The organism is Arthrobacter sp. GW460-12-1-14-TSB2, assembly GCF_059423525.1.
In genome coordinates, this window is record NZ_JBWKYC010000010.1 from 112553 (window position 1) to 168041 (window position 55489).

Consider the following 55489-nt stretch of genomic DNA (forward strand, 5'->3'; position numbering starts at 1 on the left):
TCAAAGTGGACGGCGGGGGGATCCGGCATGCATTTGTGAACATCACGTTGCCTCACCTGCGCAACACCATCGTCTCCGTCGTGATCGTTCTACTCATGCTCTATGTACAGATGGTCACCATCATCCTGGTGACGACACGAGGCGGTCCCATCGGATCGACCGAGACGCTGTCAATGCGGGTCTACAACCAGATGTTCGACAAGTTCGATCTCTCCGGGGCATCAGCAACGGCCATCCTCCTTTTTGCCGTAAACATTGTCCTCACTCTTGTCGCGATTCGCTTCCGACGGAAGGAAAGCCTGTGAGCACCACAACTTCACGTCGCCAAGGCCGCGTCGGCGCGGCCCTTCGGGCGGTTCCGGCCTGGGCATACGTCACCCTCTCAGCTGCGATCGTTCTACCGCCTGTCGCATGGATCGTATCCACCTCGCTGAAAACGGCCTCGGATACCCTTGAATTCCCGCCGAGATGGATTCCGGACCCGATCTCATTCGAGGGCTATGCAGGCCTGCTGACTTCAACGAACATCCGGTTTTTTGTAAACTCCCTTATCTACGCTGGCGGATCTATCGCCCTCGCGTTGGCGATTTCCATTCCTGCAGCATATGTTGCCACCAGGTACCGAAGCCGCCGCATGGAAACTCTTATGACCGGGATCCTGGTGCTATCGATGGTTCCGGCAATCGTGGTCTTTATCGCGCTGTACTCCATGTTCGTCAAAACCGCCTTAATCAACACGTACCCGATGCTGATCGTCGTCTACACGGCCATCATTTGTGGACAGACCATCCTGTTTCTGCGCAACTTCATCGAGAACATACCCGTCGAGATTGAGGAAGCGGCCGCAATCGATGGCTGCTCCCGGATACAGATCCTGTGGCGCATCATTCTCCCGCTCATCCGTCCCGGCATCGCTGCCGTAGCTATCTTCATCTTCGTATTCGTTTGGAATGACTTCCTTGTAGGCACCGTCCTCGCCACCACAGAAGACATGAAGACCGTCCAGAACGGCATCGTGCGGTATATCACCACTGGCTTCGGTAGCTTCTGGGGACTCTTCGCTGCATTCATCGTCGTTGCTTTCATCCCCGTTCTCTCAATCTTCCTGGCCTTCCAGCGCTGGTTTGTTGCCGGCATGACATCCGGTGGTGTCAAGGGATAACTGAAGCAAGAGTTCTGCTGCCCAGACCCAGCCTAGAAAAGCACGCCGCATGGCCGCTTCCAAGCGGTCATGTGGCGTGCCCTTTCGCGACCAACTCATCGGAACTGCAATCCCTAAACTCTGACAAGCCCCTAGCCCGCGTCATAAGTACCCGCGGGGGCCGAATGCGCTGGAACTCACGGCAAGAGCTCAACGTGTAGACGAGCCAGGCCCCACCGCCTGTCCCTCCCTGGAATCTCGTTCAACACCAACACCAATACCAATGCCAGCGAAGGAGCCTGACCAATGCACCGCCCGAACGCCCTGCCCACCGGTCAGTGGGCCCATCTTCCCCTCGACGAAGACGGCAAGCTCGCCTTGGGATGGGGCTACGACGGCCCTTAAGACGGCGTCTCCGGACCGTGTGGAGACCTGGCGCCGGTATGAGCTCGAATTCTGCCACGAAGCCAGCGTCGGCTCCCCTCTTGGGGGACGGCGAACACCTGTTGAGGCCCTGCCGCGACGGACATGACCGCTGTTGACGCTTCCACTGGCATCGGCGCGGGGCTGATTGGCCGTGGCACCTTGCTCCGCGGAATGAAGGGCACTGCTGGCGCCGTTGGACATATCCCCATTCCACGCGGCGCAGATGTTCCTTGTATTTGCGGAAACGAGGGGTGTCTCGTTGCCTTGGCTGGCGGACCGGCCATTGCAAAGTCCCTCACGACGGCCGGATTCAAAGCCGGGAACGTCGATGATGTTGTTGAACTGGCTCCCGCTCCGCCAGGCCGGCAACGATATTGGGGAAATTCTGACAACCTGCATCAGTCATTTCAACCCCGAAATTATCTGGGCCCTCGAGCATACAGGACGGCTTATCATGGCTGCTCCTGTGGTCAGCACGAGCAACCAGATCCCCAGCCTCCAAAACGATCGGATCCAACTACCACCCGGGTGGTGCCGCAGGCCGAATAGCAGTGGCCCCAGGGATTCAAGGGGTAGCCAACACCTTGCGCCGAGCCTGACAGCGCGCCCGCCAAGACCATTCCGGGGTGTGCTTGGCGACGACCTCGCGACTCGGAGCCGGCGAGACCCCCTCAGCCACGAAGCACTGGATCAGGAACCAGACGGCCTGCGGGCAGAACACATGCGCAGCCTGCTCGCCCACCACAAGCTGCCCCCGAACAGGGACACTACCTCGCCCTCTTTTGACGCGGGCACAGCGTTAAGCTCGAGGACCAGGCTGCAATCCACGCCCGTACGAAACTTTCTCTAAAGGACAGGGTTTGATGCTCCTTGCCGTCCCGGGCGCTGAAGGTGCGGCACCATTGGGATGACAAGATAAGGGGGATGCCTTTTCCCTACTCAAGCCAAACATCAGGTGGCGCAGCACGTCCTTGCCACAGACTTTTTGCAAAGGATCGGCTTTCTCGGCGGAGAGGTCACTGCTATCGAGGAGACTCAGGCTCGGTCGATGAGTGGCGGCCCTGCCAGCTGGAATCGTGAAGCCGTGCTCCTACTTCCATGCGATATTCCCCCACTTTGCCCGATATGGTCACCTGGCGTTTAAGCATTCCGAGCATGTTTTTCCGGGGTGCGGGTGGCTCATGAGTCGTCGCTTGGCCGCCAGTCTGGCGCCTGAATGAGCTCCACGCGATTTCCGTCCGGATCGAGCAGGTATACCAGCAGGCCTCCCGAAACTGGGCCCGAAGTCGGAGCGACCGGTTCGGACAAAGCCCTATACCCGAGCGCTGTCATTCTGGCGTAAACCATGCGCACGTCAATATCGGTGAAAGCAAGATGTGCAGTCCCTGGCTGCGCCTCTGATGGGTTAACGGCGGGTGGCGGATCCTCAACCTGGACCAGTTCCAGGTTGAAGGTCCCGTCGCCCGTTGTGAGCATTAGTGCTTTGACCTTGACGTTGGGACGGCCGTAGAGTTCGCCGACGTATGGGCCCGATGTCCACGCTTTCAAGCGGGTAAGGCCAAGTCCTTCCACGTAGAACCGGGCGCTGCGCTCCATGTCCGTTACGTGCAGGGCAGTGTGATGATGTCGAATCGCAGTTTTCATTTCTCTCACCTAAACATTCCCGAGGGGCTTGAACTGGACCAAAAGAAGGGACATATCGTTTTCTCCTCGTAGATTCAGACTTTGACTTCGCTGGGGTTGCTCAGACACAGCCTTGAGGGGTCGGTGCTGGGTTTGCCTGGCGTATGTGTACGCTGGGTTGCCACCCGCAAAAAGGCGCGTGATGGCCTCTATGATTGCGCGGCACCGTGCAGGGGGTTCAGGTTCCGATTCCCAGGTGTGCTCCGCCGGCCACATCGAGAGACACGCCGGTGATATAGCGGTTGTCGGGATCGGTCAGGAAAAGGATGGCGCGTGCGACTTCGTCGGGTTCGGCAAACCGACGCATCGGCAGTTGCGCTGCCCGCTTCGCCCGGTTGGCAGCCGCATCCGGGCCGGAATCTTTGGCAAACTGTGCCCACATGGGTGTGTTCACCGGACCTGGTGCGACGGCGTTGACAGAGATGCCCTGAGGCCCAAGCAATTCTGCAAACGACCACATGATGTGTAGGACTGCGAGTTTGCTCGCGTTATAAGGCAGGTAGTTCAGGCGTGCTTCTTTGGCCGCAACGGAGGATAAGACCACGATGGCGCCGGCCGTGCCGGACTCAAGCATTGACTTCGCTGTCTCTCGTACCATCGAAAACGTTGCAGAGGCATTGATCCTCAGAATGGAGTCGAACTCTTCTGTGGTTGTCTCCATAATGTCCGGCGTGGTCCCGAGCACTCCTGCTGCATGGACGAGGACATCGATGCGGCCGAATCTGGCTTTGATGTCCTGGATAACCGTTGCGCATTGTTGCTCAGAGGTGATGTCGAGAGGATAGAAGGCCCCCAGCGCCTGGTCCTCCTTGGGGGAACGATCAGCGCCGATAACGAGGGCGCCTGCGGCTACGAATGCGCTGACAGCAGCATCGCCGATTCCCCCGCTCGATCCGGTTATCAGAACCACCTGGTCTTTGAGGCTCATCGGTTCTCCCCACTCTGGATGCGGCTGCGCCGCGGTTCTCCTGCGGTGGGGCCATGAGTTGCTCGCTTCATGTCTAATTCCTTAGTTAAAGATTGTTCGGTCGGCGGTCAGGTTTTGAGATGTTACCGGGAGACCACATCCTCAGTGCGGGAAGGTGCCGCTGCCAGGACTGCATCGGCGATTTGTGTAGCCCGGAGTGCCTGGGCGAATGTGACTGCAGGGGTTCCACCCTTGCAGAACTTCAGCGCCGTCTCCGCTTGGCGCAGGAAGAGGTCGGAGGGCTCGAAGGTCTTTACGTACTGGCGGCCGTCGCGCTCCCACACGTGAAGGGAGTCGTTGGTCCACAACATCCGGCCCTCAGTGGCCACGACGTCGATGGTGAGGCTCCAGTCGCCCTGATTGAGTCCTTGAGGTTCCTGCCAGGGAGACCAGTAGCTCTGCATGGTGAATATGACACCCTCAGGAAATTCGAGGGTGGAGACGACGTGCTCCGGTACCGGCGACCCATAGAGGTTGCTGCTGGCGCTGGTGGCCAGTACTTTTGGGTCGCCGTTGAACCATGATGAGACTAATTCGATGGCGTGAATGCCATTCACTACAGCGACGCCGCCCTCTTTCGGGTCAGCGCGCCATGAGTTGACGTTTTGTTTGTGGGCGACGGAACGGACAGACACGGCGATCACGTCCTTGTTCCTGATCCATTCAGAGACCAGTGCGGCGGCGGGATGGTGGTGGAGCGTATACCCAACCATGAGTCTCTCGTGCACCCCGGAAGCGGCAGCCAGGACGGCAGCACCTTCGGCATCTGCGGCCACCGGCTTTTCAGTCAACACTCGGAATCCCCTGTTCAGCAGATCTGCGCATACGACCGGTTGCATGGTGGTGGGCAATGCTACGACTACCAGGTCCAAGTCTTCGGGGTGCAGTTCCGCGGTACTGGGCACCACCTGTGCGCCCAACTCCTGAGCGAGGGCAACGCCGCGCCCGTCCTTCTCCACAAGGATGGTGACATCGGCACCTGCCGCGGCAAAGGCCCGCGCGTGCCGTGATCCGGCCCAGCCGGCCGCTCCCACGACGGCGACACGCGGGGCATGTGCCGTCTCGGTCATGATGTCGGGCCGCCGAAGATGCTGCCAGGGACGAAGCAGGTGACCATAAAGTCTCTCCCTTGAGATCGGTGAAGTTCTTTAAGTAACACTGAGATCGGTTGCTGAGATCGGTTGCAATAAACATAGGGTGGCAAGAAGGGTCTGTCAAGGATCTATGTGGTTCCGGTTTCGGGGGCCAGGCGTTCTCGGTTGACTGCGCAGGTTATTTCGGTTTTGGATTTGCCGTTGCCGGGCTCTGCATCAGTTTCTTGCTTCGTTGGCGGCTGGGCGAGCCGCCCGAAAGGCGTCTTCGAGCATGCGTGGCTTGTTGACCATCACGGCTCCTACCGAAAGCACCGCGAGCCAGCCTCCGAGCATGCCAAACGAGGGCAGCCAGCCGTCCCCTGGATGATGCAGGAGCCCAAAAAAGAACGGGCCAACGCTCGCGAGGGCGTAGCCGACTCCCTGGGCGAACCCGGACAGGATCCCCGAGCCGGATTGTGATCGCGTTCGCTTATTGATCATCGTGAACGCGAAGGAGTACGCGCCTTGGCCAAGTCCGGCTATGACGACCCAGACCACCGCAGAGGCTGGTGGAGCAAAGATGATGCCTCCGTAACCGATGGCGAATGCGACGACAAACAGGATTGCGACGGGTAGCGGGCGAGGCATTCTCACGACCACCAAAGGCACAATCAGGGCGACAGGCACGGCGAGCATTGAATAGAGCGCCAGCATGGATCCAGCGGTATCCTGACTCATTCCTCTGTCGACAAGAACAGCGGGAAGCCAACTGAGCGCCGCGAAAGTATTGCTCGAGCAACCAGCGAAGATCAGTGCTGCTCCCCAGCCAATTGATGATCTCCAGGGTTTGATCGCGTTCGCAGGGGGAGACGGCCCATCGTGGGCTGGTGATGTCTCGGAGCGGGCAACAGTCCGCTTGCCTGCAAGAAGAATCAGCCAGGGCATCGCAGCGACCGCGCTGACGGCCGCCCAAATGCCGATGGAGAACCGCCAGCCATAAAGATTGCCCAGGGGTATGGCAGATTGGGCGGCCACGGCCGTGCTGGCGCCCAGGAGAGTTATGTGGAGCGTTGCGAGGATCCCGGTTTTGTCGGGAAAGTACCTCATCAGCAGAGGCGGAATCACGACATTGACCACCCCGATCCCGAGCATGGCGATGCCGGTGAACACCAAGAATGACGGGATGTTCCATCCCAGTGCGCGGCCGACCTGACCAAGTGTTGTCAGCAGGATCGAGACCAGTAGCAGGTGTTCCAGCTGGATACGCCGGAGGAGCGGCGGAGCCAGGAAGCCCATCACTGCGAAGCCGGCGGTCGGCAGCATCCCAAGAATCCCTGTCGTCACCGCATCGAGGGGAAGGTCCTCGCTTATTGGACCAAGGAGCGGGGACACCGCCGAAACCGCTTCTCTGGCGCTGAACGCGACCAGCAGGATGCCGGCAAGCGCGGTGAGCCGGCCCCGTGACGGCTGTCTCCCCGCTCCCCCGATGTGTGGTCTGCCCTGACGCAGGCGAAATAGAGCTATGTTTGCACCTCCGTATTTTCAGCAGGTTTGTTCAAGCCAGGTTCCACGGTGCCCGCATCAAGGACTGGAAGTGCAGTGGAGAATGGGCGAGCTCGGTTGGTTGTTAGCTTCCGTTTACTGCGTGGCTGGCCCATTCCCGGCCGGCCTGCTCTTCTGTCGGCAAACCGGAGGCAGCGAGAATCCGGTCGAGCAAGCGTTGGGTATGGACAGCTTCCCGGCCTGAGGTAAGCGGCTGCGCCCTGTCAGCAACCCGGTCCAGGAAATGATGAACGGCGGCCGCAAAGCCCAGAGTTTCTGTCGCAGTGGCCCAGCCATAGGCCTCGGCGCTAAGTTCCCGCGATGTGGTGACACCCTTGACCGTGGTTGAAACCGTCTCCGGTGCCCTGACTTCGACGGTCTTTCCGTCGCCGTAGGCGTCAAGTTTTTCGTTCCATGCACCTGCCGTGCGGGCTGCCATCAGGACGCCCGTGTTCCCGGTACTAAAGCGGATGGTTGCTGCGACGCCGTCTTCTTCCCAAGGGTCGTCACCGGCGGCGTGGGCGGCGACGTCCACCGGCTCGCCGCCGCAGTACCAGCGGAGGAGATCGACCATATGAATGGCGTTCTCGAATGTCGCACGGTATTCCGATCCAGGGCGGTTTTTCTGGGCGACGCAGAAGGTGGCGCCTTTGTCGCCAAAGACTTCCCGACCGGCCGTATAAACCGGGGCGTAGCGGCGGTTGAAGTCAACCATCAGGATGCGGCCGCGCTGGTCGGCGAGGTCCGCCAGACGTTCTGCCTCATCGGTTGCCGGAGCCAGCGGCTTCTCACAGAACACGTCAACATCGCGGCCCAGGCACAGCTGGACCGCGTGGGCGTGCTCAGACCGGGGCGTGAGGACGAATACTGCATCCAGCTCCTGGGAGTCCAGCATGTCCTCGACCGTTTTGTACGCGGCGTTGAAGCCCCAGCGCCGGACCAGGTTGCCCGGGTCCTCACGCCGGGACACCAGAGCGGCCAACTCAACATCATCGCGTTGGACGAGGGTGGGCAATTGGGCAATGGTGGCGATATTGCCCGCGCCGACAACTCCGACGCGGAGACGGTTGGTGGTCATCAGGCGTTCCTCACTTCAGAGAGCATTGAGCGCAGGACGGCGGCGGATTCGCGGAATCCGTCCTCGGGCGCGGGGAGGTCTTGCGGGTGCCAACGGTACTCGAGTTCGATGCTCAGGACGTCGTCGTAGCCATGCTCCAGCAACCCGGCGAGAATTTGGGGCCACGGAACGACGCCGCTTCCGACGACGCGGGACCGGACCGCCCGTTCGGAAGCGTCGACCCGGGCCGTTTCAGTGGCGCGGAAGGCCGCGTTGGGATCCGTGAAGACGAGGTCCTTCACGTGAACGTGACCGATCAGGTCACCTTGAACAGCGAAGGCCTGTTCGTACGTTTCGTCGTGAGTAAATGTCAGGTTCGCCTGGTCGTAGAGAACGCGGACGGCCGGGTGGGCTATTTCGCGGACCAGGGCAGCGGTGTCCGCCGCGGTCTGGGTCATGGTGCCGAAGTGGTTTTCTACACAAAGGCGAACCCCGGCCTGGTCTGCTTCAGGTGCAAGGGTCTCCAATGCTTCACGCAGTTTTCCCCAACGCGCCGCGTGGTCGTTGTCGCCGGGGTGCCAGGATCCGGCGTAGACACGTACCCGGTCAGCGCCCAGCAGGTGTGCGGTTTCTATGGCGCCGCGGAATTCATCGACTGCTGTGCGCCATTCCGCGTCGTCCAGTGAGTTGATGGCGGTCGTGTAAGGCGTCAGACCTACGATGGGTATCCCTGCGGTTTCGGCCGCTTTCATTGCCTCCATCGCGGCACGCCGGTCACCTAATGGCAATCCTGATTTGTAGTCATTCTGGTAGATGACTTCGGCGGCATCGAGCCCTGCGGCTCGGAATAGATCAAGTGCTTGGGGAACCGTGTGGTCCGGGGTGCCTAGTGTGTGACCGGCTAGCCGCATTGTTTATGTCCTTTCTGAAGTGTTTGGAGGTGCTGCCCAGTCCGTGGGACCGACCAGCCGGGGCGGGGCTGCGACGCGGGATCGATCCACGATTTCCATCAGCAATCCCCAAGGGGTGACGAAGTATGTCCAGCGATTGCCGGCTACTCGGGGGCTGTCGCCAGCGACTTCTTTGCGCTCACCGAGCACGCGTACCCCAGGTATTTCCTGCAGCACTGCGATCGCTTCATCTACGTCGTCCACGACGAAGCACAGGTGGTGCCCACCGGCGTCACAGTGCCGCGGCGGGGTATCACGCCGCGCAGCGCTGCTCCATTCGAAAAGCTCGATGTTGAGGTTTGGTGGCAGGCGCAACATGGCGAGCGTGAGCTTGGCATCTGCCGGGACTTCGAAGTTTGTGGGCATGAATTCTTCGTCGGGCCCGCGCTCGGAGCGGTAGAGCTCCTCAGCTCCGAGGACTTCGACGAAGAAACGGATGCCTTCCTCCAGATTTGGCACTGTCAGGCCGACGTGGTCTGTGTGCTGGAGCCCTGGCAGACGCCGGAGCGTTGACTCCTGTCCCCTGGTCATTTGCGTGGTCCAGAGGTGGAGCCGCGGACCAGAAGCTGAGGTTCGAGGACGATGTGGTCCACGGAGCCGTCAATGTTCTGCTTCTCAGCCAGTTCGATGGCGATGTGTCCCATGTCGGCAATCGGCTGGCGAACCGTAGTCAGAGGAGGGTTGAACCGGGCGCCGAGAGCGAGACCATCGAAGCCGATGACCGACACGTCCTCCGGTACCCGTACGCCACGTTGGCCGAGTGCCGAGATGACCGCAAAGGCCACCATGTCGTTGGCCGCGATGATTGCCGTTGGAGGATTGTCCATCTCGAGGTAATGCTCTGCCCCGCGCGTGCCCGCATCCAGATCGGACCCGCTGTCCAGCACGACAGGTGCACTGCCGCTCTCGGCGGACAGCTCCAGATAGGCGTCCATCCGGTCCTGGGCGGTGTGCGTTCCGGCGATGCCGGATACGTAGCCGATCGAGGTGTGCCCCAGAGAGTGCAGGTGCTCCAGGGCGATCATGATTCCGCGGCGGCTGTCGACGGTGACCGTTGGGACGGCATCGTCCCCTTCAACCCGGTCGATCACCACGACCTTGTGGCCGAAGTCGAAGCGCTTCATGGCCTCGGTGTCGACCTTTGTGGAGGGTGCGACTATGCCGAAGGGGGCATACATGGCCTGCATGGCGGTGAAGTATCCGTCGGTTTTGGCCGGGTCCCCGTTGGTGACGCAGAGCAGCAGCTGGTAACCGCGGTCGTCGGCTGCCTGTGTCATTGTCTTGGCAAGTTCGGCAAAGAACGGGTTGGTGATGTCAGGAACGATCAGCGGGATGAATGTGCTGGTCTTGGTCCGAAGAGCCTGGGCGAGTGGACTCATCGTGTAACCGAGCCCTTCGGCAACTTTGAGGATGTGTTCACGCGTTTCCCTTTTCACGGCTTCCGGCCGGGAGAATGCCCGGGAAACGGTGGACCGGTGGACACCGGCAGCCTTCGCGACGACGTCGATACTCAGATCAGGCATGTTCTCTTCCTCCGTGCTGGTCGTCATAGGCCTGCCAAATCGGGCGCATAACGTCTTCGAGCTGGGCCAGCGTCGGCAGGCCCCGGAATCCATCATCCAGCGTCCGGGCGACGCTCCGCACGAACGGATCGTAAAGAGGGTCGCTATCCACATTTATCTTGTCGACCTCCGTGGTGCCATCCAGTGCCGTGAACGTAGCTGTGCCGTCCGAATCAACGGAGGCGAATCCTGTCTCACCGACCGAGGTAAAGCTGCAGTAGCGCTTAAGCGGCGAGCCGGGGAATGCATAGCCAACCTCCACAATGGCTTCGCGGCCCTCCGGCGTCGTGATGATGAGGCTGGCATGATCCTCAACAGCCTGGCTGTGAAGAACCGATGACAGCCGGGAGTCCACATGTGAGGCCGGCTCATTGCAGCCCTGGAGGAACAGATCGACAAAATGCGGTGCAAGGTTGGCCAGGCAACCCCCGCCCGCCCTGACGGGGTCGAGCATCCAAGGGTTAGCACTGTCGAGATACCGGGATGGCGGACCAGCGATGAATGAGGTCCGCTGGTAAGTGGGCCGGCCCGCCTTGGCAAGCCACTGATCTGTGGGTCCGCCGCGCTGGACCAGGGGGACGGTGGCAGGCACGCCAGCTGCCTCGGCGGCCTGACGCACGGTTGAAAGCTCATCAAGGGAAGTGCCCAGTGGCTTTTCAACGACGAACGGAATACCGCGCTCGATCAGGGCGAGACATTTTTCGGCCATACCGTCATGGGGACCAAAGACATATGCGAGTCCGAGATCGGGGAGAGCAATCAGCTTCCGCCAGTCGGCTTCAACCGGTGCACCCCAGCCTTTGGCCAGCTCCTGCACCTGCACGCGAGATACATCGTCGTCACCGACTCCGATGACCTCGTGCTCTTCGGCAATGGCCTGCGCACAGAGCGGAACATGCCAATGGGAAGCGCCCAGAATGATTGTGCGTACGTGCGTCAACCGCAATACCCCCTTTGATGAGATCGGTTGCTGAGATCGGTTGCAATAACACTATGGATGGTGGGAGAGTTTGTCAACGGAACCAAACACCAACAAGGGTCGGGCCACTCAGAAAGATAGAGATACCAACCCAGAGAAAGGCCAGCATGTATAAGAAACTTCGCACCCTGCAAACCATCGACGAGTCCGGGGCCGTCCTCATCGTGCGACTGGAAAATGCGGAGGTTGCCGAGCGCGTCGCGGAAGCTGCCATCGAAGGAGGGTTCCGGGCGCTCGAGATCACTCTTTCAATTCCTGGCGCCGTAGACGTCATCCGTCGGCTCTCCGCCAAGCATGGGTCCGCCGGCGTAGCGGTCGGTGCCGGAACAGTGCTGGACGAACACTCAGCGTACGAATGCATCCGCGCCGGCGCTCAGTTCCTGGTCAGTCCGCAGCTGAACCCCGCGATGATCCGCACGGCGAACCGCTACCAGATACCAACCATCAGCGGCGCCTACACACCGACCGAGCTGGTTGAATCCGCCGAGGCAGGCGCCGACATCCTCAAGCTCTTCCCCACCGAAGCCGGCGGCGTCGCCTACGCCAAATCCGTGCTGGCTCCGCTGGCGCATCTGCCGATCATGCCCGCCGGCGGCGTAACCCTGGACAACGTAGGCGAATGGTTCGCGGCGGGCGTGGCAGGCGTCGGCGTCGGCAGCTACGTGACAAAGGCATGGCAACCCGATGGCGACTTCTCCCGCGTCACCGAGGCCGCCAAGGAGTTCCTGTCAGCCGTAGCAGAGGCCCGCCAATGAAGGCCCCCAAAGTCTTCATTGTCATCGGCCCTGCGGGATCGGGAAAGACGACCATTGCCCAACAAACTGCACGACAGCATGAGGCTGCGTACCTGGACAAGGACCGGGTCAGTGGCCGCTTCGTCGAATTCGCACTGACCGCCACCGGCCATGATCCCACCGACCGCGAGTCCAACGACTACTATCGCCGCAATTTGCTGCCCCTCGAGTACGAGACTCTCATGGATGTGGCGGGGATAAACCTGCGTCTCGGCCGATCAGTGGTCCTTGATGCTCCCTTTGGAGCCTATTTCGGAGAACCAGACTATCTGAGTCGTGTGGCAGAAGAATTCCAATGGCCGTCACCCACGATCACCGTGATACGGGTCAGGGTACCCCAAGACGTTCTACGTAGGCGGCTCACCCTGCGCGGACTGGAACGAGACCAGTGGAAACTAGCCCACTGGGATGAATACTGGTCGGTGTACGGCAGCTTGGAGTGTGCTTGGGCCGGAGTGCATTTCCAGGACTTCAACAATCAGGCGCCCCTTCCGGTCGATTGACGTGAACCGCGTCGGGGGATTAGTCACTGGGTCGGAGGCCTATCTTCGATATCTGCGCCGCGAGCACAGGAAACGTTGACAAGGATCACATCGCATCCGTATCGTTGCTTGCAACCGATCTCAGCAACCGATCTCATTTATGAAATATGGGCAGCTTGGATCAGCTTCTGTCCCGCTCCAAGCTGCTCTGGCTGTTGGTCTTGGCGGTCGATTGTCCGTCGAGCCGAGTTACAGCCGGGCGAGACCCGCATACCCCTTTCAGGTGTCCGGGAAATCGTCCAATATCCCTCCGCAACAAACGTGAAAATATGGAGAGTTCAATGAAGACCTCGCAAAACGCCCTCCGCAGCCCGGACCCTTCCGATCAGCTCAAGGCGCCCGGCCGCAGCCGCCACAACATCGTTGCAGGCACGATCGGCCACTTCGTGGAGTGGTACGACTGGTACATCTACGGGCTCCTGGCAGCGGTGTTCTCATCACAGATATTTCCAAGTGATTCCCCGTTCGCCTCCTTGATCGCGGCACTGCTCGCCTACGCCGTCGGGTTTGTTGTACGCCCCCTCAGCGGCATCATCATCTCTCCACTGGCCGACCGTTTCGGCCGAAGGCTCATCCTGACGCTGTCCGTCTCCGGGATGGCGCTAGGATCGCTTATCATCGGCCTCACGCCGTCGTTTGCGACCATCGGCTACGCTGCGCCCGTTCTCTTTCTGGTTGCACGCATCATCCAGGGCATCTCGGCCGGTAGCGAGGGACAGAGCGCCATCGCGTTCATGGTTGAGCACGCTCCAGCGAACCGGAGGGGCCTGTTCGGTTCCTTCACGAACATGGCGAGCGGCCTTGCGACCCTCGTAGCGACTGGCGCCGCGGCACTGGTGACATCATCCTTTTCACCCGCCGACCTCGCCGCCTGGGGCTGGCGCATCCCATTCGTCGTGGGAGGCATCCTCGGCATCGTCGGCCTTATCTTGAGGGCCCGGGCAGAGGAGACCCCTGAGTTTGAGGCAGAGTCCCTCGTCGATCACAAGTCCGCCGCGGCCCGCCTGATGGAACTCCTTCGCGAACACCCGAAGGCGCTGCTGCAGGCAGCAGCGCTCTCTGCCCCGGCCGTAGCCTACTACACCTGGGCCACCTTCCTTCCCACCTACGCCAAGCTGACCACCGGCCGGGACCTGTCCTCCACCCTGGCCGGGAGCGTTATCGGACTGGCCTTGCTCGTGATCATCGTGCCGGTCTGCGGCGCGCTTTCCGATCGACTCGGCCGACGCAAAATCTTCCCCATCATCGGCGCCATCGGCATGATCGTTCTCTTCTACCCCATGCTCCTGCTGCTGAACCAGCCGGGCTTCGGTGTTTACGTGCTGGTATCGGCGTCCGGGTGGGTGGTTCTCGGTATCTGGCAGTCGGTATATCCGACCATCCAGGCCGAGCTGTTCCCAGCTTCGGTACGGGTATCGGGCATCGGCTTCGCACACCAAATCGTGATAGCAGTCTTCGGTGGCACCGCGCCGCTGATCGCCGCTGCGTTCGTCGGCGCCGGACAGCCAATGCTCGTCGCGGTCTACATGATCGCCATTGTCGCCCTCAGCCTCATCGTCTACTTCACCCTCCCGGAGACCGGCAGCCGCGCCGCCCGAGCCACCGTAGCTCCCGCCGACCCCGAGGTACTCGAAGGCGAACGCCTGCTCCTGAGCACTCCGCAGGCCGCAGACGAAGCGACGCGTTCCCGGTAGGCACACTTGTCCACAGGATGCCGTGGCGGCTCGACCGGGCAAGAAGGGGCGTGTCTCTGCCCCAGGTCTCGTCGAGCCGCCTGGCTTGCCAAGGACGCGATCCCTTACGCAGGATCGAAATTCGCATAGCGTTATGAATGAAACAAGTTTTTTCTCCATGGCGCAGAACTGAGAGGATGTTCTTAATGATCATCAATACGTTTTCCTATCTATGGTCATCCACGGCTATTGATGCGATTTCTGAATTGGTCGACAACGGGTATGAGACTTTTGAAGTTCCGATAAGCTCTCCACATTGTTGGCCGGATGAAATGTCCAGCTCCGAGCGCTCGGCAGCCTATGCAAGACTCGCTCAATACGGCGCCAAAATCAGGTCGCTGAATGCCGGCGGATATGACATCAATTTGGCCAGTCCGGGCGCCAATATGCGTCGCAAGAGCATTGAGCACATTAAGTCGGTGATCGACTTGGCTGCAGCCTGGGACGTCCGCGAGGTTGTGATATCCCCAGGCACAAGGCGTCCCATGATCTCACCTTCGCTTGAAAAGACCTACGGGTGGATGTACGAGAGTCTGGAGAATCTCATTCCGCTGGCCAAACAGGCGGGCACGCGACTGCTTTTCGAAAACACTCCCTATTGCTTCACCCCTACCATCCAGGACCTGGTAGGGGTCGTAAACACTGTCAACGACGATTCAGTCAAGATCGTCTACGATGTGGCCAATGCTGCCTACATAGGAGAAGATCCCGTAAAAAGTTTGCTCTCCAACCACGAGTCAATTGGACTTGTGCATATTTCTGATACAGGTACGGAAACCTGGGGTCACGATCCAATCGGCACTGGAGTGATTGACTGGAATGGACTGGGCAAGGTCGTCAGAGAAACGTGTGGAGTCAATAACGTTGTTCTTGAGATCATTCGCGAAGAGAACCCGGTGCATGAGTTCAAGAAGGCGATGCAGGATCTCAAAAATCAAGGCTGGGAACTAGGAAATTAACTCCAGTATTTGAGACTGCAACGCGTCAGCCGGTTGCTCTTAGAAAATAATCTAACCGGAATAGATTGCGAATTGAACCGCAAATCGACCCGCATTTCGCAGCCGATGATTTCCATCATCTTTTGGTATTCAAAATTATTCCCATGTGAATTACTTTTAAAAGGAGAGTGTGCGATGAAAGCGTTGGTAAGTGGCGGAAGTAGCGGCATAGGCGCGGCTACATGCCTCAGAATCGCAGAGGCGGCTCTTGCTCGGGGCGTGCATCCAATGATTGCGGTGTGTGGACACGAAACGAACATTAGCCAAGAACACGTTGTTCGTTCCATCCAGTCCATGGGAGGTACCGCCATCGCATTGGCAGGCGACCTCGCCGACCCCGAGGTGCCAAGCAAGCTGGTAGAAGCTGCGGTAGCCGAATTCGGCGGCCTGGACGCGTTGGTGGCGAATGCCGGAATCGCCAGCCCCGCTGCCATCTGTGACCTATCTGTTGAGGACTGGGACAGCATGTTCTCCGTTAACCTCCGCGGCCCGTGGCTTCTTGCCAAAGCAAGCTATCCGCATTTGAGGCAGAGCCGCGGTTCCGCTTGTTTTACCTCTTCAATGTCTGGCCAGCTCCCACATGCCGGATCAGGTGCTTACAGCCCCAGCAAGGCTGCGTTGACGATGCTGGCCCAAACACTTGCGCTGGAATGGGCACCTGAAGGAATTCGTGTAAATGTGGTATCCCCGGGTATGACGCATACCCGGATGACTGAAAAAATGTATGAAGATCCCCAAATAAAGAAGGCAAGGGAAGATATTATCCCGTTGGCACGAATCGGGGACCCCACGGACATTGCGAACGTGATCGAATTTCTTGTAAGCCCGCTAGCGGGTTATGTGACCGGACAAGACATCTGTGTCGATGGTGGCTTCACTAAGTCTATTCTTAGCCATATTCCTGGTCGACCCAGCTCCAAATCTTGACGCTCGATCTATAACGGTACCCCGGAAAGTGGCGTAGCCGCCGCCCCGGAACAGCGGCAGACCCCACCGCAAAGCTCACCACCGGCGACGCCAGACCCAGGCAATGACCTTGGCCTGCCGTGGCGGGCAGAGGACCCTTACGTCGGGGGGCCGGTCCCACCAGGCTGTCCCCTCGTCGCGCCGGCTCGACGGTGCCGGTACCGTTCGGAGTTGTCGAACCGTCGACGAAACTCTAAAGCGCATCGATTGCGGTCACCGAGTGGTGGTAAGGCATTGTCCCCAGAAGCCGACGGCCGGCCAATGCTGTTGGACAGCCGATCTGATCTCGAGGCCGGCGAACGGGCTGCAAAGCACCGCCTCGAACTTAAAGTGCCGCCCACGGGCAATTATCGCGGAGCAAGATCGTGTGCCACGACCCCGGCAACGAGCCAGACAGAGTTCGCGGCCAAAACACCGACGGCAGATGGGCCAGGGCACTGTCTTTGAGGTCGGCATTGATCTGTTCGATGATGGCGTACCGGCGGTGGGTCTACTCGCCGTTGCGGTGTCCAGGACCTCGGCCGGCACGGTAATGAAGAACACGTGGTGCCGGCGGGCGTCGAACAGAGTCTCCAGAGGGGGCATCACCTTGTCGGCCAGCACTGGCACAGGTGGATTTGTGGGGGAAACCTAGAGTCAGAGGCTTCGCGGGAAGCGGCAGGCTGCCAAGAACGCATCGACGGTCACCCTGATCCTCATTCCCAGACATCTACACGAGGAGGCACCTTGTACATGGCAAAAAGCGTTCTGGATGGCACGGAATGGACCGCCACGGAATTCGCGGGACTCCAACCAGAAAAGCGGAAAGTGGCCCGGCAGGAATTGACATGCCTGTCCTGTGACGGCCCCGCGGTATTTCGAGCAGGACAAAAGCGTCGGCCGTCATTCGCTGCCCGTCACCGACACGACTGCCAGCTGGTTTCGCCAACATGGAGCGCTTTCGAATACCTGGCAGGACCAGGACGCCACAATGGGGCTGCAGGCGCGCACACCGCCGTAGGGTGACCCTCACATTCACGAATTTCAATGGTTGCATGTTCCAGCAAAGAGCCTCTCCGTTGCGTAAATCGGCTGTGCCTCGGGGTTAGACCACACCCCAACCTGAAGTCAGGCAGGAAGCCGAAGCGCTGTCGGAAAGGGGTTGGTTCTGCTCTACTGTCAGCGGCTAGAGAAATTCTCGGATCCCAACCTGACACGACCGACACATCGCCGGCCGTCGAACATATGGTCGTTACTGGCTCCAGCGTTTCCAGGTGGGGAGGCCAGTCTCATCCCCTTTCATCCGCCGATGAGTCTCGTAAGACTCCGCGAGGACAACCGAATCGAGCGGGTTGAGAGACACAGCAACGAGACGTTTCCTTCGCTGCGAGTCCCTAGGCCGCTGAAAACGACACGCATGTCGCCCCGTGCCTGGTCCTCGGAATAAAGCCGCTGTAGAAGCTGCCACCCGCCCGGTGGCGCATCCGTGCCGGTCCGGGCCCGTTGTTCGCAGTTCATCGTCCACGGCCGATCTTTTGCATGACCTACGCGGCCGGCGGGTTTACGCTGCTAAGTCGCGCTAACTATGACGTAGCGTTCGTCCGTGATCTCCTTGCCCCATAGTGCAGGATCCGCCAACATCGTCACGGAGGCATTCTTGCGGTGACGGCGCACGAGGTCTAGACAGTGTTCGGCGGGAATTCCTGCGCCTGTTCCCCACAGCCCTTCGATGAGAATCATCGTGCCCGAACCACGAAGCAGCCCGGTCCAGCGACCCACCGCGGCGTCAAAATCAGGCAGAGCCCACAAAACGTGGCGGGCTAGCACAACGTCGACAGAGCCGGGAGCACGCGGCGGTGATGCGGCATCACCCACCTCGAAGTCAGCGGGCACCCCTGCGTGTGCCGTCTTAGCCCGGGCCTTCTCCACCATCTTCGTCGACAGGTCCAAACCCCCAACCCGGTGCCCGGCGCTCCCCAGCAGCAAAGAAAGACTGCCGGTCCCACAGCCAAGGTCGGCCACGTCGCTTCCTGGCTTAGGCATCAACGGCAACAACAACTCCCGCCAAGCTCGTCGGTCATCGGGATCGTCGTGCCAACCACGACTATCGGGCCGGCGACCTGCAGGTCCGCCAACGACCCTTTCGCAGGGAGCGCAGGTACAGCACTCATCTCGACCTGATCGATGATGTGCCGGCGTGAGAGCCCCCGGTCGTTGACGCCGTGCCCGACGATGCCATTGGACTTGGTGGCGATCACCATCTCGTCACGGCGTCCCTGCAGGGCACGTCCGAAGATCTGCTCGGCAGGTTCGCGTTCCACGGAAGGTTTGGCTCCAGGCCGATCGAATACGGGCATATTGCCGTACACGTCAGCGGTGTCAACGAAGTTGATGCCCAAGTCAAGCGCAGTGCTGACTACTGGGTCTGCGTCTTCCGCGGTCGGAGCGATCCCGAAGGTGGCGGTGCCCAGCGCAATCCGTGAGACTCTGACACCTGTCTGGCCAAGAAGTGAGTTCTTCATCAGTGTTCCTTGTCTCTTCCGATCAGGACGTGCTCCCGGCGGTCAGCGCTGAGATTGCATCAAGCTGTTCCTGGGTGAGCTCGACATCGGCGGCCGAGGCGTTGGCGCGGAGCTCCTCAACGTTCTCGGCTCCGACGATCACCGACGCGACGGCAGGGCGGGACAGCAGCCAGGCCAGCGAGACCTGCTGCATTTCCAACTCCCACGCGCGGGCCAGCCTGTCGAGCTTGCGGGCGACGGCGATCTCGGACTCCGAATATCCGGGTCCCCCATAGCGCATTCCTCCGGCGATCGGGCGGTCCAGCACCGACAGGTCGGCCAGCAGCCCGCCGTGCAGGGGGGCATAGGGAATGATCGACAAGCCGAACCGCACGCACGCGGCAGTTAGCTCCTTCTCAGCGCTGCGGTCCAGGAGGCTGTACATCACCTGCGCGGCCACGGGAGCGGACACCAGCCGACGGTCATCGGCGATCCACAGCGACTCGGTCACCTGCCACGCCGGATGGTTGGACAGCGAGACATAACGCAGCTTTCCCTGACGGATCAGGTCGTCGTAGACGGCGAGTGTCTGCTCCAGCGGCGTGTTCGGATCCGGGAAATGCGCGTAATAGAGGTCGATGCGGTCAGTACGCAGCCGGCACAGGCTCTGCTCGACCTGCTGAATGATGTACCGGCGGGAGAGACCGGCATCCGGGTCGAAGCGGCGCTCCCCCGACTTCGTGGCCAGCACCACCTCGTCCCGATGATCGGCGAGGGCACGACCGAGGATCTCCTCCGCGGACTCGCGCTCTGAGGCAGGCGGGGCCCCGGGCCGGTCGAACGTCGAGGTCGAGCCGTACACGTTAGCGGTGTCGAAGAAGTTGATGCCCAGCTCCAGGGCTGCTCCTACGACGCCATCAGCTTCGTGTGCGCTCGGTGCCACGCCGAAGGTTGCCGTGCCCACACAGATGCGAGACACACGCACACCGGTCGGGCCGAGAACGGAGTACTTCATCTACAGGATTCCCATCTGCGAGTTTCGGGACTGGGCTGACACGTCCAGCGATCTGTCGGGAGGACCCTGGCGGCTACGGGCCGTGTTCGAATTCAAACACTAACCGATTGGTTATATTTCGGCAACGGTTATGAGAAAGTAGTGGCATGCCAGACAGCGCGCAAAGCAGAACACGGGGCCCCTACCGCACAGGAATCCGCCGGCGCGAGCAGCTCGTCGGCATCGCCATGGACGTCTTCGGCGAACACGGCTTCGCTGGCGGCTCACTCCGCACGATCGCCGAGCAGGCAGGGGTCAACCACGCCACCCTGATCCAGCACTTCGGCAGCAAGGAAGGCCTGCTCACGGCCGTGCTGGAAGAATGGGACCGACGGACCGTGGACAAGGGACTCACCGACGTCAGCGGCCTGGACTACTTCCGGCGGCTGCCAGACGTCATGGCCTCCCACCAGGACAACCGCGGCCTGCTCGAGCTATTCACGACCATCGCAGCCGAGGCCTCCAATCCGGCCCACCCGGGGCACGCGTTCATCACCCAGCGCTACATCGCAAACCTGGGAACCCTCGCCGCGCATTTGCAGGAAGCCGTCGCGGCCGGGGATATCGCCCCCCTCTCCCCTGCGCAGATCGAGGTCGAGGTGCGGCTACTCACTGCCATGATGGACGGCATCGGTCTACAATGGCTCCTCAACCCCGGAACCGAGATACGCGCCAGCGTCTCGACTTATGTCGAGCGCGCCATCGCTGCCTGGGGAGGCAAGTGATGCCCAGCACTTAAAACGGCCGCCGAGAAGTGCGTGCGACGGCACGCCGCCGGCCGTCATTCAGTCTCCAGAAATCTGAAGAATCAGGGTTGCCTGCCCGCCTCACCCAACGATCAGCCTCCGTCGGAGGCGTTGCACGCCGGAAGATCAAACCAAGTTGGAACACACCCCAACCGGACGTCAGCAGGTTGCCAGGGGTCGTCCGAATAGGGTCAAATTCTTCTTTTCTGACGAGGAGTAGGCAGACTCTTTGACCGCACCCTGAGACCTGACTCGTCCCTGGCGGCACCGCGACACCTGGCAGGATATGGGCGTCTCCCATAGGTGCCAGGTCAAGTGTTCGACGGAGCGGTTCGGCTTGATGTCACAGTTGTCATTCTGATCCCCATCATCGCTGGGCGGTTCCTTCGCGCAACCAGGGCGCTATGCGCCGCTCAGGATCCAAAGTATCGCTTCGGCGCTCCTCCGTCGCTTATTTCCTCCCGAAACTTTGAATCGCTCCCGGTCCCCCAAGTTGCACTCCGGACCCTCAAGCCCAGCGGTGACTCCGTTATCAGAACGACGCCCAAATCTGACAGACACATCCGGTCCCGGCAGCGACCCAACTGCCTCGTCCACAACGCCAGTGCCGCCAGCATGCTCCTCGCCGTGTCACCGGAACGACCTTCGGTGACCAGCCCGCCTCTGAGGCCGCGGAAGCCGCCCCATCTACCGCAAGTCTAAGCGGGACGCCTTTCCTAGCGGCAACGGCGCCGATCCTATGCATCGGAGGAAAACGATAGTCGCGCGTCCAACGATGGACGGGTCTTACGGTCAACCAAAACCTGCCCCCGGAAGGAGAGTCCGGATCCCACACACCTTCACCCTGACGACGGAACCTAGGCCAGCCACAGGTCGGCCCAAAAGGCATTCCGGCTGAAGCCCGGGCGTCCTAGGAAATCCTACGATCCGGACCGCAAAGTCATGTCGTCTGAAACAGAGAACTTCATGAAGTAGTGAAGGCAGTGCCACAAGGAGGAGGTCAAAATGCAGGCCGAAGAGCCACCCGTGCACAAAGGTGTGCACAATGTGCACACCCGCTTTGGCCCAGACAAACACGCGATGAGCGCACTCTGCCTGCCTTGCAGACAGTAGCGATCTGATGAAGATCCCCTCGAAGAGAGTTCGTCTTCGTCATGTCGTTATGTCGTCACCACAATTCTGAGCCATGAATGAGTAAGGGCCAACAACTGGCCCACGGAACAGCCAGAAAGGACGGCACATACCCCAGATTCCAGCAAGCGGAGGGCCCACCAGCCAGGAACCTGAACCCGCCACCCACACAACCGAACAGGCCACCGCGGCGCCAGGCACAGACCGCAGCCACTGTCAGAGGGACCCACGGAGGGTCAATGTCCACACATTAAAGCAAAAACCCCTCTGACGAGGGGTTATACGTGCCCGAGGTGGGCCTCGAACTGCGTTCCTGGCCTTGCAAACACTGGGAACTCCCGGAAACATGCGGAATCCGAGCCAGTCCGGCCCATGTACGACCCGATCCGAAGCCGAAACTGTGGACATTGTCCACACCCTTTTCTGACAGATTTTGAGTAGAACAGAGCGACTGCCGCGCTCCCCAACCAGGGGCGCGGCAGCTCTGTGTGTGCCAACAAGACTTGCGCCCGCGATTTGCCCGGCACCCGGCTGTGGACCCTGATGTTGCAGCACATGCGCGGACTCAAAATCTGTCACTGGCCGTTCGCCCTCCCTTCAGACCCTTCATCGACTGAAATCGGAAAACTGCATGACCCGCCTGCGATTTCAAAGGGTGCTGCGGGTCCCTGTAGACCGATCTGATTTGACACAGCCAGCGTCGGGTTGAGCGGGAACAGGATGCTGTCAGTCCCTGCCGCGGCAATGAACTGGTGGCGGCCTGGCATGGACACGCAATAGTGACGGCTCTGTAACACGGAGTACACATACCGTTCGTAGCCTTGCAGTAGGAGTCTTCCCGGAAGGACATGTGCATGAATGCCGCAGACACCGCAATCAAGCCGATCATTGGCCTGACCACATATCTTGAGCAGGCCGGCACCGACGGCTGCGGCAACGTGCGCGCCGCATTCCTCCCCGAAAAATATCTCACGCCTATCCTTGACGCTGGCGCCGTTCCGATCCTTCTCCCGCCGCAGCCCACGGCCGGGGACATGATCGGGCACCTGGTCAGCAGGCTGGACGGGCTGGTCATTCCCGGTGGCTGGGACGTGGATCCGACCCGATACGGCCAGGAGCCGCATCAGGACACAGACTCTCCCCGGCCGGAACGCGACGAGTGGGAAGCCGCCCTGATCCTCGAAGCGATCCGCCAGGATGTTCCTCTTCTCGGCATCTGCAGGGGTGAACAGCTGCTCAACGTCACGCTCGGTGGCACCCTGCACCAGCACCTGCCCGACGTCCTGGGAACCGGACGCTACCAGCTGGGCGGCTACCAGTTCAATGGCATCCGTGTCGACATTCTTCCCGATTCCCGGCTTGGCCGGCTCCTGGGGGCTGACGCACTGGATGCCGTTCCAGTGTCACACCACCAGGCCGTGGACCGCCTTGGCGAAGGGCTCATCGCCACCGCGTGGAGTCAAGACAAGATCGTCGAAGCAATTGAGCATCCCGGCGCACGCTTCTGCGTGGGGGTGCAGTGGCACCCGGAACAGCTCGCGGAAGAGAAAGCGCTGTTCCATGGATTCGTGGAGGCGGCCAGCGCCAAGATGCTGTCGCGGCTTCGCCCGGCTGCTGTGGAGTCCCTGGAGTTCGCCCACGAAATGGCTGCCAGCTAACTCCTACCTGACTCCCTGAGCCATAGGGGCGGAATGTACACACCCATTTTTCACCAGTCCAGAGCATTTCAGCCGCGCTCCCCAAGGCGGGGGCCGCCGCAGCTCTGTATTCTGCGCCGGAAACCTTCCGGAACGCAATTCCCCCGCCCAGCCGGTATCAGGAGCCCTCTGCCACAGCGGACAGAAGATCAATTATCGGCGTTGAAAAATCCGCGCGGAAACGCGGGGAGAAGCCTGTTGTAGATTGCCACCGTAGTTGGCGAATTGCCAGATGATTCGGCGAATCTTGTCAGCTATCTGGCGAGTCATCCTTGGGTTGTCGGTCGCATCTGACGTAATCGGACTCATGGTCGGACATCGTTCGGGCTTCTGGTTGGTATGACGTGATGGTGCCAGCATCTTCCGCCTCCGAACTGCTGCTGCAGACTCATCGACGTACTTGCCCTATCCTGACAAGCCACACCTGTCAGGCGTCATGTGACTGCCTGCTCCAGACATGAGCTCAGCCAGGTTCCTGCCGCTCTCCGCTTTGGAACTCTGCGCGAACTGCTTCGAGCCGCTCCCCCAGGATGCGGGCCACAGGCAATGGCTGTTCCGTACACAGCTCTGCTCCGACTATGCGAAGCTCGTCCGGTACTGGCGCAGGGTTTCCCATGACGGATCCATGGAACCGACCCCCAGGTCGAGGACGCCGTGAAAGTCCATGTCGCCCACCTACTGGCGGGCGGATATGGGCGGATATGACCGGCAGGCACGAAGGATCCCGCCGGAAACACGCGCGTTGGTGAAAGCGCGGGACAAGGTCTGCGTGAGCTGCGGCGCCTCGGGCCAAGAAATCGACCACATCGACGGCCCGTCCGGCGATCCCGGGAACCTTCAGCTCCTCTGCAAGGACTCCCACCATGCCAAAACCGATGCGAACATGGTGCTCGCCTCGACGACCAAAAAACCCTCATCTCGCGCATGCTGCTGAATCGCGTCCTACCCGCACAGCCAGCGCAACTCAGCGACGACACCGCCTAGAAGCTACGGGCCGAACGGAGGTCGCTGATCCTCGGGTCGCAGAACCTTGTGCCTTCGAGCGTCTGGGCGCTTACTTGTGGGAGAGACCAAGCCATTGGACCTGTTGGGAGCCCGCGCGGACCCATTCGCAGGGTGGTGGCAAGGCGGCTCTCTCAGGCGACTATCGGAGGATGATTATGTTTGCTCGAGTCAGTACCTACCGGCCCGGTCCGGACAGTTCTGGGGCACCTTCAGACGAGACGGTAAGGCGGGTGCTTGGCCTCCCTGGATGCTTGGCGATCTATTACCTGCTGGGGAAGGACAATAAGTCACTTTCGATCACTCTGTGGGGTGATGAAGAAGCCTTGGCGGGGAGTCAGCAGCAGGCCGACAAAATCCGGGCGGAGACGAGCGCCGAGCAACATATGCAGATTCTTGGCGTGGAGGAATTCGAAGTGCTCACACGACAACTCAATGACTAATCCGGGTTAGGCCGAGAGTCGTTTTGATTAGAGACCGAGCAGGCGAACTGCGTTGGCTTTGAGTATTTTGTGTCGGACTTCGTCGTGCAGATCGAGCAGCGCAAAGTCTTTCATCCACCGGTCTGGTGTGATCAGGGGAAAGTCTGAGCCGAACAGCACCTTGTCCTGGAGAAGTGAATTTGCTTGGCGTACAAGGCTTTCTGGAAAGTACTTCGGCGACCAGCCTGAGAGGTCTATCCAAACATTCTTTTTGTGAGTCGCTACAGCCAAGGCTTCCTCCTGCCAGGGGACGGAGGGGTGGGCCATGATGATTTGAAGGTCGGGGAAATCGGCTGCCACGGAGTCGAGCAGGATCGGGTTGGATAGCCCTAGTTTGATGCCGAAACCTCCGGGGAGTCCGGATCCGATGCCGGTTTGGCCTGTGTGAAAAATGACTGGCAGATTGAGTGTTTGAAGGGCTTCGTACAAGGGGTAGAACTTGGTATCGCTAGGGTCAAAGTTTTGGACGCTTGGGTGGAACTTAAAGCCACGTACGCCGTAGTCCTCCGATAGCCGGACGGCCCGGTTGATGGCTTCGGATCCGTGGTTCGGATCCACGGATCCGAAGGGGATCAGCACGTCATCGTTATCGGCTGCGCCGCGGGCTATCTCCTCACTGCTGTTTGGTGGATGTCCGAGATGGCTGGAGGCATCCACGGTGAAGACCACGGCCGCCATTTTGCGTTCCCGGTACATGTCGGCAATGGCGTGCAGGTCCGGCCGGGGACCACTTGTCTTGAAGTATTTGCTGGCTGCATCCACCAGTGGTGACGGCAGTGCGTTATGCCCGTGGTCATCAACTTCGATGTGGACGTGCATGTCGATGGCGACGAGCGATTCGACGTCCAGGTGGGGTTCATAGGACACAGGTCAATCCTCTTTCAGGGCAGGGCATTTGCGGGTCTATAGTGCGCGGTTTTCGGGATTCTGAAAGGCTGTTCACAGAGCAGGCATCGGATCCGTGCCGTTTGCGCCGTGCTCCGGCACCGTTTCGCTTATGCTCGGATACGCTGTTCCGACGGCGTCTTCAAGACGCCGGGCCAATCCTTCGGCGGCGCGAAGTAGGGAAGGCACGTATTGAGCCATGTCGGTCCTGAGGCTGTAGCTAACGATGCCGATTGCGGCCTGGACAGTTCCATCAACAAGGACCGGAGCGGCCACGGAAGTGGATCCGAGCTGGTATTCCTGGCGGCTCTGGGCGTAGCCGTTCGTGCGGATTTGCACAAGCTGTCGCGACAAGGACCTTCGGTCGGTAATCGTCTCCGGCGTGTATCGGGTTAGGGGCATAGCAAGTATCGCGTCGGCGAAGGCTTCCGGGCTGAAGGCGAGCAATGCCTTGCCGACGCCTGTGGCATGGAGCGGTATGCGGGCACCGATGCGGCTCTGAAGGGGAACCGAAACCTCGGAGGTGAGCTTTTCGATGTATATGGCATTCGTTCCATCGCAGACGGCCAGCTGCACGGTCTCGCGGCAGTCGTATTGCAGGTTGAGGAGGAATGGCATGGCGGTCTCGCGCAGGCGCCCGTGGATTGGTGTCAGAAGTCCCATCTCCCACAGCCGCACGCCGAGCCCGTAGCGCCCGGCGCTGTCCCGGTCGAGGAAACGTCCGTCTTCGAGCTCGCCGGCAAGCCGGTACACGGTTGCCACGGGTAGGCCGGCTCTGCGGGCGAGCTGGCTAAGTGTAAGCAGTGGATTTTCGACGTCGAACGCGGCGAGTACGGCCAGCGCCCTCGCCGTGACGGACTTCGCCGAGCTTTTGTATGGCTCACTACTCATCGCCATTCTCCCTTCTGGTGGTTGGTAGCGCGTCCGGATCAGTCCGATGCGCGGGTGCCAGGATGGCAGCAAGGCTGCGGGCGACTCCCCTCATCTCGGGGATCATCGACTCGATGGACACTCCGGGCCGCGTGGCGGCCGACGCCGTCGGCGGAGTGCTCAGGGACAGTGCCATGGGCGGCCGGCCCTCAGCTCGGATCGGAACGGCAAATTCGACATGCCCTGCCGCGTCAGATCGCTGTGCCCAGCCTCGTTCAGTGGCGGCGTTGATGCGCTCCTCCATCCGAGCGAACATGGCGCGAGTCAACGGCAAGGCGCTCCTGGCTGCGGGAGTCATCCCGCCCATGAGGACATGTCCGGCGGCAGAGTTGACCAGGGGCAGGGTCATTCCGGGACCGCTGCCCGGCGCGCTGGCACCATTGGCCAAAACCTCTTCCACGCAGAGAGCCTGTTCTCCGTTGCAAACGAACACGCGGACCATCATTCCGGATTTTGTTGCAAGACGGAGCAAGAGAGGGCGGGTTCCCATGCCGATGACGTCGTGTGTGGGTGCGAGGATTCCGAGTTCCCAGATTTTGGGGCCTATAGCGTAGCGGCCTGCAGGATCCCGTTGGACTGCCGCGATGGCTTCGAGGTGATTCAGGAGGCGGAAGGTCGTCGCCACCGGCAGCCCGCTCCGTCGGGAAATCTGCGACAGGGTCATCTGACGATGGCCCATATCGAAGGACATGAGGACCGCAAAAGCCCGTTCCGTGACTGATTTTCCAGGCGAAGCGGCATCAGTACCTGCCATAGTCCTCCTCCTTCCGGTTATGGAGCACACTCTAACGCCTGTTTCATTTGATGAAAAGCCTCAATGAGAAAACCATTGCCCTGCAAGGATTACGGCGCCTAATTAAGGATTCTTTTCGCTGAGTGAAAAGAACGCTGGTGATTGGGGTCACACGTACTCACACTGGAAACCAGTCCCTCCGTCATCCGGACACCATGGACGCAAAGGAGCAGTCATGACCACCACCGACAGCGAAGTGAACGAAAACTCCGTTCCAGTGCAGAACGGACCGGCGGAACGCAGTTTCCCGGATCCCTACGAGATTGAGACGCCCGAGGGTGCTGAGGGGTGGGAGGAGATGTACGCCTACCACAACCGTTTCCTGCCCACGCGCCGCGCGGAAGACTCTGCCAAGACCTGGTTCCGGAACTCACTGCACTACCCGGAAGTCTCCTATCCTTTTGACCAGGTCACCATCGACGGTGCCTTCACCGGGACCGGAGTGACGAATACCCGAGTGTTTGCGCTGCCCCCGGCCAAGGGCCTGGACGTTCGCGTTATCAACGGCTACACCTACATGTCCACTATTCCCAGTCCTGACGACGAGGAACAGGCACGACGGGCTGAAGAATTTGGCAAGCGTGCAGGCTACTACTTTGAGAACTGGGACACCCTTTACGCCGAATGGGAAGGCCGCGTCACCGGCGCCATCCGGGCCGTCCACGAGCTGGAAATTCCGCCGCTGTCCGAATTCGAGGACATCGACCGCGTCACCGCAGACCGCGGACCCAGCCAAGGCAACCTGCTCCTGGCCGCCTACCACCGGCTGCTGGAACACGGCGATCAGATCTGGACCCTCCATTCGGAATTCCTAAACCTGGGTTACGCGGCCTACCTGCAGTTCCTGACTTTGTGCAAGGAGCACTTCCCGGAGATAGATGACCAGACCATCTCCCGCATGGTCAGCGGTGTTGACGTCCTGCTCTTCCGTCCCGATGACGAACTTCGGGCCCTGGCCCGAAAGGCTGAGGAACTCGGCGTCGGCGATCTCGTCCACGCCGCCAACACGGAGGAAGACCTGCTCAGCAGCCTCGGAGACTCCGAGGCCGGCAAAGCGTGGCTGGCCGCCCTCGACGAAAGCAAAGACCCGTGGTTCTACTTCTCGTACGGGTCCGGCATGTACCACTCCCACCGCAGCTGGATCGACGATCTGCAGCTCCCCATCCAGGCCATCGGAGACTACATCATCCGGCTCCGCGGCGGCGACGACCTGCGAAGGCCACTTGATAAGCTCCAGGCCGAACGCGACGAACTGGTCGTGCATTACCGCTCCCTCCTGGACGAGGAGGACCTGCCGGCCTTCGACGCGGCCTTGGGCCTTTCCCGGACTGTGTTCCCCTACGTGGAGAACCACAACTTCTATATCGAGCACTGGTTCCTGACGAATTTCTGGAACAAGGCCCGCGAATTCAGCAAGCTGCTGCAGACATGGGGTTTCTGGGACGACGTTGAAGACATCTTTTTCCTGCGCCGCGCCGAGGTCGAGGAAGCCATCGTGGACCTGCAGATGGCCTGGGCTGCCGGAGGCAAACCCCAAGGCGGCTACCACTGGCCCGAGATCATCAAGCGGCGTAAGGAAATCTACGAAGTTCTCAGCAGCTGGAACCCGCCGCCGGCCTTGGGTCCGGTGCCAGGCGAGGTAAATGAACCGCTGACCATCATGCTCTGGGGCATCACGCCGGAGACCGTCGAACGGTGGCTTACGGCCCAAGAAGGTGGCAGCAGCCGGACACATCTGACCGGGTTCGCGGGCTCCCCCGGAATCGCCGAGGGCCGTGCGCGTGTAGTGCTCCGTCCTGATCAGCTGGATACCGTGCAGGAAGGCGAAATCCTCGTCTCCCCCGTGACAAGCCCCAGCTGGACACCTGTCTTCGGGCGCATCCGCGGCGCAGTAAGCGATATCGGCGGCATCATGTGCCATGCAGCCATCGTCTCTCGCGAATACGGCCTGCCGGCGGTTGTCGGCACCGGATTCGGCACATCCACCATTAAGACCGGCCAGCTGATCCGTGTCGACGGCGACGCCGGAACCGTCACCATCCTGGATGAGTCCACCGACGCCTGACGAGGGCATGGGGCCCCTGGCACCGCAACACGATAATCCGCCGGCAGCGGATCACACACGCTGCCGGAGGAACCGAACCCACCGAAGAAGGAAGAACACCGTGGGAAAGTACACAAGGAAATTCAGCGAACTCAACAGCGCGGACCGGCCGCTGGTCGGCGGCAAGTGCGCCAGCCTTGGCGAAATGGTTCAGGCCGGGTTGCCCGTTCCCGACGGCTTCGCTGTCACAGTGGACGCCTACGAGGACTACCGGGATGCCTCGGACCTGCGTCAGCAGCTGCTGCGGATCGTCCTGGGGGCCGACGCGCAGAACAACACGTCCCTGCAGCAGGCGCACGACGAAGCCATCGACCTGATCCTGGGACGCGAACTGCCTCCCGCCGTCGAGCGCGAGATCCGCGAGGCGTATCTGCAGCTCTCGAGGGAAACCGCGCAGAGGCGTGGCACGGGTGACGCCGATCGCATTCCGGTCGCGGTACGTTCCTCGGCCACGGACGAAGACGGCGACGCCGCCAGCTTCGCCGGCCAGCAGGAAACCTACCTGTGGGTCGTGGGTGAGGACGACGTCGTCGCTAAAGTTCGTGAATGCTGGGCCAGCCTGTACACGCCGCAGGCTATCGCCTACCGTTCCGGCATGTCCGCCGTCGATGCATCGGAAGCTTCGAAAATCTCTGTGGCCGTTCAGCTGATGGCCCATGCCGACGTCGCAGGCGTCACCTTTACCGTCAGCCCGCGTACAGGTGACCGCTCGGTGATCGCCATAAACGCCAGCTGGGGACTTGGGCAGTCCGTTGTGTCCGGCGAAGTGACCCCGGATGAGTACTGGCTGAACAAGATCGGTCCCACGCTGACCAAGACCCGCATCGCCTCCAAGGCCCAGGAATACGTTCCGGCCCCCGGCGGGGTAGGCGTCGTATTCCGGGACGTGGATGAAGCCCGCCGCGACGTGGCCTGCCTTAGCGAACCGGAAGTGTTGCAACTGGCTGACATTGCCCTGCGCGTAGAGAAGCACTACGGCTGTCCGCAGGACATCGAGTGGGCGCTGGAGCATGACTCCGACGGAACTCCCCAGGTCATGCTGCTCCAATCACGTCCGGAGACCAACTGGAAAAAGCGCAAGGAAGAAAAAGCCAAGAACACCACCAAGGCGACGTCCAACCTGCTTGGGTTCGTTGCCGCCGCAACGAAGGGCAGTACCAAATGAGCACCCCGTCCACACCGAGCTGGCAGGACGTTCTTGACCTCGTCACCCAGCTCGACGACGGCGCCTACGAGTCCGCCGCCGTTGAGTTCGGAGACGTCTCCGTCCGTCTCTCACGCTCGGCAGAGATGCCCACCACTTCCCCAACGGCCGTCACAGCGCCACAGTCCTTTGCGCCGTCAACGAACGGGACAGCGCCCGCCGCACCCTCAGGGGTACTCGCCGTTACTGAACCCGCGCCGGCTGCCCCGGCTCCCGCAGAGCCCGCCTCCAGCAGCACTGTCGTTACAGCACCGATTATCGGTGTCTTCTACCGCAGCCCCTCCCCGGGGGCGCCACCCTTCGTTGAACCGGGGGCGGCCGTTGAACCGGACACCACTATCGGCATCATCGAGGTCATGAAACTGATGAACCCGGTCACCGCGGGCGCGGTCGGAACCCTGACCGAATTTCTGGTCGCGGACAACGCCCAGGTCGAGTTCGGCCAGCCGCTGGCCGTCGTCGCCGAAGAAGAATCGCCGTGAACGGGCCACAGGAGTCAAAGAAACCGATAGTCCTAGTGGCCAATAGGGGCGAAATCGCCGTGCGAATCATCGCTGCGGCACGGAGGATCGGCGCCAGCCCTGTGCTGGCCGCCAGCGCCGCCGATACCAACTCGCTCGCCGCACGACTGGCGGATCGGGTCATCGTCATAGGACCCGCGCAGGCCGGCCGGTCATACCTGCGGCCCGAGTACGTAGCCGAAGCCGCCGTTCACGCCGGTGCGGACGTGGTCCATCCGGGCTACGGGTTCCTCAGTGAACAGCCCGAACTCGCTGAACTCCTCGAAGTGGAGAATATTGCATTCGCCGGCCCGCGACCGGAAACACTCCGTGCCGTTGGGGATAAGAGCAGCGCACGCCGGGTTGCGGTCGCGGCCGGAGTCCCGGTGGCTGTTGCTGTCGAAATCGATGACCCGGCAGCTGCCGCGGAACTCGGCGACTCCATCGGATACCCGCTGTTGATCAAGGCAGTACACGGCGGCGGCGGACGCGGCATCCGCCTCGTACGCGATTCCGCTGAATTGGCGGAACTGGCACCACAGGCCGCAGCGGAGGCCCAAGCTGCGTTCGGAAACGGGTCCCTATATCTCGAACGCTTTTACCCCGCCGCACGTCACGTGGAAGTCCAGGTATTTGGCGACGGGCAAGGTCGCGCCCAGATTTTCGGGGACCGCGACTGCTCCGTACAACGCAGACACCAGAAACTCATCGAGGAATGCCCCGCCCCCGGACTTTCCGAGTCCCGCCGGTCAGTGCTGCACAATGCATCACGGGCGCTCGTTCAGGCCCTGCAGTACCGCGGCGCCGGGACCGTCGAATTCCTCGTAGACACCGAGTCCGAGGACGTGGTGTTTCTGGAGATGAACGCCCGCATCCAGGTCGAACACCCTGTCACCGAAGAAGCGTTCGGTATCGACCTTGTCGCCGCCCAGCTACGCCTCGCCCTCGGCCAGGACCCCCAGCTCCCGGATGTGCCCCCCGTCCCGCCGGCGGTAGCCATCGAAGTGCGGATCAACGCCGAGGATCCGGACAATGATTTCCGTCCCAATCCAGGCCTGATCACGGACGTGCACTGGCCCGACGGCCCCGGAATCCGTGTCGACACCCACGTCCGGGAGGGGTACGCGTTTCCGCCCTTCTACGACAGTCTGATGGCGAAGCTGATAGTCCGCGCCCACAGCCGCAGCGCCGCCGTGGAAGCCCTGCGTTCCGCCGCCGGAGCAGTCGTCCTGAAAGGTGTCAAGACCACTCTCCCCCTGCACGAATTTGTCCTGTCCCACCCCGACTTCATCCACGGAGGGGTCAGTACCTCATGGTTCGCCCCCGCCTGGGAGCAGCGAAACGCCCAGCTGAAGGAGGCCATCAAATGACCGCAACCGCAACCCCGCAGACCCGGGCCGAGGCCAAGAACCAGCCCCAGAAGCAGCAAAAGACCATCCGTTTGGTGGACACGAGCCTGCGCGACGGCAACCAAAGCCTCTGGGGCGCCACCGGACTGACCACCGGAATGGTCGAAGCCGTAGGCCCCGCGCTTGACCAGGTGGGCTACGAAGCCATCGACTTTACCAGCTCAACCAACCTTTCCATGGGCGTGAAGTGGCACCGGGAAAACCCTTGGGAACGCATCTCACGCATGCGCGAGGTCATGCCGAACACGCCGCTCTCTGCCATCACCACCGGCATGCGTTTCATGTCCTGGGACAAAGCCTCCGAAACTGTGATGCGCATGGCGCTGCGTCTGATGGCCTCCCACGGACTGCGCAGGCTCCAAATCGCCGAACCCATGAACGACGTCGAATCCCTCCTGCGGATAGCCCAATGGGCGAAAGAGGAGGGAATCGAACAGGTCGTCGCGGCCGTGACCTTCACCGAAAGCCCCGTCCACACAGACGAAAGCTACGGCAGGAACGCCGGCCTCTGCAGCGCCAGCAAATTTGTCGACGCCGTCTACGTCAAGGACCCGGGCGGACTGCTCACCGTCGAACGAACCCGCCAGCTCATCCCCGGAATCCGGGCCGCGGCAGGGGCCAAGACCCTGGAACTGCACAGCCACTGCACGACGGGCGCAGCGTCCCAGCTGTACCTCGTTGCCGCCGAACTGGGCGTTGACGTGCTCCACACCGGCCTGGGTCCCCTCTCCAACGGCACAGCCCAGCCCGGCCTGGAAAACCTCGTCGGCAACCTGGACGCCCTCGGTATCCCCGTTCAGGTAAACCGCGAAGCGGCCGCCGCGGCCGCCGACATCCTCTACTCCATCGCCAAATCCCAAGGCCTCCCGGCCGGTGTTCCCACCGAGTATGACCTCAGCCCCCACGTGCACCAGGTCCCTGGCGGCATGATGTCCACACTCAAGCGCCAGCTCGGCGAACTGGGGATGCTCGATGAGCTGCCGGCGGTCATAGAGGAGGCCGGGCGCGTCCGGGCCGACCTCGGCTACCCCATCATGGTCACCCCGTTCAGCCAGTTCGTGGGCAGCCAGGCACTGATGAACGTCCTTGCCGGCAAGGCCGGCCAGGACCGTTACAGCCGCATCCCCGACGAGGTCGTCAGGTTCGTGCTCGGCAACTTCGGGGCTCCGGAAGGGGAAATAGCCCCAGAGGTGATGGAGAAAGTGTCCCAGCTGCCCCGGGCCAAAGAACTTGCCGTACCCACGGCCCAGCAGTCCTTGGCCGAACTGCACGAAGAATATGGACAGAAATTCGGCAGGCAACTCACCGAAGAGGAACTGCTGCTGCGCATGGTGCTTCCGGGAGACCAGATCGACGCCATGCTCGCCGCCGGTCCCGCACCCCGGTGGACACCAGCCGGTAGCAACCGGGCCGCTGCCCCGGTAACCAACATCGCGGAATTCATCAGGGCAGCCCACCAACTTCCAAAGTGGAAATATTTGGCAGTCAGCCGCGGCACCGAAAAAGTCGAACTGCGCCGCGCCCGAAGCGGAGAAACCTCATGAACCGGACCGAACTACAAGCCCGACTCGCGGACGTCCGCGGCGTCATGTTTGATATCGACGGCTGCCTGGTCCTCTCAGACGGGCCCAGCGGACACGGCGGCAACGCCCTTCCCGGTGCGCGGGAAGCCATCGAAATCGTCCGCAGCACGGGCCGCACCATGGCAGTGTTCACCAACGGATCCATGCAGACGCCGGCACAGATCGGCGCATCCCTCCGTTCCCACGGGCTGGACGTCCGCGACGACGAAGTGCTCACCCCGGCCGTTGTGGCCGCGGAAACAATGCAGACCCTCTATCAGGACCGCCCGCTCCTCGTGTTCGGCGGCAACGGCGTCCGGCACGACTTTGAACGCCGCGGACTGAACCTCGTCGACATAGACCGGGCCATCGCCGGCCACCCCACGAACGCCGCAGCCGTCGTCATCGGTTGGGACACCGCCTTCGGCAAGGACAAACTCCAGGCCGCAGCAGAGGCAGTGCTGGCCGGGGCAGAAATCTATTGCACCTCCGACGCGCCGTCATTCGCCTCAAAACAGCGCCTGAACGTGGGCGTCTCCGGCTTCATCGCGGCTGGCCTCAGCCACGTCACCGGCCGCCCCTACCGGGTCCTGGGAAAGCCCTCGCAGGAGGCCATCACCGTCCTGACCGACAGGCTTCAGGTCCCGCCGTCCCAGATGCTCATCATCGGCGACGACCTCACTCTCGAGTGCAGGATGGCCCGCACCGCCGGTGCGCTCGGCGCCCTGGTAACGACGGGCACGCACTCCGCCGCTGACGCCGCGACCACCCCGGCGGAGCAGCAGCCCGACTTCGTGGTCGATAGCCTCTCCGACCTGGTGGAACTGCTCTCCCTCGCCTCCGAGAATACGGCCGCCGCGCGGCTGGGCTGACATGGCAGCAAACGGCCACGCCCACCGCTGATCCGTCGATACACGAAGAAAAGGACAAAGATGTCAATTCAAAGCACGACGGCCGAGCACCGCCCGGTGACCTGGAGGCCCACTGCCGAGCAGCAACAAAGTTCACGGCTCTGGGACTTCATGAACTGGGTGGCCGAACACCGGCACGTCAGCCTCAACAACTACCGGGCCATTTGGCAATGGTCGGTTGACGACCTCTCCGGATTCTGGGACTCCGTCCGCGAGTACTTCAACGTAGTCGGTGAAGGCTTCGACGGGCCGGCCCTGGCGGAAGAGCGGATGCCCGGAGCAGTGTGGTACCCGAACGCGAAGCTGAACTTCGCCGAGAACGTGCTGCGCCACGCACTGGACCCCGAACTGGCCGACTCCACGGCAATCCTGACAATCGAGGAAGACGACTCGGTCACGGAACTGACCTGGCGCCGACTGGAATCCCAGGTCTCATCGCTGGCCGCGCACCTGAAGCGCCTCGGAATCGGATCCGGAGACCGCGTCGCCGCCGTGCTCCCAAACGTCCCGGAAGCGATCATCGGGCTGCTGGCAACGTCCGCCATCGGTGCCATCTGGACGATCAACTCCCCCGACCTCTCCGCCGCGGCGACCCTGGAGCGCCTGCGCCAGCTCGAACCGAAGCTGCTTATCGGCGTCGACGGCTACCGGTTCAACGGCAAGGACTTCGACCGGCTCGAGCACCTGGCGGACGTCGAAGCCGGGCTGCCAGGGCTGGAACACACCATCCTCCTGCGGAGCATCGGCCAAGAGGCCGGGGCCCCGACGGACCGGCTCGATTTCACCTCCCTGCTGACTGACCCAACGGAGCCCAGCTACGCGCGTGTCGCCTTCGATCATCCACTCTGGGTCCTCTTCTCCTCCGGCACCACCGGCGCCCCCAAGGGGATCGTCCACGGCCATGGCGGCATGACCCTTGAAGCTCTCAAAGGAACCGGCCTGAACCAGGACATGGGTCCCGGGGAACGCTACTACGTCGCCGCAAACACCTCGTGGATGGTCTGGAACACCCTGGTCAACAACCTGATGTCCGGTGCCTCCGTGGTGACCTATGCCGGCTCCCCCATGTACGGGGACAAAGACAGGCAGTTCGACATCATCGCCCAGACCGGGACGACGATGTTCGCCACCGGCGCCGCCTACCTTTCCCTCGTCGAAAAATCAGACCTGGCACCGGGCCGGTCCTGGGACCTTTCGAAGCTGCGCTCCATCCTCTCCACCGGCTCCCCGCTGCCTGACTCCACCTGGCTGTGGGTCCATGATCACGTCAAACACGATGTGCATCTGGGGTCCGACACCGGCGGCACTGACATCTGCAGCGGCTTCATCGGATCCAATCCGCTGGAACCGGTGCATCTCGGCGAGCTCCAGGGACCGTTGCTGGGCGTGGCCGTCGAAGCCTGGTCCGACGCCGGGCAACGAGTTATCGGTGAAGTCGGGGAAATGGTCATCACCCGTCCCATGCCCTCCATGCCGGTGTTCTTCTGGGGCGACGAAACCGGAGACAGATACCGGGGATCCTATTTTGAAAAGTTCCCCGGCGTCTGGACACAGGGTGACTGGATCACCGAAACACCCGCAGGCGGCTTCGCCGTGCACGGCCGCTCCGACGCCACACTCAACCGGTCCGGAGTCCGCCTCGGCAGCGCCGACATCTATGCCGCATTGCAGCATGTGCCCGAGGTCACCGAATCCATGATCATTGGCCTCGAACAAACAGGCGGCGGCTACTACATGCCGCTCTTCGTCGCCCTTAAGCCGGGGTGCCAACTGACCGAGGAACTCAAGAACAGGATCAACGGCACCATCCGCCAACTGACCTCAGCCAGACACGTCCCGGACGACATCATTGCCGTCCCTGCCGTACCCGTAACTCACGCCTTGAAAAAAATCGAGGTGCCCGTCAAGAAGCTCTTTACCGGACACAGCCCCGACACGGCTATCAACCGCGGATCACTCGCCAACCCCGAAGCCGTTGACTGGTTCATCGACCAGGCACGGCTGTACCTGTCAGAACACCAACAATAAGACCGGGCCCCGGGGTCAGTAACAGTGCACCCCCCGGTGCGGTTCAACCTGGGTGATCGCCGAGGTTTATCGGCTGATCGTCATCCGCTTCGCTGATCTGGGAGGCGCCAGCGGCAAATCCTTGCCCGGGCTCAGGGGACTCGACCCGGTATTTCGGGGCGCCCTGGTCTACTGGGCGGCACTGGGCCTCGCGGTGTTGACCATCCTGGGCTGTTACCTGCTTCTGCGCGGCCGCACCGGCCTTGCCCTGACAGCCGTCCGCGACGACGAAACAGCCGCCAAGGCCAACGGGGTGGATGTCACACGCTCCAAACGCCTCGTCTACCTGGTGTCCGCTGCAGGGTGCGGCGCAGCCGGCGGACTACTGATCATCGACGCTCTAAGCGTCCAACCCGGAGCGATCTTCAACGTCCAATGATCCGCCTACATGATCTTCATCGTCATTGTCGGCGGAATCGGCTACCTGGAAGGACCGCTGATCGGCGCGATCGTTTTCTTCGTGCTGCAACAACTGCTCGCAGGCTACGGCTCTTGGTACATGATCGTTCTCGGCCTGATCGGCGCAGCGGCCGCCATCTGGTTGCCTCACGGTATCTGGGGAAAGATTACCGACAAGACAGGCGTTCAGCTCTTTCCAGTCACTTACCGGATCACCCTCAGTGGACCTACGGTGCGGCCCCCTGCGCAGTCCGTGCGGGACAAAGGGGCAGCGGATACGGTCGCACGGTAGGAACTTCACCCGGCCGGTGGCATTCGGCGAAATCCGCCTTCGTGATTCCCATACGCTGTGGCTTCGGCTCCCGATGGCGCTCGGCCCGGTCTTCCCACACCGTCCGTGAATCCGAAACGCAGCAAAACAACAGACAACCACTACGAAAGGCTAATACGATGCCCAGAATGTTGATTATCGGACCACCGGGTTCCGGCAAAGGTACGCAGGCGGAACGCATTTCCGAGCGCCTGGGCGTCGTTGCCATCTCAACCGGCGACATCTTCCGTGCCAACGTCAAAAGCGAAACACCGCTCGGCGTCGAAGCCCAGAAGTACATGGACGCAGGGGACTTCGTTCCGGACAGCGTGACCAACAAGATGGTCCGCGACCGCCTCGGCGAAAGCGATGTCGAGGACGGCTTCTTGCTGGACGGTTACCCGCGCACAACGGCCCAGGTCGACTACCTGGACGAAATCCTGGCGGCACGAAACCAGAGGCTCGACGTCATCCTGCAGCTGACCGCCGACGATGGGGAACTCGTGGCACGCCTTCTTGGCCGTGCCAAGGAAACTGGCCGTAGCGACGACACCGAGGCCGTCATCCGCCACCGGCTCGACTTCTACCACGAGCAAACGGAAGCCGTGGTGGCCAAGTATGCCGAGCGCGGCATCCTGACCCGAGTTGACGGCATCGGCATCGTTGATGAGGTCACGGAGCGTGTCATTCTGGCGGGCCAGAGCCTCCTTCTTTCTTGATTGGCCGACGGCGATGGCTCTAGACCGAGCGGGCCCCGGCGTCGACGGCAGCAGGTCCGCTTCGGGGCAGCGGCAGGAAACGCCAATCTCAAAGTAGGTGCCTCCGTGCCGCGTCGAAGCCTGCGCTCACTCGCATCCGCTTCGACCAACACTGCGACACATTCTCAACAAACCATCCTGACAGGAGAAGAGTATGACCCTGCAAACCGTTAGCGAAACCGTGCCCGACAGGACCGGGACGCACCACCTTGCAGACATGGTCGACAACCCAAAACGGAAGCCGACCCGATTTGGATTCCGCCGATCTGTCGTCGCCAACTGGAGCGACCTCCGCCCGGGGGACACAGTAGTTCTTGTAGGATCCAGCAATGGACGAGTGTCTGGCACCGTGGACGCCGTAACAACGGATGGGGACATGGTGTGGAGACTCCAAGACAACGGTGCAGGCCGGAAGCTGTTCCACAACTCGGACACCTACCAAACACTCACAGACCCGAAGGCGTTCTGATGCCCAACGACCATGTGGACCCCTCACAGCAGGTCTCGGGATCAAACGACGCAGGAATAGACGCACCCATCCAGGCAGAAGGTCCACTCCCCAACGATGACCTGGCCACATCGTCCTGGATCGGCCTTCACTACATCAACGAACACCGTTAGCCCCGGGACTGTGGCGTGCCGTTGCTGCCAGCATGAGGTCCTTCCTCGAGGTGATTTTTCAGGGACCTGGGAATGGTTCGGGCCGGGGAGCCTTTCTGGTTTTTCATCGCTCAGCAACCGGGACTAGACACCTCATCCCGCGGCTGCGTATTAAAGGAGTTTCTGCATGAAAGAAGTACTGACGGCAGAAGAAGTGCGGCTTGTGTTTTCGCTGGCGTCGGGGGATGACGTTGAAGCTTGCCACCCAAGCGGTGCCCGATGGGGAGGGAAAGTGGATATCACTCACCCTCCTAAGGGCTTGGTGTGGATACTTACACATCAAGGCGAACGAATACTGCTCGACATTCACGAACATACGATCACGAGACCCGGCCATCTGTAGGAACCGCGGGAGGCGTCAGCAAAATTGCGTAGTTGTCTCACAACGCTCCGTGCTTCCGTGAGATCCACCATGGAATTGCCAGCCACTGGGACCCCGGAGACGTTCCCGCTGAACCGGAACGTCCCACGTAAACCAACGCCCTAGGTCGCAAAGTCATGTCGTCTGAAACAGAGAACTTCATGAAGTAGTGAAGGCAGTGCCACAAGGAGGAGGTCAAAATGCAGGGCGAAGAGCCACCCGTGCACAAAGGTGTGCACAATGTGCACACCCGCTTTGGCCCAGACAAACACGCGATGAGCGCACTCTGCCTGCCTTGCAGACAGTAGCGATCTGATGAAGATCCCCTCGAAGAGAGTTCGTCTTCGTCATGTCGTTATGTCGTCACCACAATTCTGAGCCATGAATGAGTAAGGGCCAACAACTGGCCACCGGAACATCAGATAGGACGGCACATAGCATAGGTTCCAGCAGGCGCAGGAGCCACCACCAAGGACCCTGAACCCGTCACCCACACAACTGAACAGGCCACCGCGGCGCCAGGCACGAACCGCGGACAGCGTCAGAGGGACCCGCGGAGGGTCAATGTCCACACATTAAAGCAAAAACCCCTCTGACGAGGGGTCATGCGTGCCCGAGGTGGGACTCGAAATGTCTTCCAACGCCTGCAAACACTGGGAGGTCGCGGAAACATGCGGAATCCAGGCCAATCCGGCAGCAGTACTAGCCGGTCCGAGGCGAAAAGTGTGGACACTGTCCACACTTCCCTTTTGCCCGTTTCGTAATCGCTGCCACGCCGTCAAGAAGGCGCTCCGCATCCGATTTCTATTCCCAAAGCACACTGCGTCCGGGCCCCGAGCATTACCCATCGGAACGGGCTTGGAATCCTTCATGGCTCCTGTTTATCGGCGTCCCATGGCCGGCGCGAACTGGAGCTACGTGGTCTATCGACCATCGGAAGCACTATCTGATACGAGATCCCGGATCGGTTCACTATCAGTAATGGGCGAGCTATACGTTGGCATTCGGTCCAGATGCGGGAGCAGGGCTCCTGGCGGACTTACGGGAAGGAAATTCAGCATCTGTGGGCGCAATGAAATCAGAAGCCTCAGCAATTCCTAAAGAGGAACTGTTGCCGGCCTCGATAGCGTGACGCGCTTCACAAATGCGGCATCGGTGATGACGTTCTCCGGTAAATCACCGACGACGAATTCCAGCATGACGTCCAGATCTTTGCCGCTGCGGCGCAGCACCTCTGAAGCCTCCAGCCACAGCTCCTTTCGGGCCGTCAGCGGCAACCGTTCGGTCTGCGGCCACCAGGAGAAGCAGTGGACGCCCACCACATGTTCGATCAAGTGCCGCAGCGACTCTAGGGCTTGCTTGTCGGCCAGGCCGACGGCGGGCTGCCAATAGGTGCCAACGGTGCGCCGGTCCACGCGGCGGAGGAGTTCGAGTGTTGTCTCCGGTGTGTCCGTCAGTGTGCCGCCGTGATACTCGAAGGCCAGGCCGGTGCCCCGCGCGGCAGCCAGGCCCGCGATCCGCTGGGTGTCCTCGACGACGGCGTCCCAGTGCTCCCCGGTTGCGTCGGCAGAACCCACATCGCCCGCCCATATGCGGATCCGGGGCGCGCCGAGTTCCTGTGAGAGGACAAGGACGTCCTCGAAGTCGCCGAATGATCCGGCACGGTAGTAGGACCCGAGGGACAGGATCCGGAGCCCGGCACCCTCCGTCGCGGTCCGGGCATGCGCCGCGGAGGCGGCGTCGTGGACATGGACGTCGGAACCCCACTCGATTCCCGCCAGGCCCGCAGCGGCCGCGGTTCGTACGACGTCGTCAATGCTGAGTCCCCGAAGGGTCACCGAACAAATGCCCGCGTTAAGTTCCATTTGCGCCATTGGGCGGCACCCCTCCTGGTTCCGGCCCGGTACGTCCCAAAGAACGGGTCCAGCTGAACGGTTTCGTGCGGATGACTTGACTCCTCACAATATCTGGCATGTAGTTCATAGTGAACAAACTGCACAAAACTAAACATGATGGAAGGTATGCCGATGTTGACTGAGGACAGGCAGAATCAGATCCTTCGGGAACTGTCGCTCCGCGGGTCACTAAACGCGGCCGAGTTTGCACGGAGGATGGGAATCTCCGGCATGACCGTGCGGCGCGATCTGGCCTTCCTCGACGGACAGGGCTTGCTTCAGCGCGTCCATGGAGGGGCTGTGGCGGGCACGGACTCCGGCCGTCGTCCTTCGCGGCAGGTTCAGGGGAACATCAACGAAGGCCCATGGGACACCGGGCCCCTTGCTTCGTCCGGAAGGCGCGCCGGGCCACCCGACAGACAGCGCCCACTCGCCACCATCGGCATGATCGTGCCCACTGCCAGGTACTACTTTCCCGGGATTATCAGGGGTGCCGAGACTGCGGCCCACGAGCTGGGCGTCAGGTTGGTCCTTGGTGTCTCGAACTACTCGCCTGCCGAAGAACAACGCCAAATTCAACGGCTGCTGAAGAGCGGTGTCGACGGACTGCTGGTGACGCCCAGTGGCCAAACCCTGGCGAACACGCCCACCTTTGCCCTGCTGGCATCCGCTGAAGTACCCGTAATCGTCGTCGAGCGCTCGATCGATGGAGTCATGGACGATGGCCGGCTGGAATCAGTGCGGAGCGACCATGTGCAAGGGGCGGAGATCGCCGTCAACCACCTTTTGGGTCTGGGCCACCGGAAAATCGCGCTATGTGTTCGCGAAAGCAGTCCCACGTCATCGCCTGTCCGCGAAGGCTTCCGCCTTGCCATGGAGACGGCGGGGATTTCGCCCGATGCCGACCTGACCCGCACCATCACGCTGGCGGCAAACGACCCCGAGACGCTGCGTCGGGAGCTGGACAGCATCGTCAGCGGGTTCGTTGGCGCCGGCGCTACTGCCGCGATCGTTCACAACGACGAGGATGCGCTCATGTTTGCTGACTTGTGCGAGGCCCGCGGGCTGCACATTCCGGGGGATCTAGCGCTGGTGGCCTATGACGATGAAATCGCCTCCTTTGGGACCGTGCCCATGAGCGCCGTGGCACCGCCCAAGTTCGACGTCGGCTACCACGCCCTGCAGATGTGCCTCAACCGACTGGGCGGTCGGCGGGGTTCGAGCCGGGCGCTTCAGAGGGTCATTTTGTCGCCCACTCTCGTCATCAGGGATTCGACCTCCGGCTGAGTGCAGCTCCGGATTCCTGTCCGGGACGTCAATGAACATACGCCATGTTCACTACTGTTCATTTCATTGGTTTTGTTCACCTTCGCGGGTTTCATTGAAATACACCATGTGGCATCGGCCACGTCCACCTTCGCATCGTGGATTTCAAGGGAGAACAAATGAAGCGTCGCAATCTACTGATCGGGGCGGCCGGCCTGGCCAGCAGCGCAATGCTGCTTGCAGCCTGCGGAACGGGACCCACACCGTCCGCGGCCCCCACGCCCACCGAGGATCCCTCAGGCACCATTACGTTCTGGTCGCCACTGGCAGGCATGGACAAAGTCGCAGCCGCGTTCAACGCGAGCCAAAGCAAAATCAAGGTCACGTTCGAAACGGTCCCCAACGCTGACAGCGGCGGCTACGCCAAGCTGTCCACGGCCATCACCGCGGGTAACGGCCCCGACGTCTCAACGATCGAATACCCGCAGTTGCCGCAGTTCGTCAGCAATGGCCAGGTGCAGCCGCTGGACGGACTGATCGACAAATCCGCCACCGTGGATAAACTTGGCAGCGAAATCCGGGGCATGGTCCAATTCGGCGATAAGACCTACGGCCTACCGTATGACGCCGCCCCCATGGTCATGTACTACCGCAAGGACATGCTGGCCAAGGCCGGCATCGAGGTCCCCAAGACCTGGCAGGAATTCGAGGAGGCGGCACGGAAGCTCAAATCGGTGGCACCTGACGCCTATTTGGCTAGCTTCAACCCCAACCAAGTACCGGCCACCGCCGGACTGGCCTGGCAGGCGGGGGCCAAATGGTTCGGCACGTCGGGCGACAGCTGGCAGGTCGGCGTGAACGATGACGCCACCAAGAAGGTGGCCGGCTACTGGCAGAAGCTGATCGATAACAAGCTCGTCAAGGTGACGCAGGCCTACAGCGATGAGTGGAGCCTTGACCTGGCGAACGGCACCGTCGTTGGCGTCGTAGGCGCGAACTGGAGCGCCACCGGGATCCAGAAAAGGACCGAAGCGAGCGGACAGAAGGGGCAGTGGATCGCCGCCGAAATGCCGAACTGGGGCACCCCGGCCGGCGCTTTCTACGGCGGATCCAGCTTCAACGTCACCAAGAGCAGTAAGAACCCGGCAGCCTCCGCCAAATTCATCGAGTTCCTCACCACCAACCCGGAAGCCATCAAGGCGCGCGGGAACACCGGCTCAGCATTCCTGGCCTTCCCGGGCCTGACTCCCGTGGCACAGCAGGCCTATGACGCCAGCTACTTCGGCAACGATATCTACGCCGTCTTCAACAAGGCGTACACCACGGTCAGCCCGGGCTGGCAGTGGGGCCCCAGCTGGGACCTCACCAACACAGCACTCAAGGACGCGTACGGCAACCTCAGCACCGGCGGCACTGTTCTGGAGGCCGTAACGACGGCCCAGACGGCAACGGTGGCCGGACTTAAGCAGAACGGTCTTTCCGTCAAAGAGTAGCTACTCACCTGGGCTGCCTCCACGGAGGCAGCCCAGACAGTTAGGAGATCATCATGGCCCCTCAGGCCACCACCGCTGCTCCGCTTCGCAAGCGCCGTGCAGCCTCAGGAACCGGCGGCAGGACCGCAGCACTCTTCTTGGTCCCGTTCTTCGCAGTTTTTACCATCGCCATGGTGGCACCGGTCATCTACTCGATTGTGCTGAGCTTCTATGCACAGCAGAAATCGGGCCTCGGTTTCGGCGAGGCCAAGACTGTTTTTGTTGGACTCGAGAACTACCTGCAGGTCCTGGAGTCGGAGTCATTCGTCAGCGGCATCGCCCGGCTTGGGCTGTACTGCCTGATCTACATTCCCGTCATGGTGGGCGGCGCGGTCATCTTTGCGCTCCTTCTTGATGCAACGGTTGCCCGGACACGCAAGCTGTTCCAACTGCTCGTTTTCCTTCCGCACGCCGTGCCCGGCGTCATCGCGGCCCTGATCTGGGCCTACCTCTACACTCCCGGCATCAGCCCGCTGGTGCAGGCGCTCCAAGGCGGCGGCATCCAGATCAACTTCCTGGATGCACACCTGGTCCTTCCGGCAATCGTCAACATCGGCGTTTGGGAATGGACCGGCTACAACGTCATCATCCTGTTCACCGCTCTGCAGGCCGTTCCACGCGAAATCCTGGAAGCCGCGCGGGTAGACGGCGCAGGCGAAATCCGGTCGGCACTGAGCATCAAATTTCCGCTCATCCTGCCGGCGCTGAGCGTGATCATGCTGTTCACCATCATCGGAACCCTGCAGCTCTTCACGGAGCCCTCCATCATCGCCAAGGCCACCCCGTCCATCACCAGCACCTGGGTGCCGAACCTGTGGGCGTACGACGCGGCATTCATCAGACACAACCTCAACCAGGCGGCAGCCGCCTCGATCATCATTGCCGGGCTGGCAGCTATCCTGTCCCTGGTTGTCACCCGATTCAGTTCCAGGATGAACAAACCATGAGCACCAATACCCTGCCCCTCGCCCGGACCAAAGAGACCCAGCCCATGGCTAAGAAACCCGCGCAGCGCCAGAAGTCCACGGCACGCCAAGGCGGTTTCGGCAGCAAGCTCACCGTCAACGGACTGCTGATCCTGGGCTCCCTCTACATGGTGGTTCCGGTCCTGTGGCTGCTCTTCGCATCCACCAAGAACGCCGCAGACCTCTACGGCACCAGTGCCTACGCCTTGGGCAACTTCGCCCTCTTCGAGAACATCGCAGCAGTAGCCGCCCAGGACGGGGGCGTGTTCTTCCGCTGGATGGGCAACTCCGTCCTCTACGCAGGTTTCGGCGCCGTCGTGGGCAGCCTGGTCTCCGTCATGGCCGGCTACGCCTTTGACAAGTTCCAGTTCCGCGGCAAGGACTCACTGTTCGGATTCGTGCTGGTTGGAGTCCTGATTCCCAACACGGCAACGGTGCTGCCCATGTACCTGCTGGCATCGGTGGTGGGAATGACCAACACCATCTGGGCCATCCTGATCCCCGTCCTGTGCAACCCCTTCGGCGTGTACCTGGCCCGCGTCTATGCCTCCTCCTATGTCCCCATGGAGACGCTGGAGGCAGCGCGCGTGGACGGCGCCGGACCCATCCGCTCCTTCTTCTCCCTAGGCCTGCCCATGATGATGCCGGGATACATCACCATTGCCCTGTTCCAGTTCGTCGGGGTGTGGAACAACTTCATGCTTCCCCTGGTGATGCTCCAGGACCAGCAACTACTGCCGGTGAGCGTGGGCATCTCCATCTGGCAGGGCTACGCGGTTCCCCAGCCCGAGTTCGTCCCCATGGTGATCACGGGTTCGCTGCTCTCCATCATTCCGCTGCTGCTGGCGTTCATCATGCTGCAGCGCTTCTGGAAGTCCGGACTGACCGCGGGAGCCGTCAAATGAGCCCGAAAAACCTGAACGTTGCTCTTGCCATGGGCCCCGGCGTCGCCGCCAGGATCTTCTCCACCCGACGCCTGGAATCCCTGAACGTTGGCCTGCGGCTCCTGAGCCCGGAGCCCATGGAGGAGTTCGCGTCTTCCCGTTCGCTGGGGCTGCTCGCCGAAACCGACATCCTCATCACCGGATGGAACTGCCCCACCGTGGATGCCGCCGTTCTGGACACCGCCCCGCGGCTGCGCCACATCCTGCACGCCGGCGGGACCGTGAAACACCATGTGGACGATGAGTGCTGGACCCGGGGCGTCCAGGTCAGCACGGCAGCAGACGCCAACGCCATCCCGGTGGCTGAGTACGCGCTGGCCATGATTCTGCTGGCCAACAAAAGGGTCCTGCAAATCGCGCGGACGCTGCACACCGAAAAATCGTCCATCGAGGCGGACGAGCTGTTCCCGGACATGGGCAACTACGGCAAACGGGTGGGCATCATCGGCGCGTCCAAAATCGGCAGGCACGTCATCCGGCTGCTCGAGCCGTTCGAACTAGACGTCGTGGTGGCGGACCCTTACCTTAGCCCGGAGGCTGCCGCGGCTCTCGGCGTGCAGTTGGTGGGCCTGGAGGAACTTGTGGAAAGCAGCGACGTCGTGTCACTGCATGCACCCTCTCTTCCCTCCACGCTGAACCTGATCAATGCCGGGCTGATTTCGCGCCTCCGCACCGGGTCCACATTCATCAACACCGCCCGCGGCGAGCTGGTGGACCAGGATGCCCTCCTTGCCCGGCTGGAACGGCACGAACTGTTTGCCGTCCTGGATGTCACCACGCCTTGGGTCCTGCCCGCGGATTCGGGCTTCTACACCAACCCGAATGTCCTGCTGACCCCGCATCTCGCCGGGTCACTGGGCAGTGAGCTGGAGCGGCTGGCGGCCACTGCCGTGGCCGAAGCCCACCGTGTTTCCCGGGGCGAGCCGCTGCGCTTCCCCGTCCAGGTCGAGGACCTGGCCTTCACCGCATAACCCGAGCGCCGCCGTCGTGCTCTGCATTTCCGCGGGCATGCCCGCGGGAAATTCCGCACGCAAGAGTTCGACGGCGGCACCTTTGCACCAGCTTTCACCTCCCCTTCAGAACAAAGGAAGTTCAATGCAGATTTCCAACATCAGCAGGCGGGCCATCCTCCAGGCAGGCGGCGCAGCCGGCCTCGTGGCCGCACTGGGCCTGACCACGTCCGGACCGGCAGCGGCTACGGGTTCGACCGCCGCGCCCGGCACCACCGAAATCCTCGACCTGGGACCGGCGGTAGTCCAGTTCTCGCTGATGAGTTCAATCCTCGTCGGCGACATTGTCTACATCGGTTCCCGCAACCTCGATCCCGTCCGCATCGTTGCCTTCCACGTGCCCACGGGCAAGGTAGTTGGCGAGACCGTGCTGGACACGGGCTACAGTATCCAGGCCCTGGCCGCCGATTCCACGGGCCGCTACCTGTACGCCGGCGTCCTCCAAAATGCCGTTGGTACGCTGCCGAACCTCTACCGCTGGGACCTGACCACCTTGTCGACGAAGGCAACACCGATCGGCCGGATCGGTGACCGCGACGTGCGCGACCTCAGCGTGGCACCGAACGGCCGCCTGTATGCGGTGGGCGGCGGGAGCCCCACCAAGCCGGCTTTGTGGGAGTACAACCCCGCGACCGGCCAGGTCATCGGCCTGGGGATCCCAGACACGGGCGCCACGTTGGCGCGCGCGGTTGCGGCCACGGACACCACTGTGTTCTTCGGCGCCGGCAGCACCCTCGGTGGCGGCGGCAGCGCGGGGCGCGCATGCCTCTGGGCGTACAGCCGTGCCACCCAGACCTTCACGCAGGTCACACCCTCGGAGATGTTGGCGGATCCCAGCATCCGGGAACTGGCCATCCTCGGAGACAAGCTCGTTGCCAGCTCGGCCGCGTCGACCCAACAGTCCAAGGTGGCACTCCTGAACCTGGACGACCTCACCTCCTATTCCGTGGCGACGTCCATCGGCAAGACCGCCAAGAACTTCACAAGCATGGGCAACGACGTGTACTTCGCCAATGAGTCCGGCCTGTGCGTGTATACCGTGGCGTCGAACTCGATCTCACAGCTGACGCTCGGCGGCCCGTCCCTCGGCGAAATCTGGGGCGTGGACGCCCGCAACAACAAGATTCTGGCCACCTCCGGCTACGGCTTCGTGGCCGAGATCGACCTCGGAACAGGAAGCATGACCGTCACCGACCTTGGAGAAGCCGGCGCGTCCGCCACGCCCCAGGCAGCCATGGGCCTGGCGGCCGGTGCAGGATTCGTCTACGCCGGAGGCAACGGCGTGATCTCCCGCCGCTCCCTCCAAACCGGCGAGGTCGTCAACCTGAACGCCCCGGGCGAGGCCAAGGACGCCGTCATTGTGGACGGTATCCTCTACACCGGCCAGTACAGCTCCCAGGGCATCTGGAAATACGATCCGCGCAGCGGCCAGCCGATCCACCAGGCCGCCGACTTCCCCGGCGCGCAGAACCGGCCGCTCGACGTCTGCTGGGACGACGTCAACAAGCTCATGCTGGTCGCCGCGCAGTCCGACACCGAGGGCGGCGGGTCCTTCTGGACCTATGATCCCGCCACGGCGGCGAAACAGTGCTTCATCAACCCGATCGACAACCGTCAGCTCCTGCGTGCTGTGGCCACCCGCGACGGCGTGGCCTATCTCGGCGGCGGCCTCCCCACTCTTGACGGTCCGGGCACCATCGTCGCTTTCGATCCTGTGGCCGGCAAGGAGCTCTGGAGGCTCGAACCGCAGATGGGGGCGGGCATCTCCGCACTCGCCGTCCAGGGGCGGAACCTGTATGTGCTGACCCGCAAGGGTGGCATCTTCGTCGTCGACCTCCCCACACGCAATCTGGTGCACCAGGCCGACATCAGCACCTTGTCCTATGGGTTCGGTGCCTTGGTGGCCAACCGCGGCCTGATCTACGGCGTCTCGGACACCACCGTGTTCCGTTTTGACCCCAAGACGTTCGACGCGGCAACCGTGCTCGCGGACACCCAAGGCGGCTGGTACAGCGGATCCCACATCACCAACGATGAGGACGGCTACCTGTACACCATGCGCGGCCGCAACCTCGTTCGGATCGACGACCACCCGAGGAAGTAGGGATCTTTGATGCCAGGCTCAAGTACTCCAGTTCAAGCGTCCACGCGTACCGTGAGGATCGGCGTGGATATCGGCGGAACCAAAACGGAAGCTGTCGCCATCGACGGGGACAACCATGTTCTGCACACGCTGCGCCGCGCCACCGGTCACGGAAACCAAGCGCTGCTTCGCACCCTCTTCGAGGTCATCGATGAGCTGCGCGGCGCGGAAATCCTTGCCGGCTGTTCCGTGGAAACCGTGGGCATCGGGATCCCGGGGACGGTGGATACCTTCTCCGGGCACGTATCGAATGCGGTGAACGTCGGCGTCGCCAGCCTGAAGCTGGGCGCGCTGGCGCACCGCGAGCTCGGGCTCAAAGTCCACGTCGAAAACGATGTCAATGCCGCTGCCGTGGGCGCCCACCATCTCCTCTCCGAAGGTCACGAGTCCAAACAACAATCCAGCGCCTACCTCAACCTGGGGACGGGCTTGGCCGCCGGGTTTGTCATTAATGGTGCGCTTGTCCGGGGAGCCTCTGGTGCAGCCGGCGAGATCGGTCACCTGCCTGTGGGCTTGCATTCTGACCTGTGTCCCTGCGGCCAAATTGGCTGCCTTGAGATGCTTGCCTCCGGATCCGGCATCGCCCGGCAGTGGTACAGCGGGGGGACATGGCCCGCGGTATCACTCTTCGACAAAGCACTCGCCGGGGATGCACAGGCCCGGACCGTCCAGAACCGGTTCTTCCAGGGCGCGGCAGCGGCCGTCCGCATCCTCGGGCTGACCTTCGACCCCTCCACCATCTACATAGGCGGAGGCCTGAACGCGCTAGGGCACCCGCTGCTCAGCGGAATCCGCCAGGAGCTGGCCCTCAGCAACGCGCAATCACCGTTCCTCGCAGGTCTGGCCCTGGGCCATCGTGTCCGCCTGGTCCCGCCCGGGCTGCCCGTTGGCTCAGTCGGCGCCGCGATCACGGCCACCGTCTAACAACGCTCTCCCCTTGCAACAAACAAAGGAAATCACGTGGCAGAAGTCATCATCGCCCGCGACCAGTCGGAAGCGGGCGACATCGCTGCCTCCATCATCGTCAACCAGATCATCACGACGCCCGGCACCGTGCTCGGTCTGGCCACAGGCTCCACTCCCCTGTCCACCTACGCTGCCTTGGCACGGTCAGTACGCGACGGCATTGTTGACGTTTCCGGCGTGCGTGGTTTCGCCTTGGATGAATACCTCGGCATCCCGGCGCAGCAGCCGCAAAGCTACAGATCCGTCATCACCCGCGAGGTCGTCGAACCGTTGGAACTCACCCCCGAATACGTCATGACCCCGCGAGGCACCGGAGCGAATATCGAGTCCGCCGGCGCGGAGTACGAGGCATTGATGGCAGAAGCCGGTGGCATCGACATTCAAATCCTCGGCATCGGCTCCAACGGCCACATCGCGTTCAACGAACCCGGATCGTCCCTGGCATCGCCCACACGAATCAAAGCACTTACCGAACAAACGCGCCAGGACAACTCCAGGTACTTTGACTCACCGGATGACGTCCCCACACACTGCATCACGCAGGGGCTAGGTACCATTCTCCGGGCCCGGCACATCATTCTCCTCGGTTTCGGACGACACAAGGCACGGGCCATGGCCGCTGCCCTGGAGGGACCCATCTCCGCGACAATCCCCGGATCGATCGTTCAGCTCCACCCCAAAGCGACGGTCATCGTCGACGAGGCAGCTGCAACGGAGCTGGCCAACGCCGCCTACTATCGCCATGCCCGGCGATCGGCGCCGTGGTCCTCGAGCAAACAGTAGAAAGCGTTCGGTCGCTCACCCGCTCGTGCAGCGGGTGAGCGATCAACTCCGGTGCCCGGTCCACCCTCCCCGAACGCCCCTGCGGGGCAAGGCGTCTGCGTGCCGGGAGGACGGTTCAAGGCTGCTATCGCCTCATGGTTGCATGGTTCCTTTGTCATCAATGCGCACGAGGTTGGTGCCCTGGATCGAGTACAGCAGGCCGTCTTCGTCGGCGGCTATGTGCGGGCCGTTGTACCAGCCGCCGTTGATCCCGGCGACCACCACCGAGACGGCAAATGTCGTCGGATCGATGCGGAAGACCGTTGTGTCAGAGACGCCATAGACGATCCCCCGACTGACGGTCAAGGCTCCGAAGTCAGTGCATACGCTACTCAGATCCGCTGTGTGGACGAGCTGGCGGGTATCCAGGTCAATGACGAACAGGCCGGCGGCCCTGCGGGACATGCCGTAGAGGTATCGGCCGTGGATGGCGAGGGCCGCCACGCCCGCACGCTGGCACGGATCCAGGCACCACAGTTCCTGGTTGGCTATCGGATCCCAGGCGACGACCGTGCTGCGGGGGCCGTCGGCGTAGATGTTGTCGCCGCCGAGGTAGGCAACGCCGTCCTTGGTTGCCACTGCACGCACCATCTGGAGACTGTCGATAGGGTTGACCTTGGTGGTGATCTGGCTGGTGACCGGGTTGTAGGCGGCGAAGCATCCGCCGCCGCCAGTGTCGTTCTGGGCGCCTGCGATGACGAGACCGTTGAGGGCATCCCAGCAGACGTCGAGTGGCCGGTTCTGCCCTGCGGGCAGCGCGGCGGCCTGGTACGGGAGCTGTCCGGTGTTGGGGTCGTAGGCGTAGATGCCTCCTGAGTTGTACTGGCCGGTGTACAGGACGGCTGGTGGCGGGCGATGGTACCGGTGCCACCCACGTAGACATCGCCGCGTGCACCCGGGGGCAACTTCTTTCACTGTTCAAGAAAGTGGCCATTATGAAGGATTCGCCGACACGGTTCCGCACCAGGCTTGAAGACCGAAAGATGTCATGAAGATCGTCCCCGAGTGGAACCACTGGTACAACAATCAGCGCCTGCATTACGCCCTGGATTAACAGACACCAGAGGAACTTCGCTCGTTACCCGCCCCTGCCGCAACCTTTGCTTGCATTTCACTGCCGCATACCAACCGTCCCGCCGTAGGTACCATTCGCTCTTATTCGGTCGCGGGGATGTAGCCGCAGTGGCGCTGAACGAGCGGTGCTCAACGACCGATGATTAGGGTTATCGCGAGCGTCTGGACTAAACCCGCCCTCGAGGCCACAATGAACCCCATGCAGACCTACTCGCTTGAACTCGTGGACCTGCCCAGAGACCCCCACGAGCCTGATACAACGCTGTTTCAGAGAATAAACAACAACGGTCAGATGACGGGACAATTCGTCGGCGAACCCTACTGGTGGAATGGCGGTCAGTGGACTCAGATCACCACTGACCGAAGCGGTGGCCGAGCCACCGGCATCAATGATGACGGCCTGATAGTCGGGTTGCACCATGACTTTCCGCCAACGAAAGCATTTGTGTACGAGCAAGGGAAACTTACAGACATTCTGCCTTCCGCGGACAGCTCCGCCGCAGCGGTTAACAACTCGGGTCTTGTGGTCGGCACTGAGGACAACCAACCGTTCACCTGGGACTGGAGAACCCGCACGCTGACCAAGATTCGCCTGCTGCCAGGTCACATACGGGCTGAAGCCTCTGCGGTCAATGACCAAGGGCACGTCGTTGGCATATCGCGGCGCAATATTGACGTGGAGGACCAAACAACGCGACAGCCAAACCCTTACCAGCTGTTTTTCTATTCCGAAGGCAAAGACCCGAGTGATGCACGCGGGGATGTGATCACCGTGGCACGGATGAACAATGCTGACGTGGTTTGCGGTACGAGGCGTGGCGCGCAAATGGTTAACGGATCATGGCCGGATCGCGCTTATCGGGCCGAGCTTAGCTCGGGAACTGCCGTCTTCGAGGATATCGTGCCTGCATCGGATGCGGGGATCAAGATTAGCAATGCCTATGACATCAATGATGCCGGCGTCGTTGTCGGCTCGTGCACTAAAGGAGCATTCGTCCATTACCCGACGGGACACCCCAATCACGGATTCCACGTTCTGGGGCCACAGGTCTACGGCACAGAGGACTGGTTCCTCCTGGAAGCTACCGGGATCAATGACCACGGCATAATCGTGGGCAACGGCACCTTCAAGGGTGCCCCCAGATCCTTCAAGCTCATCCCCGCCCGTGAGCGCTCCCCGCTGGAAACGAAAGCGCTCCAGTTCCTCGTGCTGTTCGGCGCTGTAACTGCCGGCGGTTCCGGTATCGGCCTGCTTCCGGGCGGTAAACTGAAACCCGTCCCGGAGCCCCTATGGGATCGGCTTAATCAAGCCGAAAAGGACTTGTATTTGGGGGCCGCCATCGAGAGTCTGTCGCGTGCCATTGGTGAGACCCCCGCGGCCAAGTTACTGCACGATGCTGGGCTGCAAATCACTGAGCAAGCAATCGAAGAGCTCCCCGAACCGTCCTAGACCAAACGGGCCAGACGTGATCCCTCTCGGTGACCTGTGGCACTAGGGGGACAGCTTGGTTCGGCTCCGACCCCGAGGGAATTCAGCGTCAGCGATCGCCACGGCTGGCAACCATCCTATCGTTGCTACGTGGGTTCTGGCAGTTCCGGACGGCGATCCCGCTGGCCACCGTCGCGGATGTAGAAGTACTGTCCACGGATCGTGGGCCGAGCGCAGATAGGCCACGAGCGGCGCCCGCTGACAGGAACGTCCTACGAAAACCGACGAACTAGGCCGCGAAGTCATGTCGTCTGAAACAGAGAACTTCATGAACTAGTGAAGGAAGAGCCAGGATGAGGGATCAAAATGCAGGCCGAAGAGCCGCCCGTGGACAGGGTGTGGACAATGTCCACACCCCTTGACCGGACAACCGACCACATTCCCACTCCCCCTACGCCATGTTAACCAGCGACGGGCGACGAAAAAACTTCAAGAAATCTCACCAAGGTCATGTCGTCAGCACAAACCCGCCCCATGAATAAGTGAAGGACCAACCCCAGCCACCACAGCAACAAGAACGGAGCCCGAATGACCCCACATCCCAGCAAGCGGAAGGCCCACCGGCAAGGACCCTGAACCCGCCACCCACACAACGCGGCGCCAGCCACAGACCGCGGCCAATGTCAGAGGGGCCCGCAGAGGGTCAATGTCCACACATTAAAGCAAAAACCCCTCTGACGAGGGGGTTTACGTGCCCGAGGTGGGACTCGAACCGGACTCCGGCCCTTGCTAACACTGGGATCTCGCGCCAAAATAGCCAGTCCGAGCCAGTCCGGTCGATGTGCGATCCGATCCAACGCGCCACTTGTGCACATTGTGCACGCCTGTTTTTGCATTCTGCAGCAACGCCGAACGGGACAAGAACACCCTTGACGGAAGATGAATTAGCGTCGTTCCATCATGGCTGTCGCTGGTTGAGAGAATCGCCCACCAGGACGCCAATATATTGCGTCCTATTCGGCCGGGGCGTTCGCCGCGGCAGTACGAGGTTTCGAAGTCATGTGCGGGACCTGCCGCGAACGAAGTGGAAGATCAGGACGACCACAGCTACAACCAAAAGCAGGTGAATTAACCCGCCGCCGATGTTGCCTAGCAGCCCGAGAAGCCACAGAACTGCGATAACGACGGCTATCCAAAGCAACACGAGAGTCTCCTTCGTTTGGCGGATGGAAATGCTAATTATTGCGCCCCGGCTGCTCTACGTACATATGCTTCGAGCAGGAATGACATGGCTGCCGGACGGTCGCCCGGGGGGCTGCCGCCGGCAAGGATCATTCTCGTACTCATCCGGCCCGACTCCGCATCTTCAGCTGTGGTGCTTATCAGCCTATGTGAGGCGCCGGAGGAGGAAGGGAGTTCCTTTTTGAGCTTGTTCCCATCTGCTGTGTTTCGGTCAGGATCAGTTGCCGGAAATGGCCACACGTCGCCTAATTGTCCAGAGAACTCTGGACAGTAATGATGGAATTGGCTGTGTTGCGGTGTGACTCCGGCTCTGACTGACGCCCGGTGAAGGGTTTGTCTTCTA

At 61.6% G+C, this 55489-nt stretch carries 51 protein-coding genes and 1 pseudogene (1 of these 52 only partly in view); 33 read left to right on the forward strand and 19 right to left on the reverse strand.

Features of this window, described 5'->3' with window-relative positions:
- The 3 genes from AC07YR_RS13560 to AC07YR_RS13570 form a co-directional block, all read left to right on the forward strand.
- Positions 1–305, forward strand: the 3' end of a protein-coding gene (locus AC07YR_RS13560) for a carbohydrate ABC transporter permease (RefSeq protein ID WP_436057414.1). It extends 628 nt beyond the left edge of the window; the window shows 305 of its 933 coding nt (coding positions 629–933); the start codon falls outside the window, past its left edge; it ends in the stop codon at positions 303–305.
- Positions 302–1162, forward strand: coding sequence for a carbohydrate ABC transporter permease (locus AC07YR_RS13565; RefSeq protein WP_436057413.1), 861 nt, complete (start codon positions 302–304; stop codon positions 1160–1162). Before AC07YR_RS13560 ends, AC07YR_RS13565 begins: the two co-directional genes overlap by 4 nt.
- Positions 1163–1669: 507 nt before the next feature.
- Complete coding sequence (locus tag AC07YR_RS13570) at positions 1670–2116, forward strand: ROK family protein (protein ID WP_494734274.1); 447 nt, start codon at positions 1670–1672, stop codon at positions 2114–2116.
- A 630-nt stretch (positions 2117–2746) separates the two neighbouring features.
- On the opposite strand, the gene AC07YR_RS13575 is transcribed toward AC07YR_RS13570, so the two are convergent.
- The 9 genes from AC07YR_RS13575 to AC07YR_RS13615 form a co-directional block, all read right to left on the reverse strand.
- A complete protein-coding gene (locus tag AC07YR_RS13575) occupies positions 2747–3211 on the reverse strand; it encodes a VOC family protein (RefSeq protein ID WP_436057411.1) in 465 nt (154 codons plus the stop codon).
- 217 nt (positions 3212–3428) lie between these two features.
- Positions 3429–4178: an SDR family NAD(P)-dependent oxidoreductase gene (locus AC07YR_RS13580; RefSeq protein ID WP_436057410.1), complete on the reverse strand. Its 750-nt coding sequence runs from the start codon at positions 4176–4178 to the stop codon at positions 3429–3431.
- 122 nt (positions 4179–4300) lie between these two features.
- Entirely contained in the window at positions 4301–5287 is a 987-nt protein-coding gene (locus tag AC07YR_RS13585; RefSeq protein WP_494734275.1) for a Gfo/Idh/MocA family protein, read from the reverse strand.
- Between the two features lie 240 nt (positions 5288–5527).
- Entirely contained in the window at positions 5528–6799 is a 1272-nt protein-coding gene (locus tag AC07YR_RS13590; RefSeq protein WP_494734313.1) for an MFS transporter, read from the reverse strand.
- A gap of 118 nt (positions 6800–6917) precedes the next feature.
- Positions 6918–7910: a Gfo/Idh/MocA family protein gene (locus AC07YR_RS13595; protein ID WP_436057408.1), complete on the reverse strand. Its 993-nt coding sequence runs from the start codon at positions 7908–7910 to the stop codon at positions 6918–6920.
- Positions 7910–8800, reverse strand: a complete 891-nt coding sequence (locus AC07YR_RS13600; protein WP_436057407.1) for a sugar phosphate isomerase/epimerase family protein — start codon at positions 8798–8800, stop codon at positions 7910–7912. The genes AC07YR_RS13595 and AC07YR_RS13600 overlap by 1 nt, the downstream gene beginning before the upstream one ends.
- Before the next feature lie 3 nt (positions 8801–8803).
- Positions 8804–9370: a VOC family protein gene (locus AC07YR_RS13605; RefSeq protein WP_494734276.1), complete on the reverse strand. Its 567-nt coding sequence runs from the start codon at positions 9368–9370 to the stop codon at positions 8804–8806.
- Positions 9367–10362 (reverse strand): LacI family DNA-binding transcriptional regulator, encoded by a 996-nt coding sequence (locus AC07YR_RS13610; protein ID WP_214975519.1) that lies wholly within the window; start codon positions 10360–10362, stop codon positions 9367–9369. Before AC07YR_RS13610 ends, AC07YR_RS13605 begins: the two co-directional genes overlap by 4 nt.
- Positions 10355–11341: a Gfo/Idh/MocA family protein gene (locus AC07YR_RS13615; protein ID WP_494734277.1), complete on the reverse strand. Its 987-nt coding sequence runs from the start codon at positions 11339–11341 to the stop codon at positions 10355–10357. The genes AC07YR_RS13610 and AC07YR_RS13615 overlap by 8 nt, the downstream gene beginning before the upstream one ends.
- A gap of 146 nt (positions 11342–11487) precedes the next feature.
- Here AC07YR_RS13615 and AC07YR_RS13620 point away from each other — a divergent pair, with 146 nt between their 5' ends.
- From AC07YR_RS13620 to AC07YR_RS13640, 5 genes are all read left to right on the forward strand, one after another.
- Positions 11488–12135, forward strand: a complete 648-nt coding sequence (locus AC07YR_RS13620; protein ID WP_436057403.1) for a bifunctional 4-hydroxy-2-oxoglutarate aldolase/2-dehydro-3-deoxy-phosphogluconate aldolase — start codon at positions 11488–11490, stop codon at positions 12133–12135.
- A complete protein-coding gene (locus AC07YR_RS13625; RefSeq protein WP_494734278.1) occupies positions 12132–12677 on the forward strand; it encodes a P-loop nucleotide/nucleoside kinase family protein in 546 nt (181 codons plus the stop codon). The genes AC07YR_RS13620 and AC07YR_RS13625 overlap by 4 nt, the downstream gene beginning before the upstream one ends.
- A 320-nt stretch (positions 12678–12997) precedes the next feature.
- The gene (locus AC07YR_RS13630; protein ID WP_436057401.1) at positions 12998–14410 is read left to right on the forward strand and encodes an MFS transporter; all 1413 of its coding nucleotides are present in this window, start codon (positions 12998–13000) and stop codon (positions 14408–14410) included.
- 185 nt (positions 14411–14595) lie between these two features.
- Complete coding sequence (locus AC07YR_RS13635) at positions 14596–15408, forward strand: sugar phosphate isomerase/epimerase family protein (RefSeq protein ID WP_494734279.1); 813 nt, start codon at positions 14596–14598, stop codon at positions 15406–15408.
- 72 nt (positions 15409–15480) lie between these two features.
- The gene (locus AC07YR_RS13640; protein ID WP_494734280.1) at positions 15481–16374 is read left to right on the forward strand and encodes an SDR family NAD(P)-dependent oxidoreductase; all 894 of its coding nucleotides are present in this window, start codon (positions 15481–15483) and stop codon (positions 16372–16374) included.
- Between the two features lie 398 nt (positions 16375–16772).
- On the opposite strand, the pseudogene AC07YR_RS13645 reads toward AC07YR_RS13640, so the two are convergent.
- From AC07YR_RS13645 to AC07YR_RS13660, 4 genes and pseudogenes are all read right to left on the reverse strand, one after another.
- Positions 16773–16983 (reverse strand): annotated as a pseudogene (locus AC07YR_RS13645) (IS1380 family transposase); the annotation flags it as partial.
- Positions 16984–17961: 978 nt separating this feature from the next.
- Complete coding sequence (locus AC07YR_RS13650) at positions 17962–18435, reverse strand: class I SAM-dependent methyltransferase (RefSeq protein ID WP_494734281.1); 474 nt, start codon at positions 18433–18435, stop codon at positions 17962–17964.
- Positions 18435–18914, reverse strand: a complete 480-nt coding sequence (locus AC07YR_RS13655; RefSeq protein ID WP_494734282.1) for an aldo/keto reductase — start codon at positions 18912–18914, stop codon at positions 18435–18437. The genes AC07YR_RS13650 and AC07YR_RS13655 overlap by 1 nt, the downstream gene beginning before the upstream one ends.
- 22 nt (positions 18915–18936) lie before the next feature.
- Positions 18937–19908: an aldo/keto reductase gene (locus tag AC07YR_RS13660; protein WP_494734283.1), complete on the reverse strand. Its 972-nt coding sequence runs from the start codon at positions 19906–19908 to the stop codon at positions 18937–18939.
- Between the two features lie 146 nt (positions 19909–20054).
- Between AC07YR_RS13660 and AC07YR_RS13665 the strand changes: the two genes are divergently transcribed.
- The 4 genes from AC07YR_RS13665 to AC07YR_RS13680 all read left to right on the forward strand — a co-directional run bounded on the left by AC07YR_RS13665 (position 20055) and on the right by AC07YR_RS13680 (position 24966).
- Positions 20055–20672, forward strand: a complete 618-nt coding sequence (locus AC07YR_RS13665; protein ID WP_494734284.1) for a TetR/AcrR family transcriptional regulator — start codon at positions 20055–20057, stop codon at positions 20670–20672.
- 2006 nt (positions 20673–22678) lie between these two features.
- On the forward strand, positions 22679–23482 hold the full coding sequence (locus AC07YR_RS13670; RefSeq protein ID WP_494734285.1) for a gamma-glutamyl-gamma-aminobutyrate hydrolase family protein: 804 nt from the start codon (positions 22679–22681) through the stop codon (positions 23480–23482).
- A gap of 703 nt (positions 23483–24185) precedes the next feature.
- Entirely contained in the window at positions 24186–24455 is a 270-nt protein-coding gene (locus AC07YR_RS13675) for an HNH endonuclease (RefSeq protein WP_494734286.1), read from the forward strand.
- A 322-nt stretch (positions 24456–24777) separates the two neighbouring features.
- Positions 24778–24966 carry a hypothetical protein gene (locus AC07YR_RS13680; protein ID WP_494734287.1) on the forward strand — a complete coding sequence of 63 codons (189 nt, stop codon included), beginning with the start codon at positions 24778–24780 and terminating at the stop codon, positions 24964–24966.
- Positions 24967–24993: 27 nt separating this feature from the next.
- On the opposite strand, the gene AC07YR_RS13685 is transcribed toward AC07YR_RS13680, so the two are convergent.
- From AC07YR_RS13685 to AC07YR_RS13695, 3 genes are all read right to left on the reverse strand, one after another.
- On the reverse strand, positions 24994–25824 hold the full coding sequence (locus AC07YR_RS13685) for an amidohydrolase family protein (RefSeq protein WP_494734314.1): 831 nt from the start codon (positions 25822–25824) through the stop codon (positions 24994–24996).
- A 120-nt stretch (positions 25825–25944) separates the two neighbouring features.
- Entirely contained in the window at positions 25945–26781 is an 837-nt protein-coding gene (locus AC07YR_RS13690; RefSeq protein WP_494734288.1) for an IclR family transcriptional regulator, read from the reverse strand.
- Positions 26774–27574, reverse strand: a complete 801-nt coding sequence (locus AC07YR_RS13695; RefSeq protein ID WP_494734289.1) for an IclR family transcriptional regulator — start codon at positions 27572–27574, stop codon at positions 26774–26776. The genes AC07YR_RS13690 and AC07YR_RS13695 overlap by 8 nt, the downstream gene beginning before the upstream one ends.
- A gap of 214 nt (positions 27575–27788) precedes the next feature.
- On the opposite strand from AC07YR_RS13695, the gene AC07YR_RS13700 reads away from it, so the two are divergent.
- The 12 genes from AC07YR_RS13700 (at position 27789) to AC07YR_RS13755 (ending at position 39840) form a co-directional block, all read left to right on the forward strand.
- Positions 27789–29678 (forward strand): PEP-utilizing enzyme, encoded by a 1890-nt coding sequence (locus AC07YR_RS13700; protein ID WP_494734290.1) that lies wholly within the window; start codon positions 27789–27791, stop codon positions 29676–29678.
- 100 nt (positions 29679–29778) lie between these two features.
- Positions 29779–30882 (forward strand): PEP/pyruvate-binding domain-containing protein, encoded by a 1104-nt coding sequence (locus AC07YR_RS13705; RefSeq protein WP_494734291.1) that lies wholly within the window; start codon positions 29779–29781, stop codon positions 30880–30882.
- Positions 30879–31403, forward strand: coding sequence for an acetyl-CoA carboxylase biotin carboxyl carrier protein (locus tag AC07YR_RS13710; protein ID WP_494734292.1), 525 nt, complete (start codon positions 30879–30881; stop codon positions 31401–31403). The genes AC07YR_RS13705 and AC07YR_RS13710 overlap by 4 nt, the downstream gene beginning before the upstream one ends.
- Positions 31400–32791, forward strand: a complete 1392-nt coding sequence (locus AC07YR_RS13715; RefSeq protein ID WP_494734293.1) for an acetyl-CoA carboxylase biotin carboxylase subunit — start codon at positions 31400–31402, stop codon at positions 32789–32791. The genes AC07YR_RS13710 and AC07YR_RS13715 overlap by 4 nt, the downstream gene beginning before the upstream one ends.
- Positions 32788–34374, forward strand: coding sequence for a pyruvate/oxaloacetate carboxyltransferase (locus AC07YR_RS13720; RefSeq protein WP_494734294.1), 1587 nt, complete (start codon positions 32788–32790; stop codon positions 34372–34374). Before AC07YR_RS13715 ends, AC07YR_RS13720 begins: the two co-directional genes overlap by 4 nt.
- A complete protein-coding gene (locus AC07YR_RS13725) occupies positions 34371–35264 on the forward strand; it encodes an HAD-IIA family hydrolase (protein WP_494734295.1) in 894 nt (297 codons plus the stop codon). The genes AC07YR_RS13720 and AC07YR_RS13725 overlap by 4 nt, the downstream gene beginning before the upstream one ends.
- A gap of 60 nt (positions 35265–35324) precedes the next feature.
- Positions 35325–37331, forward strand: coding sequence for an acetoacetate--CoA ligase (locus tag AC07YR_RS13730; RefSeq protein ID WP_494734296.1), 2007 nt, complete (start codon positions 35325–35327; stop codon positions 37329–37331).
- Positions 37332–37383: 52 nt separating this feature from the next.
- Complete coding sequence (locus AC07YR_RS13735; RefSeq protein WP_494734297.1) at positions 37384–37749, forward strand: ABC transporter permease subunit; 366 nt, start codon at positions 37384–37386, stop codon at positions 37747–37749.
- Positions 37750–37758: 9 nt separating this feature from the next.
- Complete coding sequence (locus AC07YR_RS13740) at positions 37759–38061, forward strand: hypothetical protein (RefSeq protein ID WP_494734298.1); 303 nt, start codon at positions 37759–37761, stop codon at positions 38059–38061.
- 167 nt (positions 38062–38228) lie between these two features.
- A complete protein-coding gene (locus AC07YR_RS13745; protein ID WP_494734315.1) occupies positions 38229–38798 on the forward strand; it encodes an adenylate kinase in 570 nt (189 codons plus the stop codon).
- 507 nt (positions 38799–39305) lie between these two features.
- Entirely contained in the window at positions 39306–39458 is a 153-nt protein-coding gene (locus AC07YR_RS13750; protein ID WP_494734299.1) for a hypothetical protein, read from the forward strand.
- Between the two features lie 166 nt (positions 39459–39624).
- Positions 39625–39840 carry a hypothetical protein gene (locus tag AC07YR_RS13755; RefSeq protein WP_494734300.1) on the forward strand — a complete coding sequence of 72 codons (216 nt, stop codon included), beginning with the start codon at positions 39625–39627 and terminating at the stop codon, positions 39838–39840.
- A 1115-nt stretch (positions 39841–40955) separates the two neighbouring features.
- On the opposite strand, the gene AC07YR_RS13760 is transcribed toward AC07YR_RS13755, so the two are convergent.
- Positions 40956–41723 (reverse strand): sugar phosphate isomerase/epimerase family protein, encoded by a 768-nt coding sequence (locus AC07YR_RS13760; protein ID WP_436057375.1) that lies wholly within the window; start codon positions 41721–41723, stop codon positions 40956–40958.
- A 156-nt stretch (positions 41724–41879) separates the two neighbouring features.
- Between AC07YR_RS13760 and AC07YR_RS13765 the strand changes: the two genes are divergently transcribed.
- From AC07YR_RS13765 to nagB, 8 genes are all read left to right on the forward strand, one after another.
- Positions 41880–43040 (forward strand): substrate-binding domain-containing protein, encoded by a 1161-nt coding sequence (locus AC07YR_RS13765; RefSeq protein ID WP_494734301.1) that lies wholly within the window; start codon positions 41880–41882, stop codon positions 43038–43040.
- 158 nt (positions 43041–43198) lie between these two features.
- The gene (locus AC07YR_RS13770; protein WP_494734302.1) at positions 43199–44512 is read left to right on the forward strand and encodes an ABC transporter substrate-binding protein; all 1314 of its coding nucleotides are present in this window, start codon (positions 43199–43201) and stop codon (positions 44510–44512) included.
- Between the two features lie 53 nt (positions 44513–44565).
- Positions 44566–45498, forward strand: coding sequence for a carbohydrate ABC transporter permease (locus AC07YR_RS13775; protein ID WP_436057373.1), 933 nt, complete (start codon positions 44566–44568; stop codon positions 45496–45498).
- Positions 45495–46421 carry a carbohydrate ABC transporter permease gene (locus AC07YR_RS13780; protein ID WP_436057372.1) on the forward strand — a complete coding sequence of 309 codons (927 nt, stop codon included), beginning with the start codon at positions 45495–45497 and terminating at the stop codon, positions 46419–46421. Before AC07YR_RS13775 ends, AC07YR_RS13780 begins: the two co-directional genes overlap by 4 nt.
- Positions 46418–47431 carry a hydroxyacid dehydrogenase gene (locus tag AC07YR_RS13785; protein ID WP_494734303.1) on the forward strand — a complete coding sequence of 338 codons (1014 nt, stop codon included), beginning with the start codon at positions 46418–46420 and terminating at the stop codon, positions 47429–47431. The genes AC07YR_RS13780 and AC07YR_RS13785 overlap by 4 nt, the downstream gene beginning before the upstream one ends.
- A gap of 124 nt (positions 47432–47555) precedes the next feature.
- Positions 47556–49574 carry an outer membrane protein assembly factor BamB family protein gene (locus AC07YR_RS13790; protein WP_494734304.1) on the forward strand — a complete coding sequence of 673 codons (2019 nt, stop codon included), beginning with the start codon at positions 47556–47558 and terminating at the stop codon, positions 49572–49574.
- A 63-nt stretch (positions 49575–49637) separates the two neighbouring features.
- Positions 49638–50537: an ROK family protein gene (locus tag AC07YR_RS13795; RefSeq protein ID WP_494734305.1), complete on the forward strand. Its 900-nt coding sequence runs from the start codon at positions 49638–49640 to the stop codon at positions 50535–50537.
- Between the two features lie 36 nt (positions 50538–50573).
- A complete protein-coding gene (gene nagB, locus AC07YR_RS13800) occupies positions 50574–51362 on the forward strand; it encodes a glucosamine-6-phosphate deaminase (protein WP_494734306.1) in 789 nt (262 codons plus the stop codon).
- Positions 51363–51494: 132 nt separating this feature from the next.
- On the opposite strand, the gene AC07YR_RS13805 is transcribed toward nagB, so the two are convergent.
- Positions 51495–52316, reverse strand: a complete 822-nt coding sequence (locus AC07YR_RS13805; RefSeq protein ID WP_494734307.1) for an NHL repeat-containing protein — start codon at positions 52314–52316, stop codon at positions 51495–51497.
- Positions 52317–52665: 349 nt separating this feature from the next.
- On the opposite strand from AC07YR_RS13805, the gene AC07YR_RS13810 reads away from it, so the two are divergent.
- Positions 52666–53925 (forward strand): hypothetical protein, encoded by a 1260-nt coding sequence (locus tag AC07YR_RS13810; RefSeq protein WP_494734308.1) that lies wholly within the window; start codon positions 52666–52668, stop codon positions 53923–53925.
- A 1036-nt stretch (positions 53926–54961) separates the two neighbouring features.
- Here the strand turns inward: AC07YR_RS13810 and AC07YR_RS13815 are convergent.
- Positions 54962–55108 carry a lmo0937 family membrane protein gene (locus AC07YR_RS13815; RefSeq protein WP_494734309.1) on the reverse strand — a complete coding sequence of 49 codons (147 nt, stop codon included), beginning with the start codon at positions 55106–55108 and terminating at the stop codon, positions 54962–54964.
- Positions 55109–55489: the final 381 nt, after the last annotated feature.

Excerpts from the sequence above, each read along its gene's own strand:
- AC07YR_RS13630 (WP_436057401.1), top strand. The coding sequence starts at position 12,998 with ATGAAGACCTCGCAAAACGCCCTCCGCAGCCCGGACCCTTCCGATCAG.
- AC07YR_RS13785 (WP_494734303.1), top strand. The coding sequence starts at position 46,418 with ATGAGCCCGAAAAACCTGAACGTTGCTCTTGCCATGGGCCCCGGCGTC.
- AC07YR_RS13685 (WP_494734314.1), bottom strand. The coding sequence starts at position 25,824 with ATGCACGTCCACATCGAAGTTGATGACCACGGGCATAACGCACTGCCG.
- AC07YR_RS13625 (WP_494734278.1), top strand. The coding sequence starts at position 12,132 with ATGAAGGCCCCCAAAGTCTTCATTGTCATCGGCCCTGCGGGATCGGGA.
- AC07YR_RS13570 (WP_494734274.1), top strand. The coding sequence starts at position 1,670 with ATGACCGCTGTTGACGCTTCCACTGGCATCGGCGCGGGGCTGATTGGC.
- AC07YR_RS13610 (WP_214975519.1), bottom strand. The coding sequence starts at position 10,362 with ATGCCTGATCTGAGTATCGACGTCGTCGCGAAGGCTGCCGGTGTCCAC.
- AC07YR_RS13655 (WP_494734282.1), bottom strand. The coding sequence starts at position 18,914 with ATGAAGAACTCACTTCTTGGCCAGACAGGTGTCAGAGTCTCACGGATT.
- AC07YR_RS13670 (WP_494734285.1), top strand. The coding sequence starts at position 22,679 with ATGAATGCCGCAGACACCGCAATCAAGCCGATCATTGGCCTGACCACA.
- AC07YR_RS13595 (WP_436057408.1), bottom strand. The coding sequence starts at position 7,910 with ATGACCACCAACCGTCTCCGCGTCGGAGTTGTCGGCGCGGGCAATATC.
- AC07YR_RS13605 (WP_494734276.1), bottom strand. The coding sequence starts at position 9,370 with ATGACCAGGGGACAGGAGTCAACGCTCCGGCGTCTGCCAGGGCTCCAG.
- AC07YR_RS13780 (WP_436057372.1), top strand. The coding sequence starts at position 45,495 with ATGAGCACCAATACCCTGCCCCTCGCCCGGACCAAAGAGACCCAGCCC.
- AC07YR_RS13750 (WP_494734299.1), top strand. The coding sequence starts at position 39,306 with ATGCCCAACGACCATGTGGACCCCTCACAGCAGGTCTCGGGATCAAAC.
- AC07YR_RS13810 (WP_494734308.1), top strand. The coding sequence starts at position 52,666 with ATGAACCCCATGCAGACCTACTCGCTTGAACTCGTGGACCTGCCCAGA.
- AC07YR_RS13790 (WP_494734304.1), top strand. The coding sequence starts at position 47,556 with ATGCAGATTTCCAACATCAGCAGGCGGGCCATCCTCCAGGCAGGCGGC.
- AC07YR_RS13580 (WP_436057410.1), bottom strand. The coding sequence starts at position 4,178 with ATGAGCCTCAAAGACCAGGTGGTTCTGATAACCGGATCGAGCGGGGGA.
- AC07YR_RS13585 (WP_494734275.1), bottom strand. The coding sequence starts at position 5,287 with ATGACCGAGACGGCACATGCCCCGCGTGTCGCCGTCGTGGGAGCGGCC.
- AC07YR_RS13665 (WP_494734284.1), top strand. The coding sequence starts at position 20,055 with ATGCCAGACAGCGCGCAAAGCAGAACACGGGGCCCCTACCGCACAGGA.
- AC07YR_RS13620 (WP_436057403.1), top strand. The coding sequence starts at position 11,488 with ATGTATAAGAAACTTCGCACCCTGCAAACCATCGACGAGTCCGGGGCC.
- AC07YR_RS13660 (WP_494734283.1), bottom strand. The coding sequence starts at position 19,908 with ATGAAGTACTCCGTTCTCGGCCCGACCGGTGTGCGTGTGTCTCGCATC.
- AC07YR_RS13730 (WP_494734296.1), top strand. The coding sequence starts at position 35,325 with ATGTCAATTCAAAGCACGACGGCCGAGCACCGCCCGGTGACCTGGAGG.
- AC07YR_RS13575 (WP_436057411.1), bottom strand. The coding sequence starts at position 3,211 with ATGAAAACTGCGATTCGACATCATCACACTGCCCTGCACGTAACGGAC.
- AC07YR_RS13725 (WP_494734295.1), top strand. The coding sequence starts at position 34,371 with ATGAACCGGACCGAACTACAAGCCCGACTCGCGGACGTCCGCGGCGTC.
- AC07YR_RS13695 (WP_494734289.1), bottom strand. The coding sequence starts at position 27,574 with ATGGCAGGTACTGATGCCGCTTCGCCTGGAAAATCAGTCACGGAACGG.
- AC07YR_RS13775 (WP_436057373.1), top strand. The coding sequence starts at position 44,566 with ATGGCCCCTCAGGCCACCACCGCTGCTCCGCTTCGCAAGCGCCGTGCA.
- AC07YR_RS13770 (WP_494734302.1), top strand. The coding sequence starts at position 43,199 with ATGAAGCGTCGCAATCTACTGATCGGGGCGGCCGGCCTGGCCAGCAGC.
- AC07YR_RS13765 (WP_494734301.1), top strand. The coding sequence starts at position 41,880 with ATGCCGATGTTGACTGAGGACAGGCAGAATCAGATCCTTCGGGAACTG.
- AC07YR_RS13755 (WP_494734300.1), top strand. The coding sequence starts at position 39,625 with ATGAAAGAAGTACTGACGGCAGAAGAAGTGCGGCTTGTGTTTTCGCTG.
- AC07YR_RS13720 (WP_494734294.1), top strand. The coding sequence starts at position 32,788 with ATGACCGCAACCGCAACCCCGCAGACCCGGGCCGAGGCCAAGAACCAG.
- AC07YR_RS13760 (WP_436057375.1), bottom strand. The coding sequence starts at position 41,723 with ATGGAACTTAACGCGGGCATTTGTTCGGTGACCCTTCGGGGACTCAGC.
- AC07YR_RS13600 (WP_436057407.1), bottom strand. The coding sequence starts at position 8,800 with ATGCGGCTAGCCGGTCACACACTAGGCACCCCGGACCACACGGTTCCC.
- AC07YR_RS13675 (WP_494734286.1), top strand. The coding sequence starts at position 24,186 with ATGTCGCCCACCTACTGGCGGGCGGATATGGGCGGATATGACCGGCAG.
- AC07YR_RS13690 (WP_494734288.1), bottom strand. The coding sequence starts at position 26,781 with ATGAGTAGTGAGCCATACAAAAGCTCGGCGAAGTCCGTCACGGCGAGG.
- AC07YR_RS13650 (WP_494734281.1), bottom strand. The coding sequence starts at position 18,435 with ATGCCTAAGCCAGGAAGCGACGTGGCCGACCTTGGCTGTGGGACCGGC.
- AC07YR_RS13745 (WP_494734315.1), top strand. The coding sequence starts at position 38,229 with ATGTTGATTATCGGACCACCGGGTTCCGGCAAAGGTACGCAGGCGGAA.
- AC07YR_RS13700 (WP_494734290.1), top strand. The coding sequence starts at position 27,789 with ATGACCACCACCGACAGCGAAGTGAACGAAAACTCCGTTCCAGTGCAG.
- AC07YR_RS13740 (WP_494734298.1), top strand. The coding sequence starts at position 37,759 with ATGATCTTCATCGTCATTGTCGGCGGAATCGGCTACCTGGAAGGACCG.
- AC07YR_RS13710 (WP_494734292.1), top strand. The coding sequence starts at position 30,879 with ATGAGCACCCCGTCCACACCGAGCTGGCAGGACGTTCTTGACCTCGTC.
- AC07YR_RS13635 (WP_494734279.1), top strand. The coding sequence starts at position 14,596 with ATGATCATCAATACGTTTTCCTATCTATGGTCATCCACGGCTATTGAT.